The sequence below is a fragment of the Duganella phyllosphaerae genome, from assembly GCF_001758785.1.
GTDB classification, from domain to species: domain Bacteria; phylum Pseudomonadota; class Gammaproteobacteria; order Burkholderiales; family Burkholderiaceae_D; genus Rugamonas; species Rugamonas phyllosphaerae.
Window position 1 is genome coordinate 54,877 of record NZ_LROM01000152.1, and the last position, 53,094, is coordinate 107,970.

Consider the following 53,094-nt stretch of genomic DNA (forward strand, 5'->3'; position numbering starts at 1 on the left):
CGCACCTCTGCGGCCATCGCTGCATCGCCAGTGGCCAGCAACCCGCTATCAACGACGCGCTGCAGCCCTTCACTCAGGCCATACCTGCCCAGTTCACGCAGTCGCACGTTGATGGCCAGCTTCCGGTGGATCGGGTAGTTCTCAAGCCAACAGCCATACTCGGGCGATGCGTAAATGCGCACGCTGGCCAGGTCGCCGTCGATTGACTCAACTACGCCCGGCAGCATCTGCGTGTATTTCTGGCTGCTGTCCTGCACCTCGCACCACAGCGGCAGACTGGTGACCATGCCGACCGACCAGTAGGCGCGCGCTTCGGCATCATCTTCCGCATCCTTTGCTTGCCAATAGGCAGCCATGCGCAGGCGCTCGGCCTCCTGCTCGGCAAGTTCCAGCTTCGGCGCACGGCGCTTTCCCTTGGCACCCGGCTGCGGCGCGACAGCGACAGTTGCGTCGAAGTCGAAGCTGAGTTGGGCGGTGGTCACAGCGTCGATCCTTGCGACGCGGCGATAGCGATCGCTACAGGCTGAACCCAGATCGACATCGCGCTGAGCATGAAGGTCTCGCCGGCGCTGGCTAGCAGCAGCGTCGTGCCCATCACTTCGCCGATCGCTTCGGCCGCGTCCGGTGGCACAGCATTGCCAATGCGCTCGCGGTGCGCGCTATCGTTGCTGCCGTCCAAACACAGCACCATGCCCGTGGCCGCTTTGTAGGCGTCGATCTCGCGCTGGGTCTGCGGGTCCATCGACCAGTGCTCGTTTGGGTTGATCAGCGATTGCAAAGCGGCCAGCTCGAGCGTGGTGAATGGCCGGTGCCATGTCCCGTCGAGTGCGCGAATCATGGCCACGGTTTTCTGGTTCAGCGCGGGCAGCGCCGGCACCTGGTCGATGCGCGGATCGGCGACTGACCAACGGCCGTTGTCGTAGCCGGCGGACGCGCTGACGGCGCCGCTCTGTCCGTCCCAGTCCAGCACGCCGTAGTGACCGCCTGTCAGGTACGCATCGCCTTTCTGGCGGTGGATGGTGCGCGGATCGGCCACGCAGAACGCACCCTGCCCCGTCGTGCTGCCTGCGATGACCGTGCCGGCCGGTGATTCGAACGGCGTGACCAAGTATTTGCCCGCGCCTTCGAAGCCGGTGCTCGAACGTGGATCGGCCACCGCGTAGGCGCCCTGGTCGTCGCCGCCGATCACAGTGCCGGTGCGCTTATCCCATGGTGTGACGGCGTACTTGCTAAACAGCGGACCACCAGGTGGGCGGGGGTCGGCAACCGAGAAGCCGCCCTGGATGGGTGAACGCTGGCCAGTAATGGTGCCTGTCGGCTTATCCCATGCGCGCACACCCAACTGGCCATAATCGCCGTTGTTCGAATAGCGCGGGTCGGCAACGCATTGGCCGGTGCTGTGGGCGCTCGATACGACTTTGGCGGGTTCATCCCACGGGCCTATGCGGCACTCGTTGCTGTGCTTGTCCGGGCCGAAGTGACGCGGATCAGCGATCGAGAATGCGCCATTCGTTGGCGTCGAGCGCCCGGCCACGGTGCCGCTGGTGCCATCCCATTCCTGCACGCCCATGTAGCCGCTGCGGTATTCAGGGACGATCAGGTAGTCGCTCAGGTGGCCATTTTCGACGGCCAGCTTGTTCAGGCTGCGCCAGTCGCTGCCGGCTTCAACGAAAGCCAGGCGCACCCACGTTTTCCACTGGAGGCGCGGGATGCGGTGCATGGGGCCGCCAGCGGCGTCGCCAGGGAACGGCATGCGGCCCAAAACATCGCCCACGGCGCGCAGGCGCTTCTTCTCTGGCTCGTAGAGGAACGGCGGCACCTTCTCCATGTGGCGTGCGACCAGGAGGAAGCGCTTGCGGCTCTGGGCCAGGCCGCCCAGCTCGCCGCAGTCGTGCGTCGTCTCGGCCACGGCGTAGCCGAACTGCTGCAGCAGCTGGTTGATCTGGTCCAGCAGGTGCCGGCCGCGCGTGGCCAGGCGCGGCACGTTCTCGAAAACGATCAGGTCCACTGGATCGTCAGCCCAGGCCTCGGCCATCAGCCAGATACAGCGCAACGTCAACTCGTTCAACGCCTGGTACTTCGCGGTCTTGCTCAGCGATTCGCTGAGCAGCCCACTTGCGCCCTTGCAAGGCGAGCTGATGAACACGATGTTCGGCGACTCGTTCCCGGCAGCGCGGCGAATGTCGGCGGCCGTGGCCTCGCGCCAACCAGCTGGTGGCTCTTTCCCGTGGAAGGCGGTGTACTGCGCACGCGTGAAGAGATCCATGACCGTACCCGGGCGGCCAGGTCCAGCGCGATCAAAATCGCGGATCGCGGCGGGGTCGTTATCGATTCCGCCGATGCAGCGGAGCGTCGCGGCCATGTTCCCGACCTGCGGCCGAGCCTTGTTGAAGCCCTTCTTGCCGCCGCCCAGGCCGCAGCAGAAGTGGAAGTGGCGGAACTCTTTCGTGTGGGTGATCAAGTCGCGCTTCATTGACGTGCTCCAGCAGCGCGGCGCGCGACCGTGACGGTAGAAACGTGAGGCTCGCGGCGGTAGGCAGGGCCGGCCACCTGGCCCACGTACGGCGCCGCCGGCGCCAGGGCATTGCGCGCCGGCGTGGTGATGTCGTACACCAGTCCGACGAGGTAGGCGTGACCGCCTTCAACGAGGCGGTTGAACAGCTCGCGCTGGATGAACTCGGCGCGGTTCGACTCGATGTCAATGTTCAGGCGCTCGCAGATTTGGTAGAAGGTGCCGGGGCCATCGAGCAGGCCCACCAGCAGCTTGCGCGCGCCGCTGCTCGGTTCAGGGAGTTTTCTCATGGCTGACCGCCTTCCACCTTCATGAGCTGGTCGGCGCAGTCGCGCAGCTTCTGCTCGTTATGGCGATGCTTCTTGACCGCGATGCCCTTCTCGGCCGGCGCGGCGCCGATCTTGGCCTTGTCCGTGGTGCGCCAATCTTTGACGGCTGCCAAGGTCTTGCTCTCGGTGTAGTTGATCGAGGTCGTCATGGCTCGGACCTCCGGGTGTATCGTGGTATCATGGGACCCTCTGTAGTTGATTTACCAAGCCGGCCTGCACGCCGGCTTTTCTATTTCCGCGATCAGTCGTACTGCCCTGACCTTTCGCGGATTTCCTGCACGTTCATGCCGAAATACTCATGAATATGCAAAATCTGCTTTGCCGTGAGGCGCTGGCCAGACCGCAACAGGCGGCTGATCGTGGCGCTTGTCTCGCCCATTTCTCGGGCCAGCGCGGCGTAATTCTTTAAACGGTGTTCGGTGATCAGGTAATCCAGCAATTCGCGCACGCTGGGCGGCACGGGGCCAGGCGTCATGGCGGTGCTCCGGCGATCGGTGCGGCGGCGAGTTTCTTGCGCTCCCACGCGGCAATCTCGCGATCGGTCATGAACATGTAGCTGTCACAGCCGCATGTGGGGCAAACCTTCTCGGTAACTCCGGCGCCGAATTTCTTGCTTGGCTGCTCATGGAGGTCGGTTTCCTTACCGCGCCATTTGCATTTCGTGCGGCCGCAGCGGATCGGGGCCGCGCCCCAGGCTGGGCGGGCGTTCACAATTCTTTGCCTGGTGGGTGCGGGTCGGTCGGCTCCATGCGGTAGTCCGAATTCGCGTCGCAAAACTCTTGCGCCGATTTTCCGTTGGATACCGGGATCAATCCTGGCCCGATGAGGCCGTTTTGAATCCATTCCATCGCCTTCTCGGCGCCGTCGCCCTGCTGCCATTCGATCCAAGCAGACTGGTTGCCAACCATAATGTTGTGGATGGTCTGGCTCAGGATCCAGTTAGAGCGGCGGCGCTTGGCGATCTCCGCTTCGAGTTCTGCGATGCGCGCCGTGTCGGCCGGCACCGCCAGGTACACCGCCAGCGCATCCGGGCTTTGCTTCGTGGCCCATAGCGTGGTGCGGCACTGGCCGATGCACGGAACCTCGCGCGGCTCGATGTAGCCGGCCACCTGGGGCGCGGTAGCGCGCGATTCGATGCGCTCGATCATGGCCAGCACGAACATGCAGCCAACGTCCATGCTCATGTTGGCGCCGCCGGCGGCCAGCGCCAGGGCCTCGGCTTTCAGTTCCTGCAGTTCCGGGCCATCCATGTATGCCGCCCAGTCCACGAGTGCATCGCTTTGACGTGCAGCCGACTGCTGCGACGGCGTGGTCATCGCCAGGTGCAGCGCCCCGGCGGCGGCCGGCGACAGCGTGACCGAGCGATCCATGACCTTGGCAGTGGCCAGGTGGTCGCGCAGCTCGCACAAGCCGGTGTCGGTGACGGCCGGCGCGTGCAGCAGGCCGGCGTCCAGCCCCATGTTCCAGGCGCCGCGCGCATGCTCGTTCAGTGCCTCGCGGATCTCGCTCGGCACCAGGCCGCCCAGATCGTCGCGGAAGCACCAGTCCGGCAGCGCCGGCATTGGGCAAGCGGTAGGCGCGCTATTCTTTTCGTTACGCATTCGTATCTCCGTCAGTGATGGGAAAGCTGGTGCTCGACCTGGTGCTTCGCAAATTCGCCCGCCACCCAGTTCACGCCTTTCGGGGTGAAGCGCGCGCTGTTGAATGCATGGTTGTTCGCCTGGGCGTGGCCGGCCTTGACCACGAACCGGCCGGCGTCGAGGTGCGCGGCCATTGGCGCCAGCGCGCCGCCGAGGCGGTACATGATTTTTTTCTCGATGAGGAAGTCACGAAAGACGTGCTCCTTCACCTTCAGGACCTTGGCCACCTGGCGGAAGCCCAGCGCGCCGGTAGCGTCGCAGTAGCGATCGACGAACTCAACGGCCGGCTTCGCCGCCTCCAGCGCGACTGCCTGCTGCTCAATCACCTCGGCCTGCTCGGCGGCCAGGCGCAGCGCTTGCGCGAAGGTTTGCGGCACTCCGGGCAACTGCGGCTTAACGTTGGCCTGCTCCAGTTCGCACATGCGGTCGAACACTTTCGCCTGGAGCGTGTAGCTGTAACTCATGGCGACGAGACAAGCCTCGCGCTTCGGCAGCAAATAGATGTCGCGCTTATTGTTGTTACCGTAGACGTGCGTTCCTAAAAATTTAGGAGCGTCGGCGCCCAGCACTTTGGGAATTTTCGCCATCAGGTTGTCGTGCCGCAGTTCGATGAAAGGCTCGACGGGAGTGGCGTGCGCCCGGCGATCTTCGTTGATGAACTCGACCAGCTCAAGACTGGTCATGGTCACTACTTCGGCGATGATTGAATCCACGAAAACTCCTTGCGGTGGTTGGCTGCTGGTCGGCGGGCCGGTTGTTGATTCAGGAACGCATCGGGCGCAGCGCACCGCGCGAAACGCGGCGCACGCCCTGGGCCTGGCCTGGGAAGGAGAAGGCCCGGCGCAGACCTGCACCAGCCCCTTCTTGGCGGCTGGGGAAGCGGGTAACCTGCTGGTGTGCCGTCGCGATGCGCATGCCAGCCTGGCGGAGGAAGCCGCTGATGCTGATATCTGCTGCAGCGCAGTGGCTCTGCAAAGTGGCCTGCTCCTCGTCGCCGAGGTAGACCTTGACGACGTTCAAGCGGGGATCCGGCTTGCGTTGGGTGGTGCTCATGTGTTGCTCCTATAGTGATGCGGACTTCAGGATTTAAACCGGCAGGTCTAGGGCCGGCGACGTTACAAATTCGGGGTGGTGATCGCCGTCAGCCAGGCAGGCCGGACGCGGCAGCGCCGGTGGCGGGACGAACGACCGAGCAGAGATCGGCGCATGCGGTGCTGCGCGCGGCGACCGTGATGTCGCCCTGCTTCGCCAGCACTTCGAGCAGCGTGTTCTGCTTGCGCAGCTCGGCCAGCATCAGCGTGATCGACCCGTAGATATGGGCCTGCAACACCAATTCCGGCCAGATCGACGCCCATTTTTCCGGGAACAGTTCTTGGCGCGTTACAGCCCCGCCGGTCGCACGCTCGATCGCGGCGCCATGCTCGACAGGAATTGGATTTACCCCGGAGGCGTAGCGGCTGACGTTTGCCTGCGGTATATCCAACGCCTCAGAAAGGCGCAACTGGTTACCGCGTGCGAGTGCAAAGTATTCAGCGAGGTTCATGCGGCCTCTCCCGCTTGATTGAGCTGGGTCACGGCGGCGGGTGCGGGGTTGCCGTAAATGTCATCGAACGACAGGGTGTGGCCGCGCTTCGCTGCAAATGCAATCAGCCGCTGCGCAACCTTCGGCGGAACACTCTGCCCGCGCTCGTAGTGGGAGACATTCCCTTGGCTGACCTGCAGAGCGTCTGCGAGGGCCTTTTGAGTGAGTGCGAGCTTGGCTCGGATGTCTGAAATTCGGTTCATGAGGCAAATATTAGTCCGACTGCTAGATATTGTCAACAGTCGGACTAATTGAAATTTATTAGGCTTACTTATATTCTGTTCATATGCCCGCACAACCACTATCACAAGACCAACTTTCCGAAGCCGCCAAGCTCAAGGACCTATTCAAGTCCTGGCAGGCGAGTCGCAAAGAATCCGGTCTTCCTTCGTCCCAAGAGGCTGCGGCAGATATGCTCGGCTTCGGCCAAAGTGCCCTTGCCCAATATTTGAACGGAAAGATTCCCTTAAACATCGACGCTGGAGCCAAGTTCGCCGCCCTCCTTGGTGTGGGCCTATCAGACTTCAGCCCGTCACTGGCAGACCAGGCAACCAGGGTTGCTGGTTCCGTTACCGGGTTACGTGTGACGGATGATGACGATCACGCTCCGCCCACCATCGCAATTCCAATGGTCTCGGTCCACGTGCAAGCGGGGATAGACGGATTCGTCATTGAGCCTATCCTTGATGAGGATGGAAGGCACTATGTGCCTCGGCAATTCATTGAGGAAAATGACCTGCACCCCGACTCACTCGTCGCTGTAAAGGTGCGGGGCGACAGTATGCAGCCGATGATATTTGACGGAGATATTGCAGTCGTCAATACCATTGACCGAACTCGCAAAAACGGTGGAGTCTTCGCCATGAACTACAACGGCCAGGCTGTAGTTAAGCGCTTGACTTACGATCGCCGAGAATGGTTTTTGGCCTCGGACAATCCCGACTTCGAGCCAGTCCCATGCCGTGGCGCTGACTGCATTGTCATTGGACGAGTTGTTCACTTCACGCCAAAGAACTTCCGCGACCGATTATGAAAAAAATTATTGTCAGCGGAATTGCGCTCTTGCTTCCGTTTTGGGCTAATGCTGGCGAATGCGACAAGACGGCGGCGCTTGAGGCGCAATCGATGCTGCGCGAATTCGCAAAAAGCCATATCGAAGGCGATCACCTCGCCGTGTACTGGGTCTACAAGATCGAGCGCGAATCAGATGCAAAGCGCTTGAAAATGGTTCGCGCCTTCTCTGATATGGACGCCTGTCTGTCCGGCGGCGCGCGTGAGATCATGTTTTACCGCAAAGACAAGCTGATGGGCGTTGCCTCCCCAGGCTCCGGTGTGAGGCTGGTGAGATAGGTTACGCTCGGGCAGGCTCGGATGCCCAAGCGCGCTAGTGAAGGCTACAATCTAGCTAGCGATATTGTTTGAGGGCATAAGGCGACTTGTGCTTCGCTATCCGATGCTTGATCCATCTCCATAGTTCCCAGCAACCAAGGATACAAGAAGTGAGTACACCAGAAGAAGAGTTAGACAAAGGTTCAGCTGCCAATCTGTCATTTGCAGACATTTTGGAGTTCCTTAAGGCATCGAAGGTCGACCGACCGTGTCCAGCCTGCGGAAATGGCGGATGGAATATTATTCACACCTCGGAAGTCGATGGTGAGGATATGGGTCCCATGATCCCACTTGGCAATCGTCAACGAGGTTCGATAAGTAACTATGTTCTTCCCGTGATCGTGTGCATATGTAAAAGATGCGCATTTATGCGATTCCATTCTAGGGCCCCAATAAGCAAATGGGTGACTAACGGCAAAAAACCTCTTGAAAACAATGAGAGCCAGTAACACATATAGCGAGGGGCGGCCTACCGCAGAAGGGCTTAGAAGTCGCTTCCCCACATTCGATGACTATTCAGACGTTGACAATCTAACGGTGCACACTCGCCCGGGCGGTGTATCCTCCACACATGAAAATTTCAACGAACCTATGAGTAATCTCACAAGAGAAGAGTTTGATGCAAAACTCGAAACCATCGAGGTAAAGATGGATGGAAGGGTCGCATCCATACAGGCCAGTGTTGATAATTATCTCAAACTGCAAACGGAGAGCGCGAAGCGGCTCGAGGATAGGTTGATTCGCATGGAAAGCGATGTATCGGACGGCCGAAAGGAAACAAAAGCCGAAGGAGACAAAGCAAGCGCGGATATGAAAAGCTTAAAAACCGCGATCATTGTGACTGCTGTTAGCACGGTAGCGGCCATTTTGTTTGGCGTGCTTTCCTTTAATACAATGCTAACATCGAACATGCTAGCATCATTCGAGTCAGGCAAAAATACGGCCTCCGCCCAAGAGGAGGTAAAGAAGCAGGCGGAGGATACTGCCGCGCTACTCAAGCAGATGCGCGAAGAATTGGATCGACGGCGCCAACCAGATGCGCCCCCGTCCAAGTAGAAAAAAAAGCCCGCACAGCGGGTTTTTTTTCGTCAAGCCACTCTTGGGCTCTAATCCCTCCCCTGTGACATCCAGTCCGCACCACATCGAACTGCCGTACTAACAAAAAATATTCTTTTTTATTAGTCCGACTGTTGACATAAATAATCAGTCAGACTAATATACCTCCATCGATACACCAACAGCGATGGAGAAGAAATGTCACCAGCCGAACTGCAAGCCCTTGCCGAAGCCCTGCGCTTGGGCGATGCCGCACACGCCGCCTCCCACCCTGCGCCAGCTGCGCGCTAATCGGAGATCGACGCCATGCGCAAACCTACCCTTAAAAAGAACACGACCAACCTGCAATGCGCCGGCTTCGTCGCCAGCATCGGTTGCCCTCGCATCTGGGAAATCTGCAACGACTTCGACCGCAAGCTCTCGCGCCGCCGGTACATCTACCGTACGGAAGCTGCTGCTGCCGAGCTGCGCGATGAGCGCGCCGCTGGTTCTGCGTGGTCGTTCGCCGAGCACCAGAAGGCGGTGGCGCTGTGATCGCCCTGATCCTGGGTGCCCAGCTCGGCAGCACCTTCAACTTCACCGAACTGGCTGGCGACGCCATCCGCAACCTGGTCCCGGCGCGCAAGTTGGCCCTAGTGCCGAAGCTGGCGCCGGCCGCCACCGGCATGGTCACCGTGGCCCAGTTCTGCGCTGCACGCGGCGCCGACCTGCCGCTGCCCGTCATGAGCCGCATCGGTCGCAAGGCTGCGGCGCTGAGCCGCGCTGACGGCCTGCTGATCGGCCGCGCCATGGAGCAGTTCGGCGAGGTCAACACCTACGACGCCGACGTGCTGGCCCTAGCCTTCGACGCGATTCAGGCCGCCCAATGAATGCCCCTATCAACTTCGCCCTGCTCCAGGCGGCCGCCGCACCGGTCGCGGTTACGCCAACCACGGCAATCAGCCAGCCGCTCATCCCGGCCGATGCGCGGCCACTGCACTCCGGGTATGAGCACGACGGCCTACTGGTTGACCTGTACGGCGTGCTCGACGCGCACGGCTACGAAGTGAAGCACGTCGGCTTGCACCTCTCGGTAGACATGACCGACATCGGCGCCTGGCTGAAGCGCGAAGTTCTGCTGCAAATGAGCGACTGGTGTGACGACCACCTGCCGAGTGCCCACGACCTGCGCCTGGTGTCGATCGACGAGGCGCGTATCGAGCGCCACGAGTGGGAACGCAACTTCGAGCCACCTTGATCGGATCGAATCTCCGGCTTGGACGCGTCAGCAAACGAACAAAACAGAGGTGTGCGATGGATCGAATTGTTGTGAATGGAATCGAGTATGTACGGGCGCAGCCGGTAGCGAAAGCGGCCAAGCGGGTACCGCAGCCAAAGATGGTCGAGCGCCAGTGCAAGTGGTGCCGCAAGCAGTTCTTCGCACGGGCTGCCGACGTCAAACGGGGCTGGGGACTGTACTGCTCGAAGACGTGCAAGGCGATCCGCCAAGAAGTACGCACTGGCCAGTACCGGGCACACCTGGAGCACCGCGACGCCGATGGCTACGGCGGCGAGTTCTCCAACGCGCACCAGTTCAGTAACGAAGAGCACGACTGCAACAAGGATTAAGCAATGCGGTCGCCGGGCGCTGCTACCACCCGGCTCAGCCTTGGCAGGCGAAGAAATAGCCCCTGTGGGATCAGCATGCCCGCGTCGCACTCGCCCCGTGCCGCCGGCCGGCGTATCCGGCCACCACAAACCATAGAAAGGCATCACATGGCAGCAGAAACCAGCAACTTCCAACCGGGCCAGAAGGTCACCGTCCGCGCCCGGAGCAAGGTCTTCGAGGGCAAGTTCCTGAAAGAGCGTCCTGGCTCGAAGGGCATCTACTACGACATCGACCTGGGCGGCAACAAGGTCGGCAGCTACCGCCCCTCGCAGGTGCAGGCAGTTTGAATCAATGGCGGCGTGCAGGCCGCCAGCAGCACCCGTCCCGCGCCGGGCAAGCGCGGGAACCACATGGCTGCTGATTGCCGAGGAGCGAGAACACACACAGGTAACGCTGGTGCAGTGCGCGGGCGGATTGGCGGGGCAGTCAGCAGCCATGTGGTGAATAGAGCAGGCTGATGCTCGACCTAATTGAGTGCTCCAGTACATGGCCAGTGCGAAAGCGCTTCGGGTTTGGGAGCAAAGCCGGAAGAAGTCAGCACCGGCTACCACACGCAGGGACCGGCGAACGCGGTCCCCAACAATGAAACGAACAGGGAGAGTGGCATGAACTGCAACTGCGTCAAAAGCACCGAAACCAGACTGGCGACTGCGCTGTTCATCGTCGAGAAGGCAGGTTCGGACATCAAGGTTGAATGCATGGCGACCGGCTTCCAGCTGACGGAAGACATGGACTTGCGCAGCACGATCAACATTCCGTTCAAGATCACCGGCACCGGAAAGGGCTTTTCGAGCGCCAAGGGCAAGACGATGCCGTTCGTCGCGGGCTTCTGCCCCTTCTGCGGTCGCACAACCGGCCGCTACACGGTCGGCGAATACGAGGGTCTGCCCGTCGCTGTGCCTGCGGGTGTCGCATGATCATCCGTCACATCACCGCTGGCCGCGCCGCGCGCGCCGCCGTCTCGGACGCACTGCATCGCATCTACCAGGACGCCGGTTACGAGGACGTTTTCAACAGCGGCAACCTTGATGCAGTCGAAATGGTCCTTTCCGGCGGCTGCGTCAGCGAGGAACTGAACGACAGTCGCAACTGGATCCACCTGCAGATGGCCGAGCGCGAAGGAGTCGCATCGTGAGCCCTCTTCTTCGCGCCGCCCTGCACAGCTCCGTGGCCGGCTTCGTAATCGGTGGCCTGCTGGTCGCTGCGCGCTGGTTCGGCCTCGTCGAATGGTTGGTGAAGCCATGATCTACCACCTCACCATCAAGCACGAGGACGGCAGCACCGAGCACCGCACTGCCATCGGCGCCATCAAGGCAATCTGCGACGCTCTGTACGACGCCGGCGCGCTGGGCGTGACCGCCATGGTGCAGCCGTGAGCGCCCTGGAACCGGGCCTGGTCGCCCAGCTGCTTGCGCACGAGCCAGCGCCGGCCGAGAAGGCGCTGCGCAAGATCGTCTCGCTGTTCACCGACAACGCCTTCATGAGCGGCCACGAGCTGCGCGTGCTGGAAATCGCAATGGAAGGCTTGGGCGCGTCGGCCAGCGAGCGGCGCCAGGCGATCGAGGGCGCGATTCAGTTGCGGCGCAACCGGGTCATGGGTCGCTACGCCGAGCAAGGGAGGGCTGGCGATGAAGTTGCGTGAAATCCTCACCATCGGGGCCCTACTCACCCTGGTCGCGCTCACCTACGGCTACATGCAGGAAGCCGACGCCCGCGCAGCGCAGCACGAGCAAGAAATTTGGACCGGCAAGGTCGATAAGTAGCCGGCGCCGCACCACCACCAATTTACCCGCCACCGGCGGCAACAACGAAGTCCACCTGGAGAGAAGCATGAACGCAGTTACGAAAGAAAGCCAAGCCGCTATGCAGTTTGCGCCCGCCCCCGCTGACCTACCAATGGTCGCCACCAGTAGCGCCTCGCTGATACTGGACAGCGCGAGCATGGACAGCATCATGCGTCTGGCGGACATCATGGCGAAGGGTCGCTCTACGATCCCAGAGCACCTGCGGGGCAACGCAGCCGACTGCGCCGCAGTGGTTATGCAGGCCGTCCAGTGGCGCATGAATCCATTTGCCGTCGCTCAAAAGACCCATCTTGTCAACGGGGCGCTGGGCTACGAGGCGCAACTGGTCAATGCTGTGATCCAGTCGAGCGGCGTCGCAGAAGATCGCTTCAACTACGAATGGTACGGTCCATGGGAACGGATCATCGGCAAGACCAAAGTCATCACAGTGCCGGCCAAGGCCGACAAGAAAGAATACCAATTCCGCGTACCGGATTACGGCATGGAAGCCGAGGCAGGTCTCGGCGTGCGCGTGTCTTGCACGTTGAAGGGAGAATCGGAGCCTCGCGTTCTTGATCTGCTGCTGGTCCAAGCTAGTGTTCGCAACTCGCCACTTTGGGCGTCCGACCCGAAACAGCAACTGGCGTACCTTGCCGTGAAGCGCTGGACTCGACTGCACGCGCCGGACGTGATCCTGGGCGTCTACACCCCCGATGAGTTGGAGGAGGTCAACCGCGAGATCCGGGATATCACCCCAATGGCTGAGCATGTCACCGGCACCGTGCCTGCACCCGAGGCAGCGCCGGAACTGATTCACGAAGCACAGGCTGCCGCGTCCAAGGGCGTCGCCGCCTACCAGAAATTCTGGAGCGACACCGGTGCGCCAAACCGCAAGTCACTTGCCGCCCATCACGATGGCTGGAAAGCTGCGGCGACCGCCGCCGACCAAGGCCGCACCATCGACGCCGAGCCGACCGCTGGTACCACGAAGCCGCTGTCGGCGGACATGCAAGCACTGCTGGCCGACCTCACGGCCGACGCTGATGCCGGTGCCGACTTCTTCGACGAAGTATGGGGGCGCCTGTCGCCGGCTACGCAAGACTGCCTGGTCAATGAATATCCCAAGTTGAAGGCCCGCGCCGAGGCAGTTGGAGCGGGCAAATGATCGTCTTGAACTGCGCCCAAGGAAGCCCGGAATGGCACCAGGCCCGCGCGGGCGTGATCACGGCCAGCATGTTCGTGGTTGCCCGCTCGCGCACCGGCGGCCTTGACGAGAAGCAGCAGGCGTACGTCACCGCGATGCGCTCCGGCATGAGCGAGGGTGCTGCCCGCGATCTGGCCGGCTACCGTGCGGCGCCGAAAGCCGAATCCATCCAGCGCGCCATCGAAGGCTTGCCGGTTGGTGACTTCTCGGAAGCGGCCAAGGCCTACGCCTTTCGCCTGGCCATCGAGCGTATCAGCGGCATGCCCCTGGATGAAAGCTTCGAAACATACGCCATGCGGCGCGGCCACGAACTGGAGCCGGCAGCGCGGCGAGAGCACGAGATTGCCAGCGGCCACATGGTGCAGCGTGCGGGTTTCGTTCTCTCTGGTGACCACCTGTTCGGCGCCAGCGCCGACGGCCTGATCGGCAAGGACGGCGGCAGTGAATACAAATGCCTGATATCGCCGGAGCGCCTGCAACGCATCTACATCGACGGCGACGCGAGCGAGTTCATGGACCAGGTGCAGGGCTGCATGTGGCTCACGGCGCGGAAGTGGTGGGACTTCTGTGTGTACTGCCCCGCGATGGAAATCATCGACAAGCACCTCTGGATGCGCACCTACCAGCGCGACGACGAGTACATCGACCAGATGGTCGAGGAGCTTGCCGAGTTTGAAAAATTGGTCACCCACTACGAAACTACTTTACGGATGAAGGAAGCAGTATGAACAACCACCCAGCAGAAAACGAAGCCGTCGGCGCCGTCGCAATCCAGGCTGGCACCGGTGCGCCCGCCACCAGCCAACTGATCACCCTGGATCCAGCCAAGTATGTCGCGGAGGTGTTTAAACCATTCAACGACAAACTGGAAACTTTGAAGGTTGAAGCTGACGCCATTACCCCTGACGCCAGCACCACCGCCGGCATGGACGTCTGCATCAAGTACCGTGCCGCTTTCCGCGACGACGTGCGCATCGCCGGCGAGAAGGCCCGTGCCGACCGCAAGGCGCCAATCCTCCAGATCGGCAAGCTGCTTGACACAAAGTACCGCGACCTGCTCGAGGCGGTGGCGCCGTATGAGGCGAAGTTTCACAACGCCATCGAGGCCGAGAAAAAGCGCAAGGAAGATTTGAAGGCAGCCGAGGCAGCGCGCGCCGAGCAGACCCGCCTTCGCGTCGTCGCTATCCGCGAACTGCCGCTCCAGGCCGTCGGCCAGTCGGCCGAGGTCATTGCCAAGATGGTGGCGGCGCTGGAAGCCGACGAGCCTGATGACACCTTCGGCACGCTGCTGGATGCGGCCAAAACGGCGCGCACCGAGGTGCTGGCCAAGCTCGCCGCGTTGCAAGTCACCGCGAGCGAGTCGGAAGCAGAAGCCGCCCGCATCACCGCCGAGCGCGCCGAACTGGCGCAACTGCGCGAAGCCGCCGCCGAACGTCAGCGCCTGGCGCAAGCCGAGGCCGAGCGCGTGGCCGCAGCACAGAAGGCGGAGGCCGACCGCCTGGCCGCGCTGGCCGCCGAACAGGAAGCCGCTGCACTGCGCGAGCGTGAAGCTGCCGCTGCGCGCCTGAAAGCCGAAGCCGACGCCCAGGCCGAAAAGAATCGCCTTGCCCAAGCTGAAATCGACCGCCAGCTCGCAGAGATTGCCGCAACCAAGGCCGCCGCCGAGGCTGCCCAGCGCCGCGCAGATGCCGAACGCCAGGCGAGCGAGACGAAAGCTGCTGCTGAGCGCCAGGCTGCCGCCGACCAGGCCGAGCGCAACCGCGTGGCTGCCGAAACGAAGGCGCAGATGGAGCAGCAGGCCGCCCAAGTGTCCGCCCAGCGCGCGGCGCAGGCCACGGCCGACCGCGCCACTCAGGTAGCACAGCCATCCATTCGGAGCGCCATCGCCGCCGCGCACCAGGGCATCGCCCAGGATCAGGCCGCTGCGCTGGCCGATCAGGGCCAACTGGCCGACCTCGCAAATGCGCAGAACGGCGCGGCCGTCGCCGACGACCTGTTCTCGATCGGCAGCGCCGCCAGTGCGACCACGCCGCCAGCCTTGCGCCTCGGCCAGATCGGCGAGCGCCTGGGCATTTCGCTGACGGCCGAATTTCTGACTTCGCTTGGCTTCGCCCCGGCGGCCACCGACCGCGCCGCCAAGCTGTATCACGACGCCGATTTCCCGCGCATGTGCGCTGCGCTGACCCGGCACATCGCCGCCGTCCAGGCCAAGTTTTCCGTCTAACCAGTTCACCACCAGGAGCCATCCATGAACGCAAACAGCATTGCCCTCACCCCGGTCAAGTCCAGCAAGCTGCACGCCATCGGCCACGACGCCGCCAGCCAGACTCTAGCCGTCCAGTTCTTTGCCAAGGGCGCGCCCGGCAACGTGTACCACTACGCCAATTTCACGGCGCAAGAATTCACCGCATTCGCAGGCGCCGAGTCGGTGGGCAAGCACTTCATCGCGCACATCCAGCCGCACAAGCAAAAGCACCCTTACCAGAACATGGGCGTGCCGGTGGCGGCGCCGGTTGCGGCACCGAAGTTGAGCAAGGAACTGCTGGCCGTGGCGCTGCACGGCCGCGAATACCCCTTCGACCTGACGAAGGAAGAGCAGGCCCAGGCTAAGGCGGCCGGCCTGCTGGTGATCTTCGGCGCCAGTGACGACCTGATGGAACTGCGCGGCATCGAATGCGACGAGATCGGTGCGCCTGGTGTGGCCCTGATCGACGCGAAGGGCTTGCTGCCGAATCGCGACAGCATCGATGACGACGCGGTGCTCAAGGACTTCTTCGCCCGCGAGCCGCTGGCGCGCAAGGTCGAGGCTCTGTGGGCTGCCGAGGATGACACCAGCTGGACCTACCGCACCGACGTTCCGCATGCCACCTTCGACATCATGGAAGACGGCATCGTGTACTGCCGTGGCATCGTCATTGACGTGGCCGACCTGGGCGGTGCAGCGTGAGCCGCCGGCCACCATCGGCCGCGCAGTTACAGGCGACCTGCAACAAGTTCAATGCGGCGCACCATGTCGGTGCCGCCGTCACGGTGCAGCTGGATGGTGGCGAGATCCGCGAGACCATCACCACCAGCGAGGCCCAGGTACTCAGCGGCCACAGCGCCGTCATCTGGCTCAAGGGAATCAGCGGCTGCTATCTGCTGGACCGCGTGACGCCGGCGACGGCCGTATGAGCGCCGCCTGCACCGAAGAGCGATTCCTGCTCGACGTGGCCAAGCACGAAATGACCGTGATCCGCGACGACGGCGTGAGCCGCCACATCCGCTTCAAGAAGCCGGAAAGCAGCGACATGTTTTTCGACCTGATCACCTGGCCCGGCCACCTCTGCTACACCGGCGACATGGGCACGTACGTGTTTCAACGCTTGACGGACATGTTCGAGTTCTTTCGCACTGACCGGGAATACAACCAGTCTCGCGGGCGGAAGTTGGGCATCAACCTGGGCTACTGGACCGAAAAGTTGATCGCGGTAGATGGTAACCGCCATGGCGGCAAGCCTAAGGCGTTCGATGAAGAAAAGTTCAAGCTGGTCATCAACGAATACCGCGTGCAGTGGATGCGTGACGCGAAGGAAAGCAACTCACTGAACAAGGAGGGGCGACGGGAACTGTGGGAGGCCGTCGAGGACGAGGTGCTTGGCGCGCTGGAAGATGGCGGCGACCGTGCGCAATATGCGGCCTACGACTTTCACCATGCTGATCCTCGCGACTCGCAGCATCGTGGCTGGCAGTTCGATGACCTGTTCGAGCGCGACTTCACCGAATACACGCACAGCATCATCTGGTGCTGCTACGCGCTGGCATGGGGTATCGAGAAATACGACGCGGCCAAGCAGTCGGCGGCCGAGGCGGTGCCGGCATGATCATCGCCGGCACGTTGGTCGAAGTCGGCCAGATCGACGACCAGGGCACGCTCGGCGCGGTAGTGCAGCGCCTAAACGGCGAGACCATCACCATCACCGGCCTGACGCTGGACGAGACGCGCGCGGTGGCGCAGCGCCTGTTTCTGTCGGTGATGATCACGGTGGCTGCGGGAGCACCGCCATGACGCGCCAAACGTTTTTCCTCGTACACGCCGAGGCCCGGCGCCGCGCAGCAGCGTTCGCCGGCACAGCGCCGGAGGGCTGGATGGTCGTCTTCTCCGAGCCGCGCAAGAAGCGGGCCCAGGAGGAAAAGTACCACGCGATGATCGGCGAGATCGCGAAACAGATCGAACACATCGGCCGCAAGTGGGACGCGGACGACATGAAGCGCCTGCTGGTGGACGAGTTTGCCGAAGAGATGCGCTTGGCCTGCACGCCGCTGCATCACGACGGCCGCGTCACCGTGAGCTTCGACGGGCGCCGCACCGTGCAACTCGGCATCCAGACCGCCGAGTTCTACGTGAAGGAAGCGGCGCAGTTCATTGAATTTTTGTACGCCTTCGGCACCGCGCGCGGCGTCGTATTTTCAGAATAGGATCACCATGTTTAAGAACCTCCAAATTTACCGCCTGCCGAGCAACTGGCCAATGACCGCCGAGGCCCTGGTGGCCGCGCTCGAGCCGCACGCCTTCACCCCAGCCAGCAGCTACGAACTGCTGCGCCAGGGCTGGTCCGCGCCGCGCCCGAATGGCGACCTGGTCCACGTGGTCAACAAGCAGTACCTGCTCAAGCTCGAAACCGAGAAGAAGCTGCTGCCGTCCACCGTGGTCAACCAGGTGGCCGCCGCGCGCGCCGCCGAGATGGAAGAGGCCCAAGGCTTCGCGCCGGGCAAGAAAGCCATGAAAGAATTGAAGGAGCGCGTGGCCGACGAGCTGCTGCCGCGTGCGTTCAGCATCAAGGCGCAGACGTTGGTGTGGATCGATCCGGTCAACGGCTGGTTGGTGGTCGATGCCGCCAGCCCATCGAAGGCCGACGAGGTGATCAAGCTGCTGCTCAAGGCCGTGGACAAACTGCCACTGGAAAGCCTGCGCGTGCAGCGCTCGCCCGTGGGCGTGATGACCGAATGGCTGCAAACCGACGAGGCGCCGGTCGGCTTCACCGTCGACATGGACGCCACGCTGCGCGCCACCGGCGAGAGCAAGGCCCAGGTCGCGTACAAACGCCACACCCTGGAGCCCGGCGAGGTGCGCCGCCACATCGAGGCCGGCAAGCAGTGCACGCGGCTGGCCATGACGTGGGAAAGCAAAATCTCGTTTGTGCTCGACGAGACCCTGGCCATTAAGTCGGTCAAGGCGCTCGACGTGCTGAGCGAGAAAGAGTCGAGCACCCGCAACGAGGCCGAACGCTTCGATGGCGACTTCATTCTGATGACCGGAGAACTGGCGAAGATGCTGGCTGCCGTGGTGGAAGCGCTGGGCGGCGAGGCAACGATGGATGCGCCTGGCGTGGAGAAGCGTGCGGCTCCACCCGGCCAGCAGAATGTCGAGCGCGCAGTGCGCCTGGGCGCAGAGCTGTACAAGCAGCGCGCCCTCCACCGCGACGTGCTGGGCACGCTGTACGAGCAGACGATCGAGCCTTACATGGCGCGCGTCCGGGCGCGAATGGATGAAGCCGGCGGCGCCGTCGAGGCCGCCATCGCACTGGCGAAGGAGCAGGCCACCGGCTCGACTTCGGCCCAACTGTTCCTGGTTGCGGCGGTGGAGATTGTGGAACCGAGTCCGCGCCCGGCAGCCGGCGACGAACCAGTGCGGGAGCAGCGCGTGGTGACGAGCCTAGCCGACGACGTGCCGGTCGGCGACGGCAGCGCCACCGATCCGCTGTACGACCAGGCCGTAGCCGTGGTGCGCACCAACCAGCGCGCGTCGATCTCGCTGATCCAGCGCCACCTGCGTGTTGGATATAACCGCGCGTCACGCCTGCTGGAGAACATGGAGGGATCCGTCGTCGGGCCGCTAATGTCGAACGGCAATCGCGAGCTACTCAAATAAAAAGGTATTAACACGGCATGAATCTCAATACTCAACATGCGTAGTCCCAACGAAAAATCGATGGCACTCGGTGGCCGCAACGTCAAGACTTCCGGCAACCTGATTAAGGTATCGGATTGCTTCCTCCTCAATTTCCTGGGAGCGCTCAGGGCTAAGGATTCGCCTTGGGTTTCCCGATCGGAGCAAGCCAACACAGTGTCGGAGAACATCTCTGGCGGCAACGAGTTCGGAGGTGACATTGCGGGGCAAAATCATCAAGGGCAATACCTCGTCATCGGTCCACAGATCTGCTTTGGCGATCTCTTCCGCCATTTGCTCATATCGGAAACCTTGAACCTCGGCACTCGTCAGACCGTATTTCACATCTTGAACAAGTTTCAACGCAGATGTAATCCGAAGTTGCAAGGCAGAGGCAGCTACTGCAGCTCGCGCGGACTGCTCCCGAACACGAGTTCGCTCGGCAGCGGTCGCGAGCCAGATGGTTCCGATCAACGTACCAACCGTTCCAATTGCGCCCGCCCAGGCAGCACAGTCGGCGGAAGTTACAGGAGGGGCGCAATACAGCGACGCTCCGAAGTAGCCAAGGAAGAAGCTAGCGCATGCGGTAGCGAGGCAGCCGCCAGCAATTTTAAATATTCTCATTAGGAAATAATAACATGAGCAATGAACGCCCCATCCTCATGAACGGCGCCATGGTGCGCGCCACGCTGGACGGCAGCAAGACGCAGACGCGGCGGATCATGAAGCCGCAGCCAGAAGTGCGCCCAAGCAGCGATGGCCAGCACTGGTGGCCGTCGAATCTCGCACAGTCGATGATGTCCGTGGAGCAATTCCAGCAGCACCCCGGCATATTTGATGACCTGTGCCCGCACGGCCGCCCAGGAGATCGACTTTGGGTGCGCGAAGCTTTCGCCCGTACAGCCGTTTGTCAGGCGCCCGGTCAAGAATGGGTGGTCTATCGCGAAGGCGACAACCGCACCGACTACGGCGGCCCCTGGAAGCCGAGCATCCACATGCCGCGCTCAGCCAGTCGCATCATGCTGGAAATCACCGGCGTTCGCATCGAGCGCCTGCAGGACATCAGCGATTCCGACATCGAGGCCGAGGGCATCGACATGGTGGCGCTGGCCGAGGCGCAGGAGCGCTATGACGTGGTGGCGAAGGATGGCAACGCCTCGGGCCGGCCAACCCTGCGTAGCGCCTGGCGCGATCTATGGGAATCCACTGGTGGAGACTGGGATGCCAACCCGTGGCTGTGGGCTATTTCGTTCCTGCGGGTGAAGCCTTGAACCGCCACCTAAGCTGGCAGCGTTTCGACTATCTGTCGGAGTCCGCGGTGAGTGCAGGGCCGACCTGGAGCGACCAGTCTCACCAGTGCGTTTCGCTCAGCCGCAGTCCGGTTGGCGTCGGCATACCCACGGTCGAAAAGCTCTCCAAGGTGGTCAGCGTGGAGACTCTTTTTGCTAGTCGCGTTGAAGCAGATCGACGCGCGACCGTTGCGATTCCAGGTTACGCCCAGCTCCCGTGCGGCAGCGCTTTCGATAACTGCGGCGATAAATTCGTTCCGGTCCATAAATCCTCCAAGGTGAAGGGAAATCGTAGCATGCACTCCAATGACGCGGCCAGCGCAACGAAGTACCTCACAGCCCGCCGCGTCGCCTGCATCGGCGCCCTCAAGCTTTACGGCCTGGTCCTGGCCGCCCTGCTCTGCGACTGGATGTCGAAGTGAGCGCGCGCGACGAGGCGCCAGCCGAGCGCGTCAAGACCGCGCAGGATCTGGCCGACGATCACGACCTGCGGATCACCCGCGCGCGGCAGCGGTGCCAGGCGGTGGGCTTCAACGGCGCGAAGTACTTCGTCAGCACTTACTGCCACCACGAAGGCGATGCGGAAATGGTGGTCTACCTCAAGGGGCGCGCCGATCCGGTGCGGCCATGTGACATAACGATATTGGAGCAACCTGTATGAACGACGACATCAAACAAACGCCGGTGCCAGCGGTTCCCGCGCAAACGGGAATGCAGTCTCTCGGCTGGGATGCCGTGAATTCTGCTGCGAATACGGCAAATAACAATTTCGGGCAGTGGATGCCCGAACGCTGGCTGCAAGAATTCGTCAAGGCATATAACGCATCTATCCCTGCCCAGCCAGTGCAGCAGCCTGCGGCAGTGGCTGCGGACCTCGCGGCGTTCAACGCTTATTTCTGCAACACGCTTTCATGCGATGGAGTGGAAACCGAGCAGCAAGTCGAGGACTGCCGCGTTGCCGCTTACGACGCTTGGTGCGAAGCTACGCGCCGAGCCGACGCCCGCGCAGCTCTCGCCGCCCCGGGCGCTGCGCCAGTTGCGGGGCAAGAGCCGTTTGGTTACATGACGAAAAGCTCAATTGCAAGCATTTCTTCAATGCCTTCTGACTTCGCAACTTTCCGCAACGTCATGGTACGCAATACCCCTGTGAAGAGCTGCTCGACTGGAATTTATCTCGCCCATGTTCCTGCCGCCAGCGTGCAGCCTGCCACGATAACGCTCGACGGTCACCAGTTGCGTATGGCGCTGGACTTCATCAACCCGGACGGTCTGGCCGACCGCGACCAACTAGACAATGATCTCACGTTCGGCGTGCGCCAACACCGGGACGATGACGGCAAGGTGAGCACCGGCATGTGCTGCTGGAACGACGATACGGACGGCGTGCTGCCGCTGGATGGCGAGTATGAGGGCCACGCCGCCGTGCAGCCGGATAGCGTGAGCGATGCGGCGCTGCTCTCGGCCATTCGCAACGGCGTGCCGCTGGAAGAGCCTGTATCCATAGCCAAGGCCATGATGGCGCAAGTGAAGGCGAGTACGTGTCTAGACAAGGGTCTCGGCCCGCTTGCAATGGTCCAGTTGGTGAATATCCAGGTGCAGCCATTGACGCATACGAAAGAGACCGCGACCACCTACGCGGACGGCTTCAATCGCGGCGTGGAGTGGCTGCGGTCTTCGATCATCGAATACGCCGACAAACTTGCCCCCGTCAACGTCGCGCAGGTGGGGGAATTGATCGGCCTGATTGAGCGCACCGTCGAGCGACTGAATCGCGCCCAAATCTTCCCGTTGGCGTCCGAATGGAACGCCATTCTCGCCGCTGCAAAGAAAGGCCCGACGACGTGAAGGCTAAAGACCTCCCCACACAACGTCACCTGCCCCAAGGCGAAGTCTTGCTGGAAAGCGGAGTCCCGATCCCAGCCCGTCGCCAGCGCACTGCCATGACCAAGCTTAAGGAAGTTGCAGCGGACATGGCGGTCGGAGATTCCATCCTGGTGTCATCGGAGGAAGTCGTCGGCGGTGTCACCACGATCCTGGAGCAGAAATTCGGCGGGAAGTATTCCAGGAAAACCTACAAGACCGGGCCGGAGCGTGGCTTCACCCGTATCTGGCGACTTGGGTAGCAACCAACAAGGAGTACAACATGCGCATCACCCCCGAGCAGATCATGGCCTACGACCAGCACTGCACCCGCGAACAGGCCGAGCGCCTGGCGCGGCAGATCAATCAGGAGACGCCACCGTGAAATTCGACGAAAACGAACTGGCCCGCATCGCCGAGCTGGTGGCGAGCAAAAACAAAAGCCCGATGGGCGAGTTGAACCGGCAACAAATTTGCACCGCCCTGGGCGTTAGTGAATCGACGATCCGGCGGCTCGAGCAGCAGGGAATGCCGTACACGCCGGTCGGCGTGCGCTCGAAGCGCTACGACCTGGCAGAATGCAAGCAGTGGTTAAAGGACAATCAAGTATGTCAATCTGGAAAGATAAAAAGGGCAAGCTCCACGTCGGAATCATGGTCGATGGCAAAAGAGTTCACCGAGAGTTGTCGGAAGGTGCAACTGCGGGTGATGCCAAGCTAGTCGAGGCCGAGCTGAGGGCGGCGGTGGCCCGGGCGCCGAAGGATAAGCAGGTCCGCGTGCCTGGTGATCCACCGATGGCCGCGATACTCGCGATCTTCGTGGAGCATTCGGCAGCGCTGCGCAGTGCAGACACGGCCAAGCACCATGCCAAGCGACTCGGCGCGTGGGCAGAGAAATACAAGGCCAGCCAGGCGCAAGAGTTCGCAGACCACGTCATCCGCGACATGAGCAAGCTCATACCCGATCGGAAAACCGGCAAGATGAAGCCGGCGTACGCGCCCGCCACCATCAACCGATCCCTGGCCTGCGCCAAGAAGGGTTTGCACCTGGCATGGCGCCAGCGGCTCGTTCCTGAAAATTACGGGCTGCGCATCGAGTCGGTCGCGGTGAACAACAAGCGCGAGGTGTTCCTAACCGTCGAGCAGGTGAAAAAGATAGCTTCGTTCTGCACTCCCATCGCCCAGGCGGCAATTTGGGCCGCGCTGCTGACTGGCGCAAGGCGGGGCGAATTGTTCAAGATCGAGAGCCAGCATATCGGCAGGGACGCGATCACCTTCCCTGCCAGCAATACGAAGACGCTGCGCATGAGAGTAATACCGATCATCCCGGCGCTGCGGCCATGGTTGAAATATTTTCCGTTGGAAATGACGCTGTACGGTGTGCAGTCGTCGTGGCGCCGGGCGCGCGTGAAAGCGGGCATGCCGCATGTGAACTTCCACGATCTGCGCCACTCTTGCGCTAGCATCATGCTGGGCCTGGGCGTGGACCTGTACACAATCAGCAAGATCCTCGGCCACGCCAACGTGCAGACCACCCAGCGCTATGCCCACCTGCAGGTCGATGCGCAGCGCCTGGCGCTGGATAAGCTGTCGCAATTGGTGGCGGTTTCACGCAAGTAAATTACACTGAAAAATTACACTGAATAAAAAAAGCCGACCTCTTTAAAGGCCGGCTTTCTTGTAAGTGATTGAAATCACTAGAAATTTTTTGGTGGGAAGTGCAAGTTTCGAACTTGCGACCCCTGCAGTGTGAATGCAGTGCTCTACCCCTGAGCTAACCTCCCGAAGCGAGGCGAATTATACGATACGTCTCGCGTAAAATGGAAGGGCAAACATGAAAATTCTTCCGATTTGCCTTACGCCGGCAGTTGTGGCGCCATGGCGGCAGTCCAGATGCACTGTCCTTTGACCGCCTTGTCCAGCCCCGCCAGCGCTTCCACGTGCGCGGCCAGCTCGTCGTCCGAGGCCGGCAGGAAAATGATGTCGGCCATGGCCACCGGCGCCAGCAATTCGCTGCCGGCGGGCTTCACTTCTTCCACGTCCATGCCCAGGCTGTTCTGGCCGCGTGTCATCGCCAGGTAGACGTCGGCCAGCAACTCCGAGTCGAGCAGCGCGCCGTGCAACTTGCGGTGGGCGTTGGAGATGCCATAGCGGTCGCACAGAGCGTCCAGCGAGTTGCGCTTGCCCGGGTGTAGTTCTTTCGCATGCACCAGGGTGTCGATCACGCTGCCGATATGGCTGGAAAAATCCGGCAGGTTCAGCAGCTTGAATTCGTGGTTCAGGAAACCCAGGTCGAACGGCGCGTTGTGGATGATGACTTCGGCGCCCTGTATGTAGGCGCGCAAGTCTTCGACGATTTCGTGAAAGCGCGGCTTGTCGCTCAGGAACTCGGTGGTCAGGCCGTGGACGTTGAGCGCGCCCTCTTCCGAATCGCGGTCGGGATTGATGTAGACGTGGAAGTTATTCCCAGTCAGCATGCGGTTTTCGAGTTCGACACAGCCGATCTCGATGATGCGGTTGCCCAGCTTGGGGTTGATGCCGGTGGTTTCGGTATCGAGTACGATTTGGCGCATAGTATTTCGGTGATTGCTACAGACAAGCGGCCTAGTATAACAGGCCGGCCGGTTTTACTTTTTGCTGGCAGCGCGCGCCACTTCCACGCCGCGATTGGCCAGCATGTCGGCGCGCTCGTTGCCGGGATGGCCGTTGTGGCCGCGCACCCAGCGCCATTCCACCGTGTGCAGCGCTTGGGCAATGTCGAGCGCCTTCCACAGGTCCTCGTTCTTGACCGGTTCCTTGGACGCGGTTTTCCAGCCGCGCGCTTTCCAGCCGTGGATCCATTCGCTGATGCCCTTTTGCACGTACTGGCTGTCGGTGTGCAGCACCACGTCGCACGGGCGCTTGAGGATGCTCAGCGCCTCGATCACCGCCTGCAATTCCATGCGGTTGTTGGTGGTGTCGCGCGTGCCGCCGCAGATTTCCTTTTCGGAGTTGCCGGCCACCAGGAAGGCGCCCCAGCCGCCCAGGCCAGGGTTGCCCTTGCATGCGCCGTCCGTAAAAATTTCTACCTTATCCATCCTGCTGTTCCCGTCTTTTGTTAGTTGCCGGCACCACCGCCGGGGCGGTGGCCGATTTCTTGGCCCAGGCTGGGCCGATCAGATGCATGCCCTTCACGCGCTTGATGGCCTGGATGACGTACACGCCGCCGAAGAAAGGCCACCAGCGCGGACCGGCATTATCCATGAATGCGTAACGTTGCAGCCATTTTTCTGTGCGGCAGGCGGGCGCGTAACAGCCGAGATGGCTGTGGCTTGCGCCCATGTTGAGCAGCTTGAGCCAGTCGCGCATGCGCGGCATGGTAATCAGCGATTCGGTGGGTGGCAGGAACGAGGCGCCGCCCACGCGCCGCAGTACATGGCGCGCCCCCCACAGGCTGGTGGGATTGAAGCCGCAAATGATCACCTGCCCCTCCGGTATCAGCACGCGCTCCACTTCGCGCAGCACCTGGTGCGGATCGGTGGAGAACTCGAGCACATGCGGCAGCACCACCAGGTCCAGGCTGTGCGAGGCAAACGGCAATTCGGTAAAATCGCAGGTGAGCGAAACCGGTCGCAGCGCAGGCGCCGCCGGCAACTCGATGACCGTTTCCGGCTGGCCGGTTGGTGCCGGCAGCACGGACGGCACAATATTTTCGGGCCGCACCTTGCGGTCCACCAGCCATTTGTTCGGCATGCGATTGGCGGCCAGCGCATCGATCTGCGGCAGGCCGATCTGCACCGCGTTGTAGCCGAAAATATCGACCGTTAAATTATCGAGACAGGTTTGTTCCCACGCACGCATGTACACACCGGCGGGCGTTTGCAGCCAGCCTTCCAGCGCTATAATGGACTGCTCCGAACCTGCTTTATCCATGTCCAGCCTTTAGCGATCCAATGACCATATCTTCTCAACAAGCTCTCAGTGTTCTTACGATTCCAGCGTTCAAAGACAACTACCTGTGGCTGATCCATGACGGCGTGCATGCCGCAGTCGTCGATCCCGGTGAAGCCAAACCAGTCCTGGCCGCGCTCAAAGCACACGGCCTCAGGTTGACCGCCATTCTACTGACGCATCATCACGCTGACCATATCGGCGGCGTCCCCGAATTATTACAGCATTACCAGGTTCCCGTTTACGGACCGCGCAACGAAAGCATCGCCACCGTCACCTTGCCGGTCGGCGAAGGCAAGCAGATCGACGTGCCCGGACTGGCGCTGCGCGTGAGCGTGCTCGATGTGCCCGGCCACACCATGGGCCACATTGCCTACGTGCGCGCGCCGCATGATGGCGAGCCGACCTGGCTGTTCTGCGGCGACACGCTGTTCGCGGGCGGCTGCGGCCGTTTGTTCGAAGGCACGCCGGCTCAAATGATCAGCTCACTCGGCAAGCTGGCCGCGCTGCCCGATGATACCAAGGTGTATTGCGCCCATGAATATACCCTATCCAACCTGCGTTTCGCGCGCGTGGTCGAGCCCGACAATGTCGCGCTGCAGGAAAGGGTAAAAGTGGAGACCGACAAGCGCGAGCACAACCTGCCCACGGTGCCCAGCACCATCGCCATCGAAAAAGCCACCAACCCGTTCCTGCGCTACCGCGAACCGGCGATCGCGCAGCAACTGGTCAAGGCTGGCAAGCTCGATGGAATGGATACGCCGCTGGCCACGTTTACGGCGCTGCGCTTGTGGAAGAACGATTTTTGATCTGATTGTGGCGAGGCGCGGTATAGGCCGCCGCACTGGCGGAGATCCAGGCGCCGCGTGCTTGGCACTCAGCTTGGATCCCCGCCTTCGCGGGGATGACGGATTGAAGGCGCGGGGCTGACGGATTGAATTCTCGGGGACGACGGACTGAAGCTAGATTTCTTCGTACAGCGGCAGGGTCAGAAACTCCGCAAACTCGGTCGAGGTAGACATTTCCTCGAAGATTTGCGCGGCGCGCGGATAGGTTGGGCCGTCGCCGCCAGGCGCGTCGCGCTGCACCTTGGCCAGCTCTTCCGGAATCATGGCGCGCACCATGTCTGCCGTGACCTTGCGGCCGTCTTCCAGCACGCCCTTGTCGGAACGGATCCATTGCCACACCTGCGAGCGGCTGATCTCGGCCGTGGCCGCATCCTCCATCAGGTTGTGGATCGGCACGCAGCCATTGCCGGCCAGCCAGCTGCCCAGGTAGTGGATGCCGACGTTGATGTTGTAGCGCAGGCCCGCCTCGGTGATCGGCGCTTCCGGCTTGAAGTCCAGCAGTTGTTCGCGCGTGACATCGATGTCGGGGCGCTGCTTGCCGATCTGGTTCGGCTGGTCGCCGAGCACCTTGGTGAACTCGCCCATCGCCAGCTCGACCAGGCCCGGGTGCGCCACCCAGCCGCCGTCGTAGCCATCGGTGGCGTCGCGCGCCTTGTCGTTGCGCACGCCGCCCATGGCCACGTCATTTTTCTCGGGATCGTTCTTGATGGGAATCAGCGCTGCCATGCCGCCGATCGCCGGCGCATTGCGCTTGTGGCAGGTCTTGAGCAGCAGCAGCGCATAGGCGCGCATGAACGGCGCAGTCATCGTCACCTTGGCGCGGTCGGCCAGGCAGAAGTCCTTGTCCAGCTTGAACTTCTTGATGCACGAGAAAATGTAATCCCAGCGGCCCGCATTCAGGCCCGAGCTGTGTTCGCGCAGTTCGTACAGGATCTCGTCCATCTCGAAGGCGGCCAGGATGGTCTCGATCAGCACGGTGGCCTTGATCGTGCCCTGCGGCAGGCCAAGCTCGTTTTGCGTCATCACGAAAATGTCGTTCCACAACCGTGCTTCGAGGTGCGATTCCATTTTCGGCAAATAGAAATAGGGGCCGGCGCCGCGCGCCAGTTGCTCCCTGGCGTTGTGCACCATGAACAAGGCAAAATCAAAAATGCCGCCGGAAATACGCTTGCCGTCGACCAGCACGTGCTTTTCATCGAGATGCCAGCCGCGTGGGCGCACCACCAGCGTGGCGACTTTATCGTTGAGCTTGTAGGACTTGCCGTTTTGCTCGAGCGAGATGGTGCGGCGTACCGCATCCTTCATATTGATCTGGCCGGTGATCTGGTTGTCCCAGTTCGGCGTGTTGGAATCCTCGAAGTCGGTCATATAACTATCCGCGCCCGAGTTGAGGGCGTTGATCACCATCTTGCGCTCGACCGGGCCGGTGATTTCCACGCGGCGGCACTCCAGAGCGGCAGGAATCGGCGCGATGGTCCAGTCGCCGTTGCGGATCTGTTCGGTCTCAGGCAGGAAATCGGGGCGTTCGCCGGCATCAAGCCGCTTGGCGCGCTCCACCCGCACGGCCAGCAACTGCTGACGACGCGCTTCGAACTCGCGCGTGAGCTTGACCACCAACTCCAGCGCCTCGCTGGTGAGGATGGCTTCGTATCCGGGCTTGATGTCACCGGTAATTTCCATGCCCTGCGGCAGATTAGTGGACAGCGTCATGTGCGAAATCTCCAAGAGAAAAGTTAACTTCGATACCAGATTATAAGCATCGCCACAGTGCGCACGCCGGTTTCTTTTTTAGTGTGAAGGCTCGGTGACGCTATGGCATTTTTTCCAGTATATTCACTCTTTAGTGATGCAAACGAGACTAAATATCACTTCATCCATGCGTTTTTGTCACAGATAGAAAGTTGACGATGGGGCAGTTCAGACAGATTTCCACCTTTGTCGAGGTGGTGGCCCGTGGCAGCCTGTCCGCCGCAGCACGCGCCGAAGGCATCGCACCGGCCATGATCGGCCGCCGGCTAGACGCGCTCGAAGCGCGGCTGGGCGTCAAATTATTGCAGCGAACCACGCGCAAGCTGGCGCTTACCGACGAAGGCGCGGCGTTTCTCGAGGATTGCCAGCGCATCCTGGCCGAGCTCGAAGAAGCCGAGTCGGCCGTGGCCGAGCGCAGTGCGCGCGCCACCGGCCACCTGATGATTTCGGCGCCGGCCGGCTTCGGCCGCCAGCACGTGGCGCCGTTGCTGCCGTCATTCCTGGCCGAGCACCAGGACCTGACCGCCACGCTTAACATGACCGACCGCGTGACCGACATCGTGGGCGAAGGCATCGACGTGGCGATCCGCATCGCCAGCCTGGCCGATTCCAGCCTGGTCAGCGTCAAGCTGGCCGACAACGAACGGGTGGTGGTGGCAGCCCCCTCCTACCTCAAGCGCCACGGCACGCCGGAAACCCTGGCCGACCTGGCGCGGCACAACTGCCTGGCGATCAGCAGCGAAGGCAGCCAGCGCGGTTGGACCTTCCGCGAAAACGGCAAGAACGTGGTGCTGAAAGTGGGCGGCAACATGGGCTGCAACGACGGCCAGGTGCTGCACGAATGGGCATTGGCTGGCAAGGGGCTGGCGTGGCGGTCGATGTGGGAGGTGGGCAGCGAAATCGAGGCGGGAAAATTGCGCACCGTACTGGGCGACTTTGCCGCGCCAGGCAACGATATCCACGCGGTATTCGCGCAGCGACGGCACTTGCCGTTGCGCGTGCGGGCGTTCGTGGATTTTTTACGGCGGGCGTACGCGCAGCCGAACTATTGGCGGCTCAAACCCGTGGAGCAGTAAGGGCAATGCAGGCCTTGCCGGATAGCGTGAGCCAACGCGCCAGGCCCGTTCCTGGCCGGACGTGCCGATTGACCAAACGTACAGACGAAAAAAAATCCCCGGTGACCGAGGATTTCTTATTTCGTTAGATCCAGCGTATTACAGAGGCTGAATGTTCGAAGCTTGCTTGCCCTTAGGACCAGCGGTCACTTCAAAAGAAACGCGTTGGTTCTCTTGCAGCGACTTGAAGCCTGCCGACTGAATCGCCGAGAAGTGAGCGAACAGATCTTCGCCGCCTTCGTCAGGGGTGATAAAGCCGAAGCCCTTCGAATCATTGAACCATTTTACGATACCAGTTGCCATTACAATTCCTATTTCAGTTAAGTTGGGCTTGCGCCCGTGATATCGTTTGAGGCAAGAAAAACATACAAACTGCAGTACTCTTGAATCTAAACGATTCCGTATTATACCCATTTACCAGAGAAAAGCACGGATTCACAAAAATAAATGCAAAACAGCGTTTTCTCTCTCGGTCAATGCGTACATGTCATTATAGACAACTAGATCATAACCTATTTGAGCTAGATCAAGTGCACAACATCTCTCAATCGAATTCGACGGCGCCAGGATCTCGTGCGGCCCACGCCAGGAACTGCTCGATCTGGGCCGGCACGCCATCCCAGCCGGCGCCCTCTTTCATTGCTGCCCGCACCTGCTGTTCAAGCCGACGCGCCTCCTGGCCCAGCGTGGGGTAACCGAAGGTGCCGGCCGAACCGGCCACGCCGTGCAACAGTTCGTGCAAAGCATGCAGCGACACCGCCGATGGCATGCCGCCTTGCGTACTGCCGTTGCAGGCGGCCAGCGCCTGCGCGATCTTGTCCATCGTGCCAGGTACGGTGGCGGCGAACTTGGCGTTGAGCGCCGCCAGGCGGGCGCGGAAATCGGGATCGGTCGAAGCGGTCATATATGCAGACGGTTACTTGGTGCCGAAGATGCGGTCGCCGGCGTCGCCCAGGCCAGGCACGATGTAAGCATGGTCGTCCAGGTGCGAGTCGAGCGCGGCGCAATAGAGTTTTACGCCCGGGTGCGCCTTCTGGAATACCTCGATGCCTTCCGGCGCGGCCACCAGGGCCAGGAAAATGATTTGTTCATCCGTCACGCCGCGCTTCTTGAGCACATCAACCGCGTGTACCGCCGAATTGCCGGTGGCCACCATCGGGTCGCACAGGATGAAGGTACGCTCCGCAGTATCGGGCAGGCGCACCAGGTATTCCACCGGCTGGTGGGTGGCCGGGTCGCGAAACACGCCGATATGGCCCACGCGCGCCGACGGCACCAGGTCCAGCAGGCCGTCGCTCATGCCGATGCCGGCGCGCAGGATCGGCACGATGGCCAGCTTGCGGCCGGCGATCACCGGCGCGTCGATGGTCATCAGCGGTGTTTCCACGGTGCGGGTGGTCAGCGGCAGGTCGCGCGTGATCTCGTACCCCATCAGCAGCGTAATTTCCTTGAGCAGGTCGCGGAACGTGCGGGTGGACGTGTCCTTGGCGCGCATGTGGCTGAGCTTGTGCTGGATCAGCGGATGATCGGTGATGAACAGGTTCGGGAAGCGCGGATCTTGTTTCATTATTATTTGCTCTATGAAGACGTTTATGCACGCCATTATACAAGCGGGGCATGTGGCGCGGCAGTGCTGCAAGTGCGGCATCGGCAAACAACTATCTGCGCGGCTTTAGAGATTTCTCAAAAGAAATTAATGAAACCGGACAGAATGTTGCCCATACCCATGTAAAAGCGCGCGCAGAAGTGATAAAGTGCTTTATGGATTTGCAAGATTCACATAATCCGCATGTCACATATACAAATTAGAAAGCTTAGATTTTTGCAATGCAACAGAGCCCACCACCTCAGCCGCCGCGCGATTTGCTCCATGAGCTGGACCGTCTCATGGAGGAAGCTGGCGATGTGGTGTTCCGACTCGACGCTGCCGGCGCGGTCGCTTTTGCCAGCCGCCGCGCCACCACGCTGATCGGCCGCCTGGCGCCGCTGCATGGTTTGTCGCTGGCGCGGCTGGTCGGCGACGACGACCATGCCGCGCTGACGGCGGCGCTCGCGGTAGCGCACACCTCCGGCGCGCCGCAGGTAGTGCAAGTGCGCATCAAGGCGCCCGAGGCCGAGGTGTGGCACGAATTGCGCATCTCCTGCCTGGCGCAGCCGGACGGCGCCCCGGCGCTGCTGGTGGTGGGCCGCGACATGTCGCAGCAACAGGCCACCGAACAGCGCCTGCGCCACCTGGCCACCCACGATGCCCTCACCGAGCTGCCCAATCGCCTGCTGCTGTCGGACCGTATCCGCATGGTGATCGCCAATGCGCGCCGCTCGGGCCAAGGCTTTGCGGTGGCCACCATCGGCCTTGACAGTTTCAAGAAAGTCAACGATGGCCTGGGCCACCCGGTCGGCGACGCACTGCTGCAAATGGCCGCCGCGCGCTTGCGCAAGACCCTGCGCGACAGTGACACGCTAGCGCGCGTCGGCGGCGACGAGTTTGTCGCGATTCTGCCCGGCACCCACACCGAGGCCCAGATCAAGCTGGTCACGGGACGGCTGATCGCCACCCTGCAGTCGCAGTTTGACATCGGCAAACACACCATTTACGTGGGCGCCTCGGTCGGCGTGTCGATCTATCCGCTGCACGCGGAAGACGAAGTGCGCCTGATGGCACTGGCCGATGCCGCCATGTCGCGCGCCAAGGAAACCGGCAAGGCGCGCTGCGTGGTGTATAGCCCCGCGCAGGCTGGACCACCGCAACACGACATCTCGCTCGAGGCGGCGATGTTCCAGGCCGTGCGCGAAGGCGAATTCCTGCTGTACTATCAGCCCATCGTCGATGCGCCCACGCGCGAGATCCAGGGTTTCGAAACGCTGATGCGCTGGAAGCATCCTACGCTGGGCATGGTGCCGCCGGTGCGCTTCATTCCGATCGCCGAGGCCAATGGCCTGATCAACCTGCTGGGCGCCTGGGCGCTCAAGGCCGCGTGCGTGCAACTGCGCCAGTTCGAGGAAGTGGCGCGGCGCAGCCTCTATATCTCCGTCAATATCAGCCCGCGCCAGTTCCGCAACGATAAATTCCTCGACGTGCTCGACGACGCCCTCGCCTTCTCCGGCCTGCCCGGCGAACAGCTGGTGCTCGAAATTACCGAGGGCACACTGATGGTCGATCCGGTGCACGCCGAGGCTATCCTGACCAAGATGGCCGAGCGCCGCGCGCGCATCGCCATCGACGATTTCGGCACCGGCTATTCGTCGCTGGCCTATCTCAAGCGCTTTCCGATTTCCGTGCTCAAGATCGACCGCGCTTTCATCCGCGACCTGCCTGGCTCGCAGAAGGACGGCGCCATCTGCAGCACGGTGCTCGACCTGTCGCGGCACCTGGACCTGTCGGTGGTGGCCGAAGGCGTGGAGACCGAGGAGCAGATGGGCTGGCTCAACGAGCGCGGCTGCCAGTACATCCAGGGCTACCTGACCGGCAAACCGATGCCCGCCAACGTCGCCATGGCGGCGCTGAGCGAAAGCATGCACGCCAAGCTGGTGCCGCAGGACCTGCCCGCCCCCGCTGCCGCCATCGCGCAGGTGACGCCATGAGTAAACTCGGCAACCTCGATGCCATCGGCCCCATCGACGAACAAGGCGAAAAAACCCTGGCGCAGCTGTGGGATTGCACGCGCCGGCGCGGCGACATGCCAGGCTTCGCCAAGGCCATCACGGCGATCCTGGGCGCCATGCGCGGCGAAGACGAGCTGGAATTCAATATGACCAGCACCGTGCTGTCCGACCCGGTGCTCACGCAAAAGGTCCTGCGGCTGGCCAACAGCAGCATGTACTCGGCCTTCGGCCAGCATGTCAACACGGTTTCGAAAGCCGTGGTCGTGCTGGGCACGGACGCCATTGGCCACCTGGCGCTGGGGCTCAAGCTGATCGAGGAAATGGCAGCCGAAACCGCTGTCGGCGGCGCAGCCACCGTGGCGCACATCGAGATGGAAAAAGCGGTCCTGGCGGGCATGGTGGCGCAGCAGATCGCCACCGCAGCGCACAACCCGCGCGGCGAGGAAGCCGTGGTATGTTCGATGCTGCACACGCTGGGGCGCATGATGCTCACCTTTTACATGCCCGAGCGCTGGCTCGAACTGCAACGCCGCGCCGACGATGAAGGCTCGAGTATCGAAGCCGTCGCCCCCGCAATGCTGGGCTTGAGCATGGCGCAGCTGGGCCACGCCGCCGCGCTGCACTGGCGCCTGCCGGCCAAGCTGGTGGACGGCATGCGCCGGCTCGACCCGCCGGCAGAAGGCGCCGACATCGAAGCCGCCGACTGGGTGGCGGGTCTGTCCACCATGTCGGCACTGTGCGCTGAATCGCTGTGGCACGACGACGCCGTGGGCGCGGCCCAGGTGCAGGCGCTGACCGAAAGCTATGCGGCGATGCTGGGCATGGCGGCAGACAATTTGATGCTCGCCATCGAGCAGGCCAAGGTAGTGGCGGCCAACGATCTGACCATCGCGCCGCTCTCGCGCCCGGCCGAGCGGCGCGCGCGGGCGCAGGCGCAACACCGCCAGCGCGCGGCCGGCAACAAGATCCTGCTCAGCGGCCTGGCCGACATGCGCGATGTGCTGGACACGGCCAGCCCCGGCCAGATGGTGCAGATTGCGCTGGAAACGATTTACAAGGGACTGGAATTTTCGCGCGCCATCGCCTTCGTGCGCAACCGCCGCGCCAACCAGTACACGGCGCGCATCTGCTTCGGCAACGACAGCCGCGAACTGCTGGCGGCGATGAGTTTCGACGACGCCTACGAGCCGAACGTGTTCCATGCGGCGCTCAATAGCGACCGCGTGATCTTCATCGAAAATGCGCCTGACGCCAAGTTCGCGGCCAAGCTGCCGCAATGGTGGAAAGCCGCGCTGTCGGAGGCGCACAGCTTCGTCATCATTCCGCTGTCGTACAACGGCCAGGCTGCTGGTTTCCTGTACGGCGACTGGGACGACACCTTCCCGCCGATCCAGCTGAGCCCCACGGAATTCTCGCTGCTCAACGACATCCGCACGATGGTGGTGCGCGCCGCCGAACGGCGCCACCAGCAGGAAATTGTGAGCACCGGCGTGGCAGCCGGCGCAGGCACCAGCACCACATCCACCCGCGCCTGAAACCCGTCACCGGGAGATATCCGGGGTGGACACCTTGACGTCGCCGCACTGGGCGCGGTGCATCAAGGCGTGGTCGATCAGCACCAGCGCCAGCATCGCCTCGGCAATCGGCGTAGCGCGAATGCCCACGCACGGATCGTGGCGGCCGAAGGTTTCCACCAGCACCGGGCTGCCGTCCTTGTCGATCGAGTGGCGCGGCGTGCGGATCGACGACGTGGGCTTGATGGCGATCGATACCGTGATGTCCTGGCCGGTGGAGATGCCGCCCAACACGCCGCCGGCGTTGTTGCCGACAAAGCCCTGCGGCGTGAGCTCGTCGCCATGCTCGGTGCCTTTTTGCGCTACCGACTTGAAGCCGGCGCCGATTTCCACACCCTTGACCGCGTTAATGCCCATCATGGCGTAGGCGATGTCGGCATCGAGCTTGTCGTAGATCGGCTGGCCCAGGCCCACCGGTACATTTTGCGCGATGACGTCGATGCGCGCGCCGATCGAATCGCCGGCCTTGCGCAGTTCGTCCATGGTCGCCTCCATGTGGGCGATCAGATCGGCGTCGCCGCTGGCGGCAAAAAACGGGTTGTCGTGCACGTGGGTCCAGTCCTGGAACGGCACCGGGATGTCGCCCAGCTGGCTCATGCAGCCCGCGAAGGTGGTGCCGTATTGCTGCAGCAGCCACTTCTTGGCGACGGCGGCGGCGCCGACGATGGGGGCGGTCAGGCGCGCCGACGACCGGCCACCGCCGCGCGGATCGCGCACGCCGTACTTGTGCCAGTAGGTATAGTCGGCATGGCCCGGCCGGAAGCTCTCGGCAATATTGCCGTAGTCCTTGCTGCGCTGGTCTTCGTTGCGGATCAGCAGTGCGATCGGAGTACCGGTGGTAACGCCCTGGTATACGCCCGACAAAATCTCCACCGTGTCCGATTCCTGGCGCTGCGTAACGTGGCGCGACGTGCCCGGTTTGCGGCGGTCGAGTTCCGGCTGGATATCGGCTTCCGACAAGGGCATGCCCGGCGGGCAGCCATCGATCACGCAGCCGATTGCAGGGCCATGCGATTCGCCGAAAGTAGTTACAGAAAACAATTTGCCAAATGTATTACCGGACATAGGAAGAGAATCTTTGGAAATAATAGGGATTTCTACATTCTAACAGCCCACGCCCGCCTTGCGTGACCGGGCGGCTTTGTTGCAATCACGACGCATGCACGTGCGCACGACGTCGGTCGAGCGGCGATCAAACGGGAAAGTCGAGTTCATTTAAACAATTTGCCTATATACTTCCTCAAGAGAAAACCGAGCAATCCTGGAGACGCGACACATGCCCCAACCGATCACCCCTCCTGGCCATCGACAGCAAACGTCAACGGCCAAGGATGATCAAGACGACCTGGTATTCCTCGAAGAACATCCGGCGGCAAGCACAGACACCAGCGCGACCGGCGTCTGGCGGGTGATGATCATCGACGATGACGAAGATGTTCATTCGACGACCACCTTTGCGCTCGGCAATCTCGACATGCAAGGCCGGCCGCTGGAATTCGTCCACGCCTACTCTGCCGGCCAGGCCCGCGACCTGCTTGCCAGCGAAACCGACATCGCCGTGATCCTGCTCGACGTGGTGATGGAACAGGACGACGCCGGCCTGCACCTGGTGCGCCACATCCGCGAAACGCTCAAGCTGGCCGACGTGCGCATCATCCTGCGCACCGGCCAGCCCGGCTATGCGCCCGAAATCGACGCCATCCGCGATTTCGACATCAACGACTACAAGACCAAGTCCGAACTTACCCGCATCAAGCTCTATACCACCGTTACCTCGGCGATCCGGTCGTATCAGCAGATCCGCAAGATCGACGACAGCCGCCGCGGCCTGAACCAGATCGTCCATGCCAGCACCGAGCTGATGGCGCTGCACGGCGTGCATGACTACGCCGCCGGCGTGCTGGCGCAGATCGGCGACCTGCTGGGCACTGCTGCCAGCGGCGTGCTGTGCGTGAAGGACTGCCCCGGCGGCGACCCCGGTTGCCACGAACTGATGGTGATGGCCGCGTGCGGCCGGCACGCCCAGCTCGAGCCTCCCCACCATCTTCAGCATGCACCGCTGGCCGACGCCCGCATCCGCGCACTGATGGAGCAGACCCTGGCGCAACGCGCCAACGTGTACGGCGCCGACTCCGTCACGCTCTACTTCGCCGGCAAGGCCAGTCGCGACTTCGTGGCGTACCTCGACGTGGACAGCGCGCCCACCGACATCAACGAACGCCTGCTCGACGTCTTTTGCGGCAACGTCGCGGTGGGGCTCGACAACGTGGAACTGGTCAGCCACCTGCACAACGCGGCGTTCTACGACCAGTTGTGCAAGCTGCCCAACCGCACCCGCCTGCTGGAGATACTGGAAGAAAGCCTGGCCGCTGCCACCGGTCCGCAGCACGCCCCGGCCACCCTGGCGCTGGTCGATCTCGATCACTTCGCCGAAACCAACGACGCGCTGGGCCACCAGTTCGGTGACCTGCTGCTGGTCGCGGTGGCCAATCGCCTGCAGGCGGACCTGGGCCGGCAAGTGGCGGTGGCGCGCATCGGCGGCGACATTTTTGCGCTGCTGGGGGATTCCACCCTGGTCACGCCGGCCGCGCTGCTGGTGCTGTTCCAGCAGCCGTTCCGCATCGACGGCCAGGATGTGCAGTTGTCGGCCACGCTGGGACTGGTGCGGCTCGACGAACACGAAGGCAGCGGCGGCGACGCCCTCAAGGACGCCGACATCGCCTTGAAACGCGCCAAGACCCAGCAGCGCGCCGGCTACTGCTACTTCTCGCGCTCGATGGGGGTGGAAATCCGCGAGCGGGTGCGCATGATGCACGCGCTGCGCACCGCCTTCGGCCAGCGCCAGCTGTTCGTCATGTACCAGCCGCAGATCGATCTCGAAACCCGCCGTCCGGTCGGCGCCGAAGCGCTGCTGCGCTGGCAGACCGCAGACGGCGCCTTTGTCTCGCCCGACCGTTTCATTCCGATCGCCGAGTACTCGGGCCTGATCATCGACCTCGGCGAATGGGTGCTGCGTACTGCGTGCCGCGAACTGATGGCCGTGCGCGCGGCCGGCCACCTCGACTTCGTCATGTCGGTCAATGTCTCGCAGGTGCAGTTCCGCCACCCGCACTTCCTCGACATGCTGCGCCGGGCGCTGGAAGAAACCGGCGCGCCGCCGCAGAATATCGAACTGGAAATCACCGAATCGATGGCGATGGAAGAGCCGGATTTGCTGATCAAGATGCTCGACCAGATCAAGCAGACGGGCGTATCGATCGCGATCGACGACTTCGGCACCGGCTTTTCGTCGCTGTCGTATTTGCAGCGGCTGCAAGTGGATCGCCTGAAAATCGACCGTGCCTTCGTGACCGAAATTACCGGCTCGGCGCGCGGCAGCAGCATCGCCGAAATGGTGATCCAGCTCGGTCGCAACCTGGGGCTGACGGTGATCGCGGAGGGGGTGGAAGACGAGCGCCAGGCGCAGATCCTGCACGCGCTGGGCTGTCCGCTGGCGCAGGGCTTCCTGTTCGCGCGGCCGATGAAGGCCGATGCGCTCGAGGACTGGCTCGACAACGGCAAATAGCAGAGGTTCCCCGCATCATCAGATGCAGGGAACGGCTGACCATCAGTCCGGATGCGGCTCGGCCTGGTCGCCCGGCCAGTCGCGGATATACGCCTTGAGCATGCGGTTCTCGAAGCTTTGCGCCTCCAGCACCGCGCGCGCCACGTCGTAGAACGAAATCACGCCGAGGATGGTCTTGGCGTTCATCACCGGCAAATAACGCGCATGTTTTTCCAGCATGATGCGGCGCACTTCGTTCACTTCGGTATCGGGCGTGACCGTGATCGGGTAATCATCCATGTGCTTGCGCACGGTGCCGCCGCCAACATTACCCTCGTTGGCGTGGATCGCGCGCAGCACTTCGCGGAACGTGAGCATGCCGACCAGGTCGCCGAATTCCATGACCACCAGCGAGCCGATGTCTTTTTCGGCCATGATGTCGGCCGCTTCGGCCAACGGCTGGTCAGGCGAGATGGTGTAGAGGATGCTGCCTTTGACCTGCAGGATTTCGGAGACTTTCATATTAGACCGTCCTGTCCGCTGAGAGGCTTCGTGGGTTGAAGATGTCATTGTTTATTGTAATGTTTAAGCCCAAAGCCGAATGTAGCCTATGCATGGCAAAAAATCCAGCACCGCGCCCCACGATCTTGCAAGAATTTACTTTGGGTGTTACAGCGGGCTCATGCTGCGCTGCAACCAAAGCGCCGCGATCAGCGGCAATCGATCGGACCGAAATGGTCGGACAGGCTTTTGCCCAGGCCGGTTTCCACCGCATTCTCCACCACCCGCGCCAGCTGCGCCGCCTCGCGCGCCGACAGCTGGTCGCGCTCGTCCGTGCCGTCATCGACCACGCCAGCATTGACCGCCATGCCGCCGAACACGAACAGGCGGTACACCTCGGCCAGGGTCAGCTTCTCGACATTGGCCAGCAATACCCAGTGGTCGCTGCCATCGGACACCCGCTTGCCCCACTGCACCCTTCGCGGCGCCGGCACGTTGACGCGCCCCACCCAGCCTTCGGCCAGCATTTTTTCAAGCAGGCCATCCATCTCGTCGAAACCGAGGCGGGTACGGGTGCGGATGGTGCCGGCGCTGACCAATGCCGTATCGCTGCATTTGCAGGCGAGGAACAGCACCTTCAGGATCGCCATCGCATCGACGAATTCGCCGCCCGGCTTGGCCTCGTGCCACCAGCGCTCGTATTTGACCACCGGCAGCGCGGCCACCAGCAAGGCGCCGATCAAGGTGATCACCCACGAAACGTAAATCCAGACCAGGAACAGCGGCAAGGCCGCCAGCGCGCCGTAAATCTTGGAATACGTGGGGAACTGCGTGATGAAAATGGCGAAGCCGCGCTTGGCCAGCTCGAACGCCACGCCGGCCACCAGCCCGCCCCAGGCGGCGTCGTACCAGTCGACGTCGCGGTTCGGCACCGCCACGTACAACAGCGTAAAGCTGGCGGTGGTCACCGCCAGCGAGGCAAACGTGTAGATAATCGCGCCCACCACCGGAAACTGCTCGAACAGGCCCGACGTGGCCAGGAACACCGTGGACGACAGCGTGAGCGAGACGCCGATCAGGAGCGGCCCCAAGGTGATGATGGCCCAGTACACCAGGATGCGGCGGGTCCAGCTGCGTTCGCCGCGCACGCGCCAGATGCGGTTGAACACGCGCTCGATCAGGTTCATCATGGCGATCGAGGTAAAAATCAGCGCCACCGCGCCCACCGCCGACAGCCGCGTGGCCTTGGACGCGAACATGGTCAGGTAATTGAGGATGGTGGCCGATATCGTCTTGGGCATCACGCTCTGGACGAAATACGCTTCCAGCGACGCGCGGAAGGTATTGAACATCGGGAAGGTGGTGAAGATCGCCAGCGCGATGGTCAGCAGCGGCACCAGCGCGAACACGGTGGTAAAAGTGAGGCTGCCGGCCACTTGCGGCAGGCTTTCCTCGCGCAGGCGGCGGTGGGCGAACAGCACCAGGTCGCGCACCTCGGACCACGACAACGCGCGCACGGTATTGACGCCGTTGCGGCAGCTGCGCAGCAGGTAGCGGAAAATCGGTAGTATATATTTTTGGAACATGAGCGATAATCGACATTCAGAAGCTGCGGCGCCGCGATTTTCACTCCGCCCGCGCCCGCTTTAACCCCCTATAATACCTGCGATGAGCCAACCCAATCTGATTATTCTTGTCCTGTTCTACTCGCGTCACGGCGCTACCCGCAAATTGGCCGAGCTGATCGCCCAGGGCATCGAGAGCGTGCCGGGCTGCGACGCCCGCCTGCGCACCGTGCCTGCCGTCTCCACCGTCGTTGAGGCCACCGCGCCCGACGTGCCGCTCGACGGCGCGCCGTACGTCGAGCTGGACGACCTGGCCGAATGCGCCGGCATCGCGGTGGGCTCGCCCACCCGCTTCGGCAACATGGCCGCGCCGATGAAGTATTTTTGGGATGGTACTTCGGGCCAGTGGCTCGCCGGCGCGCTGGCGGGCAAGCCGGCATGCGTGTTTACATCCACCGGCAGCCTGCACGGTGGCCAGGAATCGACCCTGCTCACCATGATGGTGCCGCTGTTCCACCACGGCCTGATGGTCATGGGACTGCCCTACACCAACCCGGAACTGATGACCACCGCCAGCGGTGGCACGCCGTACGGCGCCAGTCACTGGGCCGGCCTCGATGGCGCCCGCCCGATCACCGACGACGAAAAACGCCTGGCCATCGCGCAAGGCCGGCGCCTGGCCGAAACCGCCGTCAAGCTCGCCGCCCGCTAGAGGAAAAACCGATGCACACCACCTTGCACAAGTATGTTCACTGGGGCGCCGTCGGCAGCCTGGGCCTGTTGATCGTGTGGTGCGTATTGTGGGAGATGGTGATCGCACCGCTGAAGCCGGGCGGCTCGTGGCTGGTGCTGAAGGCCGCGCCGCTGCTGCTGCCGCTGTACGGCGTATGGAAGCGCGACATCTACACCTTGCAGTGGACCTCGATGATGATACTGCTGTACTTCACCGAAGGCGTAGTGCGCGGCTGGAGCGACGCCGACCGCGACTCGGCCTGGCTGGGCTGGGGCGAGGCGATCATCGTCTGCGTGTATTTTGCCTGCGCGCTGCTGTACCTGCGGCCATATAAACGCGAGGCGAAAAAGCTGGCCAAGGAACTGCTCGACAAGGTAAAGGTTACCACGGTCAAATGACGGCTACCGGCAGCGCCTTCCTGGACCAGTGCCGCGCCATCGTCGGCGCCGACCACGTGCTCGAACTCGATGCCGACAAGGCCTCGTTCCTGACCGACCAGCGCGCGCGCTACACTGGCCGCGCGCTGGCCGTGCTGCGTCCGGCCACCACTGAACAAGTGGCCGCCCTGGTGCGCGCCTGTGCGCAGTACCGCGTGCCGATCGTGCCGCAGGGCGGCAATACCGGGCTGGTACTGGGCAGCGTGCCTGACACCGGCGGCGCGGCCGTGGTGCTGTCACTGGCGCGCATGAACGCCGTGCGCCAGGTCGACGCCGTCAACCGCACCATGACCGTTGATGCCGGCTGCATCCTGCAACAGGCGCAAGAGGCGGCAGCCGCACAAGGCTGCCTGTTCCCGCTGTCGCTGGCGGCCGAAGGCAGCTGCACCATCGGCGGCAACCTGGCCACCAATGCCGGTGGCACGGCCGTCCTGCGTTACGGTAATACCCGCGACCTGTGCCTGGGGCTGGAAGTGGTCACGCCGCAGGGAGAAATATGGAACGGCCTGCGCGGCCTACGCAAGGACAATACCGGCTACGACCTGCGCGACCTGTTCATCGGCGCCGAAGGCACGCTGGGCGTGATCACCGGAGCCGTGCTCAAACTATATCCGCAGCCGAAAGCGGCCATTACCGCGCTGGCGGCGCTGCCCTCACCGGTCCACGCGCTGCGACTGCTGGGGCTGATGCAGGACTTTTGCGGCGCCAGCCTGACCGGTTTCGAGTTGATGTCGCAGTACTGCCTGGAACTGGTGGCGCGCGAATTCCCGCAGCTGCAGCAGCCGTTCACGACGCCCCATGCGCAATACGTGCTGCTGGAGCTCTCGAGCAGCGAATCCGAAGAACACGCAGTAGGCTTGCTGGAACGGGCCATCGGCGCAGCTTTGATTAGCGGCGTGATCGACGACGCCGTGGTGGCCACGTCCATCGCGCAGTCGACCGGCCTGTGGCAACTGCGCGAGCATATTCCGCTGGCGCAGGCCAGGGCCGGCAAGAACATCAAGCACGACATCTCGCTGCCGGTCTCGCGCAGCGCCGACTTCATCGCTGCCACAGGCCCCAAGCTCGAGGCCGCCTTCCCTGGCTGCCAGCTGGTGTGCTTTGGGCACCTGGGCGACGGCAACCTGCACTACAACGTGGCCCCGCCCATGGGCGTGTCCAACGAGGAATTCCTGCTCAGGCAAGACGCCGTCAACCGCGTGGTGTACGACAGCGTGGAGAGCTTCGGCGGCTCGATTTCGGCCGAACACGGTATCGGCGCCCTGAAAAGAGACGAGCTGGTGCACCATAAATCGGCGGTGGAGCTGAACATGATGCGGGCCATCAAAGCTGCGCTGGACCCGCTCGGTATCATGAATCCCGGGAAAATTTTGTGAACGGGACCGCCATGCAACCTCATCTACCTCGTCTGTTAGTGCCTTGCGCCTTGTTGTGCGCGTTGAACGTGGCGCACGCGCAAGACATCCATAAATGCGTTGTCGGCGGCCAGGTCAGCTACAGCGATATGCCTTGCCCGGCCAACGCCAGCTCGGCCAGCACGCTGACCAGGCCATCGGCGCCCGCCTCCGATCCGCAAGCAGCAGCCAAACTGGCCCGCGCCCGCAAGGAGTCGGCCGCGCTGGAAAAAACCCGCCTGGCGCGCGACGAGCGCGAAGCCAAACTCGACGCCAGGGCGGCGCAGGTCGCAGCCACGCAGGAACGCAAGTGCGGCAAGCTGCGCCTCAATCGCCAGTGGGCCGAGGACGACGCGCGCCGCGCCACCGCTGCCACCATCGATAGCGCTCGACTGAAAGCCCGCCGTGCGGCCGAACTGCTGGCCATGGAGTGCAATCGCTGATGACCTCAATGGCGCCGGGACGGTTGAAAAGCTGGCTGCTGCTGGGCGAATGGCGCGCGCACCCGGTGCGCACGCTGGTGGCGGTGGCGGCGATCGCCATCGGCATCGCGCTCGGCTTTGCCATCCACCTGATCAACGCCGCCGCCTTCAACGAATTTTCCTCGGCCATCAAGGGCCTGTCCGGCGTGGCCGACGTGCAGGTGCGCGGCACCGAACCGGTCTTCGACGAGAACATCTACCCGGTGTTGGCAGCCCTGCCCGAGGTGGTGGTGGCCTCGCCGATCCTGGAAGTGGAAGCCTCGATTCCGGGCCAGCGCAGCGCGCTCAAAATTCTGGGCATCGACGTCTTCCGCGCCGGCTTCATCTCACCCGACCTGGTGGGCGCGCCGTCGGAAGAGCACCTGCAGGACACCATTTCGGACGACGCGATCTTCCTCTCCCCCGCCGCCCAGCAGTGGCTGTCAGCGCGGGAAGACAAGCCGCTGCAATTCCAGCTGGGCGTGGGCACGGTGGCGCTGCGCTACGCCGGCGCCCTGCAAAGCGCGCGCGCCGGCCAGCGCCTGGGCGTGATGGACATCGGCGCGGCGCAGTGGCGTTTCGACCGGCTGGGCAAGCTGTCGCGGGTGGACCTCAAGCTACGCGACGGCGTCAACCGCGACGTCTTCAAGAACACCTTGCAACAGCGGCTGCAACGCGACCACCCGGGCCGCTTCCTGGTCAACCAGCCCAACGACGAAGACCAGAGCAGCCGCAACGAAGGCATGAGCCGCGCCTACCGCGTCAACCTGACGGTATTGGCGCTGGTTGCCTTGTTCACCGGCGCGTTCCTGGTGTTTTCCACCCAGGCCCTGTCGGTGATCCGCCGCCGCAGCCAGTTCGCGCTGCTGCGCGTGCTGGGCATGGAACGGCGCCAGTTGCTGCGCCAGATCCTGCTGGAGGGTCTGTGCCTGGGCGTGCTGGGTTCGGCCATCGGCATCGCCGCCGGCTATGGCCTGGCCGCCACCGCCCTGCATTTCATGGGCGCCGACCTGGGCGCCGGCTTTTTCTCCGGCGTGCGGCCCACCGTGCATTTCACGCCGGTAGCGGCTGGCGTGTATTTCGCCTTGGGAGTGACCGTAGCGCTGCTCGGTTGCGCCGCGCCGGCGTGGGATGCGGCGCGCGCCAAGCCGGCCGTCGCGCTCAAGTCCGGCACCGAGGAAGCGGCAATCTCTCGCCTGGCCACGGTGTGGCCGCCGCTGGCCGGCATGGTCCTGGCGGCGCTGCTGTCACAGGCGCCGCCCATCTTCGAGCTGCCCATCTTCGGCTACCTGTCGATTGCGCTGCTCTTGATCAGCGTGATCGCGCTGATGCCGCGCCTCGCCGCCGCCGTCTTCCGCGCCGCGCACCGGCGCTGGAGCGTGGTCGTGGCCAGCCGCCCGGGCGCGTCACCGGTGCTCACGCTCACGCTGGCGCGCCTGGCCAACGCGTCGAGCCAGGCCGGCATCGCCTTGGGTGGCGTGCTGTCGAGCTTTAGCCTGATGGTGGCGATGGCGATCATGGTGTCGAGCTTCCGCGTATCGCTCGACGACTGGATGCGCCACATCCTGCCGGCCGATGTGTATGTGAGCACCGTCAGCGGCGGGGCCACGGCCGGGCTGCGGCCGGCGCAGCAACAGGCAATCGCCGCGCTGCCCGGCGTCGAGGGCACCGATTTCCTGCGCGTGCAGTCCATCGCGCTCGCTGCCGACCGCCCGGCCGTGGCGCTGATCGCGCGCGATGTCGACGCCAATGATCCCGCCAGGGTGCTGGCGATGGTGGGGGGAGTTCGCACGCCGGTTGCAGGCGAACCGCCGCCGGTGTGGGTTTCCGAGGCGATGATCGATCTGTACGGCATGGCGGTCGGCAAGCGCATCGAGCTGCCGCTGGCGGGCCGTCAGCATGCATTCACGGTCGCCGGCGTGTGGCGCGACTATGCGCGACCCACCGGTTCGATCCAGATGCGCCTCTCCGACTACCGCGCCATCACCGGTGACCCGGACGCCAGCAGCGTGGCGCTGTGGCTCAAGGATGGCGCCAACCAGCCCGGCATCGAGCGCGCCTTGAAGGCGCTGCCGTTCGCCGCCACCCTCGACATCAGCACCCCTTCGGACATCCGCGACATGTCGATGAAGATTTTCGACCGCAGCTTCGCCATCACCTATTTGCTCGAAGCGATCGCCATCGTGATCGGCCTGTTCGGCGTGGCCGCCACCTTTTCGGCCCAGACCCTGGCCAGGGCCAGGGAATTCGGCATGTTGCGCCACGTGGGCGTCACCCGCCGCCAGATCCTGGCCATCCTGGCCATCGAAGGCGGCTCGCTCACCGCGCTGGGCATCGCCACCGGCTTCGTGCTGGGCTGGGTGATCAGCCTGATTTTGGTCTTCGTGGTCAATCCGCAGTCGTTCCACTGGACCATGCAGCTGCACCTGCCGTGGGGCTTGCTGGCGGGGGTCGCCGCGCTGCTGCTGTCGGCGGCCGCGCTGACCGCGCTGCTGGCAGGGCGGCAGTCGCTGTCGGGCGGGCCGATCCGCGCCGTAAGGGAGGACTGGTAATGCAGCTTGTACGAATATTTTTGGCGGCGCTGCTGTGGTGTGTGGCAGGACCGGCACTGGCAGAGGCGCCCAGGTTCGCGTCCGTCACGCCGCTGGCGCGCGGCGCCGCGTTGACCTTCCCGCTCGATTACGGCGCCCATCCCGATTACAGGACCGAGTGGTGGTACGTCACCGGCTGGATCGAAACGCCAGACGGCAAGTCGCTCGGCTACCAGGTCACGTTCTTCCGCAGCGCCAGCGACCATGACCGCGCCAACCCCAGCCAGTTCGCACCCAGGCAGCTGATCATCGGCCACGCCGCGCTGTCCGATACCGCCAACGGCAAGCTGCTGCACGACCAGCGCAGCGCGCGCGAAGGCTTGGGGCTGGCCTACGCCAAAGTGGGCGACACCGACATCAAGCTCGACGACTGGCGCATAGCGCGCCAGCCCGATGGCAGTTACGCAGTCCACGTCGAGGCGTCCGGCTTCACCCTGGAACTGAAGCTGGCGCCGTCGCAGCCGGTGCTGGTGCAAGGCGTGGGCGGCTATTCGCGCAAGGGGCCGCGCCCCAGCCAGGCCAGCTATTACTACAGCGAGCCGCAGCTCACCACCACCGGCACCCTCACCCGCGCCGGCCAGGCGGTGGCGGTCAAGGGGGCCTCGTGGCTGGACCACGAATGGTCGTCGCAGGTGCTCGATACCGAGGCTGCCGGCTGGGAGTGGATTGGCGCCAACCTCGACGACGGCGGCGCCCTGATGGCATTCCAGATTCGCAGCAAGACAGGTGCTAAACTGTGGGCCCACGCGACATGGCGCGACGCTTCCGGTAAGATCACGCAGTTCGCGCCGGAACAGGTGGATTTCGCGCCGCAGCGGCGCTGGCGTTCGCCGCGCACCAAGGCCGAGTACCCGGTGGCCTTGCGGTTGACCACCGGCGCCACCATCTGGCAGGTGGACCCGTTGCAGGACGACCAGGAGCTCGATTCACGCCGCTCGACCGGCGCCGTGTATTGGGAAGGCGCGGTCCTGCTGCGTCGCGACGGCAAACGCGTCGGCCGCGCCTACCTCGAATTGACGGGCTATGTCCGCCCCATGAAATTATAGTAAACAGATAAGCCACACGATGACCAATAGCACCACCGCCAGCCCTGTCAACAGCAAGCCCGCCCAAACCCCGGCGCCGTCCACCGCGCGCGTCGCCGAAAAAGGCAGCATTGCCACCCTGCGCGGCCTGCTGCCGTTCCTGGCGCCGTACAAGCGCCAGTTCTTCATGGCCGGCCTGGCGCTGCTGGTCGCCGCCGCCGCCACGCTGGCGATTCCCGCCGCCTTCAAGCAGATGATCGACCTCGGTTTCGGCAGCGCTGCCAGCGTGCCTGGCGCCGTCGGTGACAAGAGCATCAAGCACGTGGACCTGGTGTTCCTGGCGCTGTTCGGCCTGGCCACCGTGCTGGCGCTGGCCACGGCCGCGCGCTTTTATACCGTCTCGTGGCTCGGCGAACGGGTGACCACCGACATCCGCGACGCCGTCTACAGCCACGTGGTCAAGCAAAGCCCGGAGTTTTTCGAAACCACCCAAACCGGCGAAGTGCTCTCTCGTATCACCACCGACACCACGCTGATCCAGGCCGTGGTGGGCACCAGCATCTCGATGGCGCTGCGTAATTCGCTGCTGTTCATCGGCGGCCTGGTGATGCTGTTCGTGACCAGCCCCAAGCTCTCTGCCATCATCATCGGCCTGCTGGTGCTGACCGTCCTGCCGATCATCATTTTTGGCCGCCGCGTGCGCAAGCTCTCGCGCGATTCGCAAGACCGCGTGGCCGACGCTTCCGCCATGGCTGGCGAAATCCTCAACGCCATGCCCACCGTGCAGGCCTTCACCCACGAAAAGATCGAAGCTAACCGCTTCAGCGCATCGGTGGAAGGCGCGTTCCAGACCGCCATGCGCCGCATACGAGCGCGCGCCATGCTGACCATGATCGCCATCGTGCTGGTGTTCGGCGCCATCGTGTTCGTGCTGTGGCTGGGCGCCCACGCCGTGATCAACGGCGAAATGACGGGCGGCGACCTGGGCCAGTTCATCCTGTACGCGTCCATCGTGGCCGGCGCCATCGGCGCGCTGTCGGAAGTGATGGGCGAAGCCCAGCGCGCCGCCGGCGCCACCGAGCGCCTGCTGGAACTGATGGCAGTCAAGTCGGCCATCGAGGCGCCGGCAAAACCGCTGGCGCTGCCGCCGCGCGCGGCCAATGGCGCGTCGCTCAGCCTCGACAACGTGACCTTCCTGTATCCGTCGCGCCCCGAATCTGCAGCACTGAGCAATCTGACGCTCGATATCAAGCCCGGTGAAACCGTGGCCGTGGTCGGCCCCTCGGGCGCCGGCAAAACCACGCTGTTCCAGCTGTTCCTGCGCTTTTACGATCCGCAGCACGGCGCCATCCTGCTCGACGGCGTCGATATCCGCCAGCTGGACCTGCACACGCTGCGCGGGGCGATCGGCATCGTGCCGCAAGACACGGTGATCTTCTCGGCCAACGCCATGGAAAACATCCGGTACGGCCGGGCCGACGCCACCGACGCCGAAGTGATCGCCGCCGCCAGGATGGCTGCCGCCCACGAATTCATCGAACGCCTGCCCACCGGCTACCAGTCGTTCCTCGGCGAGCGCGGCGTGCGCCTGTCTGGCGGCCAGCGCCAGCGCATTGCGATTGCCCGCGCGCTGCTGAAAAACCCGCCGCTGCTGCTGCTCGACGAAGCGACCAGCGCGCTGGACGCGGAATCTGAACGCCTGGTGCAAAGCGCGCTGGAAGCGGCCATGGTGGGCCGCACCACCGTGATCATCGCCCACCGCCTGGCCACGGTGCAGCGCGCCGACCGCATCATCGTCATGGAAGACGGCAAAATCGTCGAAACCGGCACTCACGCGTCGCTCGTCGCCCTGGGCGGCATCTACGCCAACCTGGCGGCGCTGCAGTTCCATACCGGGATCGCCTCACATTGACAGCCCCTCCTCGAAAGGGAGCACCTTGAACGACACGGAACTGCGCCAGACCTGCCACACCCTGCTGCCCGGCCATCGCCAGCTGACGCCGGCGCAGCTGTTTGCCGCCATGTCCGAGTGGTGCCAGGTCAACGAGGTCACCCACGACACCTACGGCTGCGGATCGCTGATCCAGGAATTCGAAGCCAAGGTGGCGCGCCTGCTGGGATTCGAATCGGCGCTGTTCTGCATCACCGGCACCATGGCCCAGGCGACTGCGCTGCGCCTGGCCGGCATGGAGCGCGGCAGCCGCCTGGTGGCGCTGCACCCCACCGCCCACATCCTCAAGCACGAACGCGGCAACCACCAGCTGTTCGACCATTTCCAGGCGCTGCAGATCGGCGACGCCAACCGTCCCTGGACGCTGGCCGACCTCGAAGGCATTCCCGACCAGTTGGGCGCCGCATTGCTGGAGCTGCCGATGCGCGAAATCGGCGGCCAGTGCCCGTCGTGGGACGAACTGGCCGCCATCAAGGACTACTGCCGCGCGCGCGGCATCCACCTGCACATGGACGGCGCGCGCCTGTGGGAAACCGCTGCCGCATATGACCGCGACGTGGCGCAGATCGCCGCCGGCTTCGATACCGTGTACGTCTCGCTGTACAAGGGCATCGGCGGCATGGGCGGCGCCATGCTGGCCGGCGATACGGCCTTTATCGACCGCGCCCGCGAGTGGTTCCGTCGCCAGGGTGGCAATGTGTATCAACGCACGCCATACGTGGCGGCCGCCGCCATGCAGTTCGACGCCCGCCTGGCCGCCATGCCCGACTATTTCAAGCGCACGCAATGGCTGTACCAAGAGCTGCGCAAGTATCCGTTGCTGGTGCCGAATCCGGCGCGTCCGCACGCCAACATGCTGCACCTGCATTTGCCGGTGTCACGCGACCATGCGCTCGACATCCGCAACCGCATCGCCAGCCAGCATGGCGTGTGGCTGTTCAACGGCGCCCAGCACGCGGCGCTGCCGCTGCGCTGCTACGTGGAGCTGTACGTGGGCGACAACCTGCTGTACCTGCCAGACGCGCGGGTGCACGAGATCCTGGGCCTGTGGACGGACGCACTGGCAGACCAGTAACACTTCCCATCTTTTTTCGCGCAATGTTTCGCTCAAAACAGCCTAACCGGCTACACTGCGCGCTGTTGAACGATATCACCGCACATACCATGACTTTCCAAGCACTGGGCCTGATCGCCCCCCTCCTGCAAACGCTGGACACCCTGGGCTACAAGCAGCCAACCCCGGTACAGAAGCAGGCGATTCCCGCCGTTCTCGCCGGCCGCGACCTGATGGCCGCTGCCCAAACCGGCACCGGCAAAACCGCCGGCTTCGCCCTGCCCATCCTGCAACGCCTGACACTGGAGGGCGAAAACGCCCCCACCGCCGTGCGCTGCCTGGTACTGGCGCCCACCCGCGAGCTGGCAGAACAGGTATTCGAGAGCTTCCGCAGCTACGGCAGCAACCTGCCGCTGCGCGCGGCCGTCGCCTATGGCGGCGTGCCGATCGAGCCGCAGATCGCCAAGCTGCGCAAGGGCCTCGATGTGCTGGTGGCCACGCCCGGCCGCCTGATCGACTTGCTCGACCAGGGCGCGGTGAGCTTCAAGCAGCTGCAAACGCTGGTGCTCGACGAAGCGGATCGCATGCTCGACCTGGGTTTCGAGCGCGATCTCGACATCCTGCTGGCAGCAATCCCGAAACAGCGTCAGACCTTGCTGTTCTCGGCGACGTTCTCGGACGACATCCGCAAGCTGACCAAGGGCCTGCTCAAGGCCCCGGTCACCGTGCAGATCGAAGCGAGCAATTCGATCTCCAAGTCGGTGCGCCAGTGGCTGATCCCGACCGACAAGCGCAGGAAACCCGAGCTGCTGCTGCACCTGCTGAACAAATTCGGCTGGCGCCAGGTGCTGGTGTTCGTCAAGACCCGCAAGGGCGCCGAGCTGCTGGTCAAAACCCTGCACGACCACGGCATCACGGCCGACACCATCCACGGCGACAAGACCCAGCCGGCCCGTCTGAAAGCGCTGGCCCGTTTCAAGAAAGCGGAAGTGCAGCTGCTGGTGGCAACCGACGTCGCTGCGCGCGGCCTCGATATCGAGGCGCTGCCGCAGGTGGTCAATTTCGACCTGCCGTCGGTGGCCGAAGATTATATCCACCGCATCGGCCGCACCGGCCGCGCCGGGCTGGAAGGCGAAGCGATCTCGCTGGTATGCGCCGATGAAGCCGACATGCTCAAGGCTATCGAAACCATGACGCGCCAGGTGATCGCGCGTTTCGAGGAACCGGGCTTCGAGGCCGACCACCGGGTACCAGAGACCGCGCCGGCCGCTGCTGCGGCTGCGGCCGCCAAAAAGGCGGCGGCAGCGGTGCCGGGCAAGAAGAAGCGGCCGTTTACCGGGCCGGCTGGCGGCAAGGCTGGCACGCGTGCGCCCTCTACCTTGGCAACTGGCAGCGGCAAGGCGGCGGCATCGGCTGGCGGTGGCAGGGCGACCACGGGCGGTGGCAAGCCGGTCACTGGCAACGGCAAGCCGGCGCCGCGTTCCCCGTCCGGTCCGGCTTCCGGTGGCGGCAAGCCTGCGTCGCGGGCCCCGGCCAAGGCGGCGGCGCCAAAAGGCGCCATCGTGGTCACTGGTGGACGCGGCGCCAAATCGCTGGCGCGCGCTGCCGGCAAGGTGACGGCGCAGGCGGGTGGCCGCAAGCCCAAGTCGGGCCCGCGCTCCTGATAAAATAGCGGTCTTCGGCGACCGGCGATAGCGCTGCAAAGCCGACACCGAGTGATCCGTCATTCCCGCGCAGGCGGGAATCCATAAACCTGTTGATCCGCGCCAGCTCAAGCCTGCCAACATCTTGTGCGCTCAGCATGCAGTCCCGCGTGCGCGGCGGTCCGCCGATGCGGAATGACGGGTGACGCGGTGACGGGGAGCCACCAATCAAGCATGGGCCGCAGCCCCGCATCACAAGCACCACGTTGGAGATTCAAATGAAGCAATACCTGGACCTGATCCAAACCATCCTCGACACCGGCAGCTGGCAGTACAACCGCACCGGCATCCGCACCCTCAGCGTTCCCGGCGCCATGATGCGCTTCGACCTGCGCGAAGGCTTCCCGGCCGTGACCACCAAGCGCCTGGCGTTCAAGTCAGTGATCGGCGAACTGTGCGCCTTCATGCGCGCCTCGCGCAACGCGGCCGAGTTCCGCGCGCTGGGCTGCAAGGTATGGGACCAGAACGCCAACGAAAACCGGCAATGGCTCGATAATCCGTACCGCCTGGGCGAAGACGACCTCGGTCCCGTCTATGGCGTGCAGTGGCGCCAGTGGCCCGGTTTCAAGCTGCTCGACGTCGACCAGCACGCGCAGATCGCCGACGCCCAGAACAGCGGTTACCGCCTGATCTCGCAGTTCGACGACAACGGCGCCACCAAGGTGCTGCTGCACAAATCGATCGACCAGTTGCGCGAGTGCCTCGACACCATCGTCAACAATCCGGGCAGCCGGCGCATCCTGTTCCACGGCTGGAACCCGGCAGTGCTCGACTCGGTCGCCCTGCCCGCCTGCCACTTGCTCTACCAGTTCATCCCGAATCCGACCACGCGCGAGCTGTCGATGTGCCTGTACGTGCGCTCGAACGACCTCGGTCTCGGCACGCCGTTCAACCTGGCCGAAGGCGCGGCCTTGATGCACCTCGTCGGCCGCCTGACCGGCTACGCCCCGCGCTGGTTCAGCTACTTCATCGGCGACGCGCACATTTACGAGAACCACCTGGACATGGTGCAGGAGCAGCTCACCCGCACGCCGTTCGCGGCGCCGCAGCTGCGCATCTCGGACCGCGTGCCGGACTTTGCCAAGACTGGCAAGT

Annotated in this window: 67 protein-coding genes, 1 tRNA gene and 1 pseudogene (2 of these 69 cut by a window edge); 47 read left to right on the forward strand and 22 right to left on the reverse strand. The window is 63.3% G+C overall.

Annotated elements, in window-relative coordinates:
- The 11 genes from DUPY_RS25575 to DUPY_RS25620 all read right to left on the reverse strand — a co-directional run.
- Nucleotides 1-482, reverse strand: partial view of a hypothetical protein gene (locus tag DUPY_RS25575; protein ID WP_070251968.1) — the 5' portion only. It extends 28 nt beyond the left edge of the window; 482 of the gene's 510 nt are visible here — the first part of the coding sequence; it begins with the start codon at nt 480-482; the stop codon falls past the left edge of the window.
- Entirely contained in the window at nt 479-2,473 is a 1,995-nt protein-coding gene (locus DUPY_RS25580) for a DNA cytosine methyltransferase (protein ID WP_070251969.1), read from the reverse strand. Before DUPY_RS25580 ends, DUPY_RS25575 begins: the two co-directional genes overlap by 4 nt.
- Nucleotides 2,470-2,802 (reverse strand): hypothetical protein, encoded by a 333-nt coding sequence (locus DUPY_RS25585; RefSeq protein WP_070251970.1) that lies wholly within the window; start codon nt 2,800-2,802, stop codon nt 2,470-2,472. The genes DUPY_RS25580 and DUPY_RS25585 overlap by 4 nt, the downstream gene beginning before the upstream one ends.
- The gene (locus DUPY_RS25590; protein WP_070251971.1) at nt 2,799-2,990 is read right to left on the reverse strand and encodes a hypothetical protein; all 192 of its coding nucleotides are present in this window, start codon (nt 2,988-2,990) and stop codon (nt 2,799-2,801) included. The genes DUPY_RS25585 and DUPY_RS25590 overlap by 4 nt, the downstream gene beginning before the upstream one ends.
- Nucleotides 2,991-3,082: 92 nt before the next feature.
- Entirely contained in the window at nt 3,083-3,316 is a 234-nt protein-coding gene (locus DUPY_RS25595; RefSeq protein ID WP_070251972.1) for a helix-turn-helix domain-containing protein, read from the reverse strand.
- Complete coding sequence (locus DUPY_RS27400; RefSeq protein ID WP_071651709.1) at nt 3,313-3,552, reverse strand: hypothetical protein; 240 nt, start codon at nt 3,550-3,552, stop codon at nt 3,313-3,315. Before DUPY_RS27400 ends, DUPY_RS25595 begins: the two co-directional genes overlap by 4 nt.
- Nucleotides 3,549-4,442, reverse strand: coding sequence for a hypothetical protein (locus DUPY_RS25600; RefSeq protein WP_141749680.1), 894 nt, complete (start codon nt 4,440-4,442; stop codon nt 3,549-3,551). The genes DUPY_RS27400 and DUPY_RS25600 overlap by 4 nt, the downstream gene beginning before the upstream one ends.
- 11 nt (nt 4,443-4,453) lie before the next feature.
- Complete coding sequence (locus tag DUPY_RS25605) at nt 4,454-5,194, reverse strand: phage antirepressor KilAC domain-containing protein (protein WP_208600104.1); 741 nt, start codon at nt 5,192-5,194, stop codon at nt 4,454-4,456.
- A 49-nt stretch (nt 5,195-5,243) separates the two neighbouring features.
- On the reverse strand, nt 5,244-5,534 hold the full coding sequence (locus DUPY_RS25610; RefSeq protein ID WP_070251974.1) for a hypothetical protein: 291 nt from the start codon (nt 5,532-5,534) through the stop codon (nt 5,244-5,246).
- An 88-nt stretch (nt 5,535-5,622) separates the two neighbouring features.
- Nucleotides 5,623-6,024, reverse strand: a complete 402-nt coding sequence (locus DUPY_RS25615) for a transcriptional regulator (protein WP_070251975.1) — start codon at nt 6,022-6,024, stop codon at nt 5,623-5,625.
- Nucleotides 6,021-6,266 (reverse strand): helix-turn-helix domain-containing protein, encoded by a 246-nt coding sequence (locus tag DUPY_RS25620; RefSeq protein ID WP_070251976.1) that lies wholly within the window; start codon nt 6,264-6,266, stop codon nt 6,021-6,023. The genes DUPY_RS25615 and DUPY_RS25620 overlap by 4 nt, the downstream gene beginning before the upstream one ends.
- A gap of 83 nt (nt 6,267-6,349) precedes the next feature.
- Here DUPY_RS25620 and DUPY_RS25625 point away from each other — a divergent pair, with 83 nt between their 5' ends.
- From DUPY_RS25625 to DUPY_RS25760, 31 genes and pseudogenes are all read left to right on the forward strand, one after another.
- The gene (locus tag DUPY_RS25625) at nt 6,350-7,096 is read left to right on the forward strand and encodes a LexA family protein (protein ID WP_070251977.1); all 747 of its coding nucleotides are present in this window, start codon (nt 6,350-6,352) and stop codon (nt 7,094-7,096) included.
- A complete protein-coding gene (locus DUPY_RS25630) occupies nt 7,093-7,413 on the forward strand; it encodes a hypothetical protein (protein ID WP_070251978.1) in 321 nt (106 codons plus the stop codon). Before DUPY_RS25625 ends, DUPY_RS25630 begins: the two co-directional genes overlap by 4 nt.
- Nucleotides 7,414-8,043: 630 nt before the next feature.
- A complete protein-coding gene (locus DUPY_RS25635; RefSeq protein ID WP_070251979.1) occupies nt 8,044-8,508 on the forward strand; it encodes a hypothetical protein in 465 nt (154 codons plus the stop codon).
- A 306-nt stretch (nt 8,509-8,814) separates the two neighbouring features.
- Nucleotides 8,815-9,042, forward strand: a complete 228-nt coding sequence (locus DUPY_RS25640; protein ID WP_070251980.1) for a hypothetical protein — start codon at nt 8,815-8,817, stop codon at nt 9,040-9,042.
- Nucleotides 9,039-9,377 carry a hypothetical protein gene (locus DUPY_RS25645; protein WP_070251981.1) on the forward strand — a complete coding sequence of 113 codons (339 nt, stop codon included), beginning with the start codon at nt 9,039-9,041 and terminating at the stop codon, nt 9,375-9,377. Before DUPY_RS25640 ends, DUPY_RS25645 begins: the two co-directional genes overlap by 4 nt.
- The gene (locus tag DUPY_RS25650; RefSeq protein WP_070251982.1) at nt 9,374-9,745 is read left to right on the forward strand and encodes a hypothetical protein; all 372 of its coding nucleotides are present in this window, start codon (nt 9,374-9,376) and stop codon (nt 9,743-9,745) included. The genes DUPY_RS25645 and DUPY_RS25650 overlap by 4 nt, the downstream gene beginning before the upstream one ends.
- Before the next feature lie 71 nt (nt 9,746-9,816).
- Nucleotides 9,817-10,116, forward strand: coding sequence for a hypothetical protein (locus tag DUPY_RS25655; RefSeq protein WP_229255506.1), 300 nt, complete (start codon nt 9,817-9,819; stop codon nt 10,114-10,116).
- Between the two features lie 147 nt (nt 10,117-10,263).
- A complete protein-coding gene (locus DUPY_RS25660; protein ID WP_070251984.1) occupies nt 10,264-10,443 on the forward strand; it encodes a hypothetical protein in 180 nt (59 codons plus the stop codon).
- A 318-nt stretch (nt 10,444-10,761) separates the two neighbouring features.
- Nucleotides 10,762-11,073 carry a hypothetical protein gene (locus DUPY_RS25665; RefSeq protein WP_070251985.1) on the forward strand — a complete coding sequence of 104 codons (312 nt, stop codon included), beginning with the start codon at nt 10,762-10,764 and terminating at the stop codon, nt 11,071-11,073.
- Nucleotides 11,070-11,291 (forward strand): hypothetical protein, encoded by a 222-nt coding sequence (locus tag DUPY_RS25670; protein ID WP_070251986.1) that lies wholly within the window; start codon nt 11,070-11,072, stop codon nt 11,289-11,291. The genes DUPY_RS25665 and DUPY_RS25670 overlap by 4 nt, the downstream gene beginning before the upstream one ends.
- Nucleotides 11,292-11,397: 106 nt before the next feature.
- Nucleotides 11,398-11,532: a hypothetical protein gene (locus DUPY_RS29070; RefSeq protein ID WP_267875845.1), complete on the forward strand. Its 135-nt coding sequence runs from the start codon at nt 11,398-11,400 to the stop codon at nt 11,530-11,532.
- A complete protein-coding gene (locus DUPY_RS25675; RefSeq protein ID WP_070251987.1) occupies nt 11,529-11,798 on the forward strand; it encodes a hypothetical protein in 270 nt (89 codons plus the stop codon). Before DUPY_RS29070 ends, DUPY_RS25675 begins: the two co-directional genes overlap by 4 nt.
- Nucleotides 11,785-11,919 (forward strand): hypothetical protein, encoded by a 135-nt coding sequence (locus tag DUPY_RS29075; RefSeq protein WP_267875846.1) that lies wholly within the window; start codon nt 11,785-11,787, stop codon nt 11,917-11,919. Before DUPY_RS25675 ends, DUPY_RS29075 begins: the two co-directional genes overlap by 14 nt.
- A 67-nt stretch (nt 11,920-11,986) precedes the next feature.
- A complete protein-coding gene (locus tag DUPY_RS29135; protein ID WP_275531542.1) occupies nt 11,987-13,105 on the forward strand; it encodes a RecT family recombinase in 1,119 nt (372 codons plus the stop codon).
- Entirely contained in the window at nt 13,102-13,872 is a 771-nt protein-coding gene (locus DUPY_RS25685; protein ID WP_070251988.1) for a lambda exonuclease family protein, read from the forward strand. The genes DUPY_RS29135 and DUPY_RS25685 overlap by 4 nt, the downstream gene beginning before the upstream one ends.
- Entirely contained in the window at nt 13,869-15,368 is a 1,500-nt protein-coding gene (locus DUPY_RS25690) for a coiled-coil domain-containing protein (protein ID WP_070251989.1), read from the forward strand. The genes DUPY_RS25685 and DUPY_RS25690 overlap by 4 nt, the downstream gene beginning before the upstream one ends.
- Nucleotides 15,369-15,392: 24 nt before the next feature.
- Nucleotides 15,393-16,091 carry a KTSC domain-containing protein gene (locus DUPY_RS28990; RefSeq protein ID WP_229255507.1) on the forward strand — a complete coding sequence of 233 codons (699 nt, stop codon included), beginning with the start codon at nt 15,393-15,395 and terminating at the stop codon, nt 16,089-16,091.
- Nucleotides 16,088-16,318: a hypothetical protein gene (locus DUPY_RS25705; protein WP_070251990.1), complete on the forward strand. Its 231-nt coding sequence runs from the start codon at nt 16,088-16,090 to the stop codon at nt 16,316-16,318. Before DUPY_RS28990 ends, DUPY_RS25705 begins: the two co-directional genes overlap by 4 nt.
- Nucleotides 16,315-17,007 (forward strand): hypothetical protein, encoded by a 693-nt coding sequence (locus DUPY_RS25710; RefSeq protein ID WP_070251991.1) that lies wholly within the window; start codon nt 16,315-16,317, stop codon nt 17,005-17,007. Before DUPY_RS25705 ends, DUPY_RS25710 begins: the two co-directional genes overlap by 4 nt.
- On the forward strand, nt 17,004-17,192 hold the full coding sequence (locus DUPY_RS28535) for a hypothetical protein (protein ID WP_070251992.1): 189 nt from the start codon (nt 17,004-17,006) through the stop codon (nt 17,190-17,192). Before DUPY_RS25710 ends, DUPY_RS28535 begins: the two co-directional genes overlap by 4 nt.
- On the forward strand, nt 17,189-17,602 hold the full coding sequence (locus DUPY_RS28540) for a recombination protein NinB (protein ID WP_019920837.1): 414 nt from the start codon (nt 17,189-17,191) through the stop codon (nt 17,600-17,602). The genes DUPY_RS28535 and DUPY_RS28540 overlap by 4 nt, the downstream gene beginning before the upstream one ends.
- A gap of 7 nt (nt 17,603-17,609) precedes the next feature.
- Nucleotides 17,610-18,509: pseudogene (locus tag DUPY_RS28995) on the forward strand (recombination-associated protein RdgC); the annotation flags it as partial.
- Nucleotides 18,510-18,668: 159 nt separating this feature from the next.
- On the forward strand, nt 18,669-19,055 hold the full coding sequence (locus tag DUPY_RS29000) for a DNA translocase FtsK (RefSeq protein ID WP_229255515.1): 387 nt from the start codon (nt 18,669-18,671) through the stop codon (nt 19,053-19,055).
- Nucleotides 19,056-19,115: 60 nt separating this feature from the next.
- Nucleotides 19,116-19,700: a hypothetical protein gene (locus tag DUPY_RS28135; protein WP_141749682.1), complete on the forward strand. Its 585-nt coding sequence runs from the start codon at nt 19,116-19,118 to the stop codon at nt 19,698-19,700.
- Between the two features lie 11 nt (nt 19,701-19,711).
- On the forward strand, nt 19,712-20,344 hold the full coding sequence (locus DUPY_RS25735) for a hypothetical protein (RefSeq protein ID WP_070251994.1): 633 nt from the start codon (nt 19,712-19,714) through the stop codon (nt 20,342-20,344).
- Nucleotides 20,341-20,784, forward strand: coding sequence for a hypothetical protein (locus tag DUPY_RS25740; protein WP_070251995.1), 444 nt, complete (start codon nt 20,341-20,343; stop codon nt 20,782-20,784). The genes DUPY_RS25735 and DUPY_RS25740 overlap by 4 nt, the downstream gene beginning before the upstream one ends.
- Nucleotides 20,781-21,023, forward strand: coding sequence for a hypothetical protein (locus tag DUPY_RS25745; RefSeq protein ID WP_070251996.1), 243 nt, complete (start codon nt 20,781-20,783; stop codon nt 21,021-21,023). The genes DUPY_RS25740 and DUPY_RS25745 overlap by 4 nt, the downstream gene beginning before the upstream one ends.
- Nucleotides 21,020-22,207 carry a hypothetical protein gene (locus DUPY_RS25750; RefSeq protein WP_070251997.1) on the forward strand — a complete coding sequence of 396 codons (1,188 nt, stop codon included), beginning with the start codon at nt 21,020-21,022 and terminating at the stop codon, nt 22,205-22,207. The genes DUPY_RS25745 and DUPY_RS25750 overlap by 4 nt, the downstream gene beginning before the upstream one ends.
- A complete protein-coding gene (locus DUPY_RS25755; protein ID WP_070251998.1) occupies nt 22,204-22,485 on the forward strand; it encodes a hypothetical protein in 282 nt (93 codons plus the stop codon). Before DUPY_RS25750 ends, DUPY_RS25755 begins: the two co-directional genes overlap by 4 nt.
- Nucleotides 22,486-22,603: 118 nt before the next feature.
- A complete protein-coding gene (locus DUPY_RS28140) occupies nt 22,604-22,942 on the forward strand; it encodes a DeoR/GlpR family DNA-binding transcription regulator (protein ID WP_141749683.1) in 339 nt (112 codons plus the stop codon).
- On the forward strand, nt 22,831-23,841 hold the full coding sequence (locus tag DUPY_RS25760; RefSeq protein ID WP_070251999.1) for a tyrosine-type recombinase/integrase: 1,011 nt from the start codon (nt 22,831-22,833) through the stop codon (nt 23,839-23,841). The genes DUPY_RS28140 and DUPY_RS25760 overlap by 112 nt, the downstream gene beginning before the upstream one ends.
- A gap of 89 nt (nt 23,842-23,930) precedes the next feature.
- Here the strand turns inward: DUPY_RS25760 and DUPY_RS25765 are convergent.
- The 4 genes from DUPY_RS25765 to DUPY_RS25780 all read right to left on the reverse strand — a co-directional run bounded on the left by DUPY_RS25765 (nt 23,931) and on the right by DUPY_RS25780 (nt 26,133).
- Nucleotides 23,931-24,005: transfer RNA gene (locus tag DUPY_RS25765), tRNA-Val, on the reverse strand.
- 72 nt (nt 24,006-24,077) lie between these two features.
- Nucleotides 24,078-24,794 (reverse strand): DNA polymerase III subunit epsilon, encoded by a 717-nt coding sequence (gene dnaQ, locus DUPY_RS25770; RefSeq protein WP_070252000.1) that lies wholly within the window; start codon nt 24,792-24,794, stop codon nt 24,078-24,080.
- Nucleotides 24,795-24,848: 54 nt separating this feature from the next.
- Entirely contained in the window at nt 24,849-25,298 is a 450-nt protein-coding gene (gene rnhA / locus DUPY_RS25775) for a ribonuclease HI (protein WP_019920826.1), read from the reverse strand.
- Complete coding sequence (locus tag DUPY_RS25780; RefSeq protein ID WP_070252001.1) at nt 25,291-26,133, reverse strand: class I SAM-dependent methyltransferase; 843 nt, start codon at nt 26,131-26,133, stop codon at nt 25,291-25,293. The genes rnhA and DUPY_RS25780 overlap by 8 nt, the downstream gene beginning before the upstream one ends.
- 20 nt (nt 26,134-26,153) lie before the next feature.
- Between DUPY_RS25780 and gloB the strand changes: the two genes are divergently transcribed.
- Entirely contained in the window at nt 26,154-26,960 is an 807-nt protein-coding gene (gloB, locus tag DUPY_RS25785; RefSeq protein WP_070252002.1) for a hydroxyacylglutathione hydrolase, read from the forward strand.
- 153 nt (nt 26,961-27,113) lie between these two features.
- On the opposite strand, the gene aceB is transcribed toward gloB, so the two are convergent.
- Nucleotides 27,114-28,709 (reverse strand): malate synthase A, encoded by a 1,596-nt coding sequence (gene aceB, locus DUPY_RS25790; protein WP_070252003.1) that lies wholly within the window; start codon nt 28,707-28,709, stop codon nt 27,114-27,116.
- 197 nt (nt 28,710-28,906) lie between these two features.
- Between aceB and DUPY_RS25795 the strand changes: the two genes are divergently transcribed.
- A complete protein-coding gene (locus DUPY_RS25795; protein WP_070252004.1) occupies nt 28,907-29,824 on the forward strand; it encodes a LysR family transcriptional regulator in 918 nt (305 codons plus the stop codon).
- A 138-nt stretch (nt 29,825-29,962) separates the two neighbouring features.
- On the opposite strand, the gene DUPY_RS25800 is transcribed toward DUPY_RS25795, so the two are convergent.
- The 3 genes from DUPY_RS25800 to upp all read right to left on the reverse strand — a co-directional run bounded on the left by DUPY_RS25800 (nt 29,963) and on the right by upp (nt 31,430).
- Nucleotides 29,963-30,166 (reverse strand): cold-shock protein, encoded by a 204-nt coding sequence (locus DUPY_RS25800; RefSeq protein ID WP_008448165.1) that lies wholly within the window; start codon nt 30,164-30,166, stop codon nt 29,963-29,965.
- A gap of 241 nt (nt 30,167-30,407) precedes the next feature.
- The gene (locus DUPY_RS25805) at nt 30,408-30,767 is read right to left on the reverse strand and encodes an Hpt domain-containing protein (protein ID WP_070252005.1); all 360 of its coding nucleotides are present in this window, start codon (nt 30,765-30,767) and stop codon (nt 30,408-30,410) included.
- Nucleotides 30,768-30,779: 12 nt separating this feature from the next.
- The gene (gene upp, locus DUPY_RS25810; protein ID WP_070252006.1) at nt 30,780-31,430 is read right to left on the reverse strand and encodes a uracil phosphoribosyltransferase; all 651 of its coding nucleotides are present in this window, start codon (nt 31,428-31,430) and stop codon (nt 30,780-30,782) included.
- Between the two features lie 50 nt (nt 31,431-31,480).
- On the opposite strand from upp, the gene DUPY_RS28545 reads away from it, so the two are divergent.
- The 3 genes from DUPY_RS28545 (at nt 31,481) to DUPY_RS25820 (ending at nt 35,001) form a co-directional block, all read left to right on the forward strand.
- Nucleotides 31,481-31,672, forward strand: a complete 192-nt coding sequence (locus DUPY_RS28545) for a hypothetical protein (RefSeq protein WP_167359118.1) — start codon at nt 31,481-31,483, stop codon at nt 31,670-31,672.
- Nucleotides 31,673-31,750: 78 nt separating this feature from the next.
- Nucleotides 31,751-33,445, forward strand: coding sequence for a putative bifunctional diguanylate cyclase/phosphodiesterase (locus tag DUPY_RS25815; protein WP_084640895.1), 1,695 nt, complete (start codon nt 31,751-31,753; stop codon nt 33,443-33,445).
- Complete coding sequence (locus DUPY_RS25820) at nt 33,442-35,001, forward strand: HDOD domain-containing protein (RefSeq protein WP_070252008.1); 1,560 nt, start codon at nt 33,442-33,444, stop codon at nt 34,999-35,001. The genes DUPY_RS25815 and DUPY_RS25820 overlap by 4 nt, the downstream gene beginning before the upstream one ends.
- A 6-nt stretch (nt 35,002-35,007) precedes the next feature.
- Here DUPY_RS25820 and aroC read toward each other — a convergent pair whose 3' ends face one another.
- Complete coding sequence (gene aroC / locus DUPY_RS25825; RefSeq protein WP_070252009.1) at nt 35,008-36,105, reverse strand: chorismate synthase; 1,098 nt, start codon at nt 36,103-36,105, stop codon at nt 35,008-35,010.
- 211 nt (nt 36,106-36,316) lie between these two features.
- Between aroC and DUPY_RS25830 the strand changes: the two genes are divergently transcribed.
- Nucleotides 36,317-38,605, forward strand: a complete 2,289-nt coding sequence (locus DUPY_RS25830) for a putative bifunctional diguanylate cyclase/phosphodiesterase (protein ID WP_070252010.1) — start codon at nt 36,317-36,319, stop codon at nt 38,603-38,605.
- Nucleotides 38,606-38,647: 42 nt separating this feature from the next.
- Here DUPY_RS25830 and DUPY_RS25835 read toward each other — a convergent pair whose 3' ends face one another.
- Together DUPY_RS25835 and DUPY_RS25840 are read right to left on the reverse strand one after the other, a co-directional pair.
- Complete coding sequence (locus DUPY_RS25835) at nt 38,648-39,106, reverse strand: CBS domain-containing protein (RefSeq protein ID WP_070252011.1); 459 nt, start codon at nt 39,104-39,106, stop codon at nt 38,648-38,650.
- 188 nt (nt 39,107-39,294) lie between these two features.
- The gene (locus DUPY_RS25840) at nt 39,295-40,671 is read right to left on the reverse strand and encodes a YihY family inner membrane protein (RefSeq protein WP_070252012.1); all 1,377 of its coding nucleotides are present in this window, start codon (nt 40,669-40,671) and stop codon (nt 39,295-39,297) included.
- Between the two features lie 82 nt (nt 40,672-40,753).
- Between DUPY_RS25840 and wrbA the strand changes: the two genes are divergently transcribed.
- The 10 genes from wrbA to DUPY_RS25890 all read left to right on the forward strand — a co-directional run.
- A complete protein-coding gene (wrbA, locus tag DUPY_RS25845; RefSeq protein ID WP_070252013.1) occupies nt 40,754-41,362 on the forward strand; it encodes an NAD(P)H:quinone oxidoreductase in 609 nt (202 codons plus the stop codon).
- An 11-nt stretch (nt 41,363-41,373) separates the two neighbouring features.
- Nucleotides 41,374-41,781, forward strand: a complete 408-nt coding sequence (locus DUPY_RS25850; RefSeq protein WP_070252014.1) for a DUF2069 domain-containing protein — start codon at nt 41,374-41,376, stop codon at nt 41,779-41,781.
- On the forward strand, nt 41,778-43,196 hold the full coding sequence (locus DUPY_RS25855) for an FAD-binding oxidoreductase (RefSeq protein WP_070252015.1): 1,419 nt from the start codon (nt 41,778-41,780) through the stop codon (nt 43,194-43,196). The genes DUPY_RS25850 and DUPY_RS25855 overlap by 4 nt, the downstream gene beginning before the upstream one ends.
- A gap of 11 nt (nt 43,197-43,207) precedes the next feature.
- Nucleotides 43,208-43,657, forward strand: a complete 450-nt coding sequence (locus DUPY_RS25860) for a DUF4124 domain-containing protein (RefSeq protein WP_070252016.1) — start codon at nt 43,208-43,210, stop codon at nt 43,655-43,657.
- Nucleotides 43,657-46,227: an FtsX-like permease family protein gene (locus DUPY_RS25865; protein WP_070252017.1), complete on the forward strand. Its 2,571-nt coding sequence runs from the start codon at nt 43,657-43,659 to the stop codon at nt 46,225-46,227. Before DUPY_RS25860 ends, DUPY_RS25865 begins: the two co-directional genes overlap by 1 nt.
- Nucleotides 46,227-47,312 (forward strand): lipocalin-like domain-containing protein, encoded by a 1,086-nt coding sequence (locus DUPY_RS25870; RefSeq protein ID WP_070252018.1) that lies wholly within the window; start codon nt 46,227-46,229, stop codon nt 47,310-47,312. The genes DUPY_RS25865 and DUPY_RS25870 overlap by 1 nt, the downstream gene beginning before the upstream one ends.
- A 19-nt stretch (nt 47,313-47,331) precedes the next feature.
- Nucleotides 47,332-49,203, forward strand: a complete 1,872-nt coding sequence (locus DUPY_RS25875; RefSeq protein WP_070252019.1) for an ABC transporter transmembrane domain-containing protein — start codon at nt 47,332-47,334, stop codon at nt 49,201-49,203.
- A 25-nt stretch (nt 49,204-49,228) separates the two neighbouring features.
- Nucleotides 49,229-50,317 (forward strand): threonine aldolase family protein, encoded by a 1,089-nt coding sequence (locus DUPY_RS25880; protein ID WP_070252020.1) that lies wholly within the window; start codon nt 49,229-49,231, stop codon nt 50,315-50,317.
- A gap of 89 nt (nt 50,318-50,406) precedes the next feature.
- Nucleotides 50,407-51,960, forward strand: a complete 1,554-nt coding sequence (locus tag DUPY_RS25885; protein ID WP_070252124.1) for a DEAD/DEAH box helicase — start codon at nt 50,407-50,409, stop codon at nt 51,958-51,960.
- A 257-nt stretch (nt 51,961-52,217) separates the two neighbouring features.
- Nucleotides 52,218-53,094, forward strand: the 5' portion of a protein-coding gene (locus DUPY_RS25890) for a thymidylate synthase (RefSeq protein ID WP_070252021.1). The gene runs 95 nt beyond the window's last position; only the first 877 of its 972 coding nucleotides appear in the window; its start codon is at nt 52,218-52,220; its stop codon lies beyond the right edge, outside the window.

Excerpts from the sequence above, each read along its gene's own strand:
- DUPY_RS25580 (WP_070251969.1), bottom strand. The coding sequence starts at position 2,473 with ATGAAGCGCGACTTGATCACCCACACGAAAGAGTTCCGCCACTTCCAC.
- DUPY_RS25585 (WP_070251970.1), bottom strand. The coding sequence starts at position 2,802 with ATGAGAAAACTCCCTGAACCGAGCAGCGGCGCGCGCAAGCTGCTGGTG.
- DUPY_RS25590 (WP_070251971.1), bottom strand. The coding sequence starts at position 2,990 with ATGACGACCTCGATCAACTACACCGAGAGCAAGACCTTGGCAGCCGTC.
- DUPY_RS25595 (WP_070251972.1), bottom strand. The coding sequence starts at position 3,316 with ATGACGCCTGGCCCCGTGCCGCCCAGCGTGCGCGAATTGCTGGATTAC.
- DUPY_RS25600 (WP_141749680.1), bottom strand. The coding sequence starts at position 4,442 with ATGCGTAACGAAAAGAATAGCGCGCCTACCGCTTGCCCAATGCCGGCG.
- DUPY_RS25610 (WP_070251974.1), bottom strand. The coding sequence starts at position 5,534 with ATGAGCACCACCCAACGCAAGCCGGATCCCCGCTTGAACGTCGTCAAG.
- DUPY_RS25615 (WP_070251975.1), bottom strand. The coding sequence starts at position 6,024 with ATGAACCTCGCTGAATACTTTGCACTCGCACGCGGTAACCAGTTGCGC.
- DUPY_RS25620 (WP_070251976.1), bottom strand. The coding sequence starts at position 6,266 with ATGAACCGAATTTCAGACATCCGAGCCAAGCTCGCACTCACTCAAAAG.
- DUPY_RS25625 (WP_070251977.1), top strand. The coding sequence starts at position 6,350 with ATGCCCGCACAACCACTATCACAAGACCAACTTTCCGAAGCCGCCAAG.
- DUPY_RS25630 (WP_070251978.1), top strand. The coding sequence starts at position 7,093 with ATGAAAAAAATTATTGTCAGCGGAATTGCGCTCTTGCTTCCGTTTTGG.
- DUPY_RS25635 (WP_070251979.1), top strand. The coding sequence starts at position 8,044 with ATGAGTAATCTCACAAGAGAAGAGTTTGATGCAAAACTCGAAACCATC.
- DUPY_RS25640 (WP_070251980.1), top strand. The coding sequence starts at position 8,815 with ATGCGCAAACCTACCCTTAAAAAGAACACGACCAACCTGCAATGCGCC.
- DUPY_RS25650 (WP_070251982.1), top strand. The coding sequence starts at position 9,374 with ATGAATGCCCCTATCAACTTCGCCCTGCTCCAGGCGGCCGCCGCACCG.
- DUPY_RS25660 (WP_070251984.1), top strand. The coding sequence starts at position 10,264 with ATGGCAGCAGAAACCAGCAACTTCCAACCGGGCCAGAAGGTCACCGTC.
- DUPY_RS25665 (WP_070251985.1), top strand. The coding sequence starts at position 10,762 with ATGAACTGCAACTGCGTCAAAAGCACCGAAACCAGACTGGCGACTGCG.
- DUPY_RS25670 (WP_070251986.1), top strand. The coding sequence starts at position 11,070 with ATGATCATCCGTCACATCACCGCTGGCCGCGCCGCGCGCGCCGCCGTC.
- DUPY_RS29070 (WP_267875845.1), top strand. The coding sequence starts at position 11,398 with ATGATCTACCACCTCACCATCAAGCACGAGGACGGCAGCACCGAGCAC.
- DUPY_RS29075 (WP_267875846.1), top strand. The coding sequence starts at position 11,785 with ATGAAGTTGCGTGAAATCCTCACCATCGGGGCCCTACTCACCCTGGTC.
- DUPY_RS29135 (WP_275531542.1), top strand. The coding sequence starts at position 11,987 with ATGAACGCAGTTACGAAAGAAAGCCAAGCCGCTATGCAGTTTGCGCCC.
- DUPY_RS25685 (WP_070251988.1), top strand. The coding sequence starts at position 13,102 with ATGATCGTCTTGAACTGCGCCCAAGGAAGCCCGGAATGGCACCAGGCC.
- DUPY_RS25690 (WP_070251989.1), top strand. The coding sequence starts at position 13,869 with ATGAACAACCACCCAGCAGAAAACGAAGCCGTCGGCGCCGTCGCAATC.
- DUPY_RS28990 (WP_229255507.1), top strand. The coding sequence starts at position 15,393 with ATGAACGCAAACAGCATTGCCCTCACCCCGGTCAAGTCCAGCAAGCTG.
- DUPY_RS25710 (WP_070251991.1), top strand. The coding sequence starts at position 16,315 with ATGAGCGCCGCCTGCACCGAAGAGCGATTCCTGCTCGACGTGGCCAAG.
- DUPY_RS28535 (WP_070251992.1), top strand. The coding sequence starts at position 17,004 with ATGATCATCGCCGGCACGTTGGTCGAAGTCGGCCAGATCGACGACCAG.
- DUPY_RS28540 (WP_019920837.1), top strand. The coding sequence starts at position 17,189 with ATGACGCGCCAAACGTTTTTCCTCGTACACGCCGAGGCCCGGCGCCGC.
- DUPY_RS29000 (WP_229255515.1), top strand. The coding sequence starts at position 18,669 with ATGGATGAAGCCGGCGGCGCCGTCGAGGCCGCCATCGCACTGGCGAAG.
- DUPY_RS28135 (WP_141749682.1), top strand. The coding sequence starts at position 19,116 with ATGGCACTCGGTGGCCGCAACGTCAAGACTTCCGGCAACCTGATTAAG.
- DUPY_RS25735 (WP_070251994.1), top strand. The coding sequence starts at position 19,712 with ATGAGCAATGAACGCCCCATCCTCATGAACGGCGCCATGGTGCGCGCC.
- DUPY_RS25750 (WP_070251997.1), top strand. The coding sequence starts at position 21,020 with ATGAACGACGACATCAAACAAACGCCGGTGCCAGCGGTTCCCGCGCAA.
- DUPY_RS25760 (WP_070251999.1), top strand. The coding sequence starts at position 22,831 with ATGTCAATCTGGAAAGATAAAAAGGGCAAGCTCCACGTCGGAATCATG.
- dnaQ (WP_070252000.1), bottom strand. The coding sequence starts at position 24,794 with ATGCGCCAAATCGTACTCGATACCGAAACCACCGGCATCAACCCCAAG.
- rnhA (WP_019920826.1), bottom strand. The coding sequence starts at position 25,298 with ATGGATAAGGTAGAAATTTTTACGGACGGCGCATGCAAGGGCAACCCT.
- DUPY_RS25780 (WP_070252001.1), bottom strand. The coding sequence starts at position 26,133 with ATGGATAAAGCAGGTTCGGAGCAGTCCATTATAGCGCTGGAAGGCTGG.
- gloB (WP_070252002.1), top strand. The coding sequence starts at position 26,154 with ATGACCATATCTTCTCAACAAGCTCTCAGTGTTCTTACGATTCCAGCG.
- aceB (WP_070252003.1), bottom strand. The coding sequence starts at position 28,709 with ATGACGCTGTCCACTAATCTGCCGCAGGGCATGGAAATTACCGGTGAC.
- DUPY_RS25795 (WP_070252004.1), top strand. The coding sequence starts at position 28,907 with ATGGGGCAGTTCAGACAGATTTCCACCTTTGTCGAGGTGGTGGCCCGT.
- DUPY_RS25800 (WP_008448165.1), bottom strand. The coding sequence starts at position 30,166 with ATGGCAACTGGTATCGTAAAATGGTTCAATGATTCGAAGGGCTTCGGC.
- DUPY_RS25805 (WP_070252005.1), bottom strand. The coding sequence starts at position 30,767 with ATGACCGCTTCGACCGATCCCGATTTCCGCGCCCGCCTGGCGGCGCTC.
- upp (WP_070252006.1), bottom strand. The coding sequence starts at position 31,430 with ATGAAACAAGATCCGCGCTTCCCGAACCTGTTCATCACCGATCATCCG.
- DUPY_RS28545 (WP_167359118.1), top strand. The coding sequence starts at position 31,481 with ATGTGGCGCGGCAGTGCTGCAAGTGCGGCATCGGCAAACAACTATCTG.
- DUPY_RS25815 (WP_084640895.1), top strand. The coding sequence starts at position 31,751 with ATGGAGGAAGCTGGCGATGTGGTGTTCCGACTCGACGCTGCCGGCGCG.
- DUPY_RS25820 (WP_070252008.1), top strand. The coding sequence starts at position 33,442 with ATGAGTAAACTCGGCAACCTCGATGCCATCGGCCCCATCGACGAACAA.
- aroC (WP_070252009.1), bottom strand. The coding sequence starts at position 36,105 with ATGTCCGGTAATACATTTGGCAAATTGTTTTCTGTAACTACTTTCGGC.
- DUPY_RS25830 (WP_070252010.1), top strand. The coding sequence starts at position 36,317 with ATGCCCCAACCGATCACCCCTCCTGGCCATCGACAGCAAACGTCAACG.
- DUPY_RS25835 (WP_070252011.1), bottom strand. The coding sequence starts at position 39,106 with ATGAAAGTCTCCGAAATCCTGCAGGTCAAAGGCAGCATCCTCTACACC.
- DUPY_RS25840 (WP_070252012.1), bottom strand. The coding sequence starts at position 40,671 with ATGTTCCAAAAATATATACTACCGATTTTCCGCTACCTGCTGCGCAGC.
- wrbA (WP_070252013.1), top strand. The coding sequence starts at position 40,754 with ATGAGCCAACCCAATCTGATTATTCTTGTCCTGTTCTACTCGCGTCAC.
- DUPY_RS25850 (WP_070252014.1), top strand. The coding sequence starts at position 41,374 with ATGCACACCACCTTGCACAAGTATGTTCACTGGGGCGCCGTCGGCAGC.
- DUPY_RS25855 (WP_070252015.1), top strand. The coding sequence starts at position 41,778 with ATGACGGCTACCGGCAGCGCCTTCCTGGACCAGTGCCGCGCCATCGTC.
- DUPY_RS25860 (WP_070252016.1), top strand. The coding sequence starts at position 43,208 with ATGCAACCTCATCTACCTCGTCTGTTAGTGCCTTGCGCCTTGTTGTGC.
- DUPY_RS25865 (WP_070252017.1), top strand. The coding sequence starts at position 43,657 with ATGACCTCAATGGCGCCGGGACGGTTGAAAAGCTGGCTGCTGCTGGGC.
- DUPY_RS25870 (WP_070252018.1), top strand. The coding sequence starts at position 46,227 with ATGCAGCTTGTACGAATATTTTTGGCGGCGCTGCTGTGGTGTGTGGCA.
- DUPY_RS25875 (WP_070252019.1), top strand. The coding sequence starts at position 47,332 with ATGACCAATAGCACCACCGCCAGCCCTGTCAACAGCAAGCCCGCCCAA.
- DUPY_RS25885 (WP_070252124.1), top strand. The coding sequence starts at position 50,407 with ATGACTTTCCAAGCACTGGGCCTGATCGCCCCCCTCCTGCAAACGCTG.